The organism is Streptomyces gardneri, from assembly GCF_006539185.1.
GTDB classification, from domain to species: Bacteria; Actinomycetota; Actinomycetes; order Streptomycetales; family Streptomycetaceae; genus Streptomyces; species Streptomyces gardneri.
In genome coordinates this window covers 1-47,273 of sequence record NZ_BJMN01000062.1, presented here as the reverse complement: position 1 = coordinate 47,273, position 47,273 = coordinate 1, and the positions used below count along the sequence as shown (strand labels likewise).

The following is a 47,273-nucleotide window of genomic DNA, read 5'->3' as shown; positions in this document are numbered from 1 at the left end:
GGTCGGGGGAGTGGTCGGCGGGGTCGTCGGCGGCGTGGTGGGCGGCGTCGTCGGCGGGGTGGTCGGCGGGGTCGTCGAGCCCGGCTCCACGACCGTCGTGCCGCGCGCCAGGTCACCGGCGAGGGCGTACGTCGTGCCGTTGATGTTCACCGTCCAGTTGGAGGGGGTGGACACCGGCAGGTAGTAGTTGAACGCCAGGTCGACCGAGGCGCCCGGGGCCAGCGACTGCCAGGCCGGGAGCTTCAGGGAGACGCGGTGGAAGTCGCCCTTCAGCCCGCCCACGTTGCTGCCCGTGTGGTCGCTGCTGATGACCTTCGTACCGAAGCCCGACTGGTCGGAGGCGTTGCTCGGCGCCGAGGTGCCGTAGTCGAACTGGAACTCGGTGCCGCCCGGCAGCGCCGTCGCCGTGTTGTTGGTGATCTTGATCTTCGGGGTGATCGGGTAGTTCGAGTCGCCCAGCTTGAACTCGGTGAACTGGGTGTCGATCTTCACGGCCTGGGTCGGCAGCGTCGCGTTGGACTTCTTCGCGCCGTACGGGGTGGCCGCCTTGAACTTGTCGTACATCAGCGAGGTGAGCGTGGAGCCCATCTCGTACTGGCCCTTGGCGGCGTTCCAGGCGTAGTCACCGGCCATCTCCCAGACCATGGTGCCGCCGATGCCCTTGTTGACCACGTAGTCGGCCTTGGCGGCCACCGACTGCTCGTCCTCGGTGGAGAGGAAGACCTTCTTCTGCGCGTTCCACAGCCACGGCGCGACCAGGGTCGAGTCGTACTTGCGGGCGTAGGTGCCGGTCAGGGTGGTGTTCGCCGGGAAGCCGTACTGGGTGACGTAGTCGCCGACGATCCCCTTCTCGAGGTTCTTGGCGTGCCACATCGGGTTGGAGCCGGCGGGCGACTCGACACCGTTGGTGTCCTTGTCGTGCCACAGGTTGTCGATGCCGGTGGCGCCGTCACCGCACTTGGTCAGACCGGCGCCGGCGGGGCAGGTGGTCGCGGAGGCCTTGCCCCACAGACCGTCGGTGCCGCCCTGCACGTTCTTGTGGCCGCGGGTGTAGTAGGGCAGGCCGATGTTGATGCGGCCGGCCGGCATCGAGCCGCGGAAGTAGTGGTACGCCCAGTCGGTGTTGAGGTAGCCGATGTTGCCGTACTGCGCCGAGCCGTAGACGTTGGCGGCGGCGAGCTCGCCGTCCTTGCCGTCGTCGAAGAGGGAGGCGTTCGGGCCGACGTACTCGTTCCAGGCGCCGTGCAGGTCGTAGGACATGATGTTGACGTAGTCCAGATACTTCTGCATCTGGAAGGTCTCCATGCCCCGCAGCAGGTAGCCGGAGGAGGGGGCGGCGACGGTCAGCAGGTAGTGCTTGCCGTCGGCGGCGCCCGCCGCGTCGAGCTTCTCGCGCAGGCTCTTCATGAGGGCCGCGTAGCCCTGCACGAGTCCGGCGCGGCGCGCGTTGGCGAGCTGCCAGTCGAGCGGGTTGCCGGCGTCCTTCATGGTCGTCGGGTACTCGTAGTCGATGTCGACGCCGTTGAAGCCGTACTTGCGGATGAAGTCGACGGACGAGGCGGCGAAGGTGTCGATCCCGGCCTGGTTGACCGAACCGTCGGCGTTGGTGGCCATCGAGTAGAAGCCGCCGGAGTTGACCCGGTCACCGTTGTCCGCGAAGTAGCCGCCGGTCTCGGCCCAGCCGCCGACCGAGATCAGCGTCTTCACGTTCGGGTGCTGCTTCTTGAACTTGTTGAGCAGGTTGAAGTGGCCCTTGTAGGCGTACGCGGGGTCCATCTCGGCGCCTGCGACACCGGGCCAGGTCATCCCGGTGGCGGCGTTGTTCGGACCGTCCGTGCCGACGGAGAGCTTGTTGTCCCCGCCGATGTGGCCGAAGGCGTAGTTGATGTGGGTGATCTTCTCCCACGGGATGTCCTTGGCCAGGTAGGCGGGCTGGCCGTTCTTGCCGTCGCGCCAGCCGGTGAAGTAGCCGATGACCCGGCGCTGGTGGTCCGCGCCCATCTTCTCGCGGCCCTCGGCGTCGTAGACCGAGCAGTACGGGACGTCGACGCCCGGGGTCTTGTACAGCCCGTCGGGGCGACAGGACTCGTTGTCGGCCGCGTACGAGACGCCGCCGGAGAGCGAGCTGAGCAGCAGACCGGCGACGGCGGCGCCGGAGGAGAGCAGCGAGGCTCTTTTCGCGGTGGGGGACAACACGATGGCTTCCTCCTGGGGTGGGGGTCCCCCACGCCGCAGGCGTAGGGGGAGTGGAAAAACACAACGAACAAGGGGGTGGGTCGTGTTGGGCCCGTGGGGTGCGCACCCCACCGGGCCGTTCCTAGGAGGTGACACGGAGATTAAGAGGACTAGACCAGTGCGTCAATAGGTCTGGACCATCGAAGAGTTCTGTGGGAGTCTGTGAGCCAGACCACAGGATCTCGGCCACATCGCTTCGCGCGGCTCGTGGCACACTGGCCCTGTATCAGCAGCAGCGCACTCCGGGGTCGGTGTAATTCCGAACCGGCGGTATAGTCCGCGACCCGTCCGCAGCCAGCGGCCGGTTGACCAGGTGAGATTCCTGGACCGACGGTGAAAGTCCGGATGGGAGGCAGTGCGCGGCGGGCGACCCCTTTCCGGGGTGTGTCAGCCGTACGTCCGCTGGTCGCCGTGTCCTCACCGATCGGCGTACCCGCTGGACCCGGCCTCGGCGCACCCTGCGCGAGGCGTTCTTCCCGCTCTCTGTCGTCATCGACAGGCCCCGGAGTCCGTGCCCGAAGAGGCAGGAGGACCCGGTGGCCCAGCAGGCCGACATCACCGCCATGCGACGCGCCGTCGAGCTCGCCGCACGCGGACTCGGCGCCACCAGCCCCAACCCCGTCGTCGGCTGCGTCATCACCGACGCCTCCGGACACCCGGTCGGCGAGGGCTGGCACCAGCGCGCCGGCGGCCCGCACGCCGAGGTCCACGCCCTACGCGAGGCCGGCGTCCTGGCCCGCGGCGGCACCGCCTACGTCACGCTCGAACCCTGCAACCACACCGGCCGCACCGGCCCCTGCGCCCAGGCTCTGATCGAGGCCGGGGTCAGCCGGGTCGTGTACGCGGTCGGCGACCCGAACCCGCAGGCCACGGGCGGTGCCGACACGCTGCGCGCCGCCGGCGTCGAGGTCGGGCAGGGCCTCCTGGAGGACGAGGCCCAGGCGGTCAACATCGCCTGGCTCACCTCCGTACGCCACGGCCGCCCCTTCGTCCGCTGGAAGTACGCCGCCACCCTCGACGGCCGGATCGCCGCCGCCGACGGCACCTCCCGCTGGATCAGCTCCGCCGAGTCCCGCGCCGACGTCCACCGGCTGCGCGCCGAGGCCGACGCCGTCGTCGTCGGCTCCGGCACCGCCCGCGCCGACGACCCCCATCTGGCGGTACGCGGGATCGAGGAGGCCGTACAGCCCCTGCGGGTCGTCGTCGACACCGAGGCGACCGCCGTGAAGCCCGGCGCCCGGGTCCTCGACGACGCGGCCCCCACTCTGATCGCGATCGCCGAGGATGCCGAGACCGGCCTCCCCGACGTCGTACGCCTTCCCAGGGCCGGGCGCGGCCTGTCCGTGCCCGCCCTCCTGGACGCCCTGCACGAGCGCGGCGTCCGCTCCGTCCTCCTCGAAGGCGGCCCCACCCTCGCGGGCGCCTTCGTCGCCGCGGGCGCCGTCGACCAGGTCGTCGGCTACCTCGCCCCGGTCCTCCTCGGTGCGGGCCCGCAGGCCCTCGCCGACGCCGGAATCACCACCATCACCGAAGCGTTGCGGCTCGACGTCACCGAGACCGTCCGCATCGGCACCGACATCCGTATCACCGCCACCCCCAAGGAGCGCTGACCGTGTTCACCGGAATCGTCGAAGAACTGGGCGAGGTCGTCGCCGTCGAGCAGCTGGAGGACGCCTCCCGCTTCCGACTGCGCGGCCCCCTGGTCACGGAAGGCGCCCAGCACGGCGACTCCATCGCCGTCAACGGTGTCTGTCTCACGGTCGTCGAGCACGGCGACGGCGAGTTCACCGCCGACGTCATGGCCGAGACCCTCAAGCGGTCCAGCCTCGGCGCCCTCGAAGCGGGCTCCCGCGTCAACCTGGAGCGGCCCATGGCCGTCGGCGACCGCCTCGGCGGCCACATCGTCCAGGGCCACGTCGACGGCACCGGCACCATCCTCGACCGGACCCCGTCCGAGCACTGGGAGATCGTCAAGGTCGGCCTGCCCGCCCACCTCTCCCGCTACGTCGTCGAGAAGGGCTCGATCACGGTCGACGGCGTCAGCCTCACCGTCGTCGAGGTCGCCGACGACTGGTTCACCATCAGCCTCATCCCCACGACCCTCGCCCTGACCACGCTCGGCATCAAGCAGAGCGGCGACCCGGTCAACCTCGAGGTCGACGTCATCGCCAAGTACGTCGAGCGGCTGCTCGGCCCGAACGCCCAGGAGAACGGCAAGTGAACTGGCTCAACTCCGAGGCGTTCACCGTCCTCGACCAGCACATCAAATGGGCCGACATGGTCGGCAACATATTCGGACTCGCCGCCCTCGCCCTCGGCTGGCGCCGCAACGTCTGGACCTGGCCCGTGCAGTTCCTCGCCGGCCTCATCCTCTTCGGCGCCTTCTACGGCCACCTCGCCGGCAGCGCCGGCAAGCAGGCAGTCGTCATGGTCGTGGCGCTCTACGGCTGGTGGCAGTGGCAGCGTGGCAAGGGACACGGCAAGGACGGCCACCTCGCCGTGCGCTTCGCCACCTGGGGCGAGCGTGCCGCCATGATCGCCGCGGCCGCCGTCGGTACCGTCGGAGTGGCCCTGCTCTTCGAGGCCTTCCCGAAGCTGTCCTGGGACCCGTGGCCCGACGCCTACATCTTCGTGGGCACCGTCGTGGCCATGTACGCCCAGGCCCGCGGCATGGTCGAGTTCTGGTTCGCCTGGCTGCTCGTCGACCTGGTCGGCGTCCCGCTGAACTTCGCCAACGGCTACGCCTTCTCCGGCTTCGTCTACGTCATCTACGGCGCACTCGTCCTGTGGGGCATGCGCGACTGGTGGCTGCGCTCCCGCGCCACCACCGTCCTGGAAGGAGCCCACGCATGAGCACGAATCCCCTCTGGGACGCCACCGACCTCGCCCTCGACCCCGTCGAGCAGGCCATCCGTGACATCGCCGCCGGGCGCCCCGTCGTCGTCGTCGACGACGAGGACCGCGAGAACGAGGGCGACCTCGTCATCGCCGCCGAGAAGGCGACCCCCGAGATCGTCGCCTTCATGATGAGCGAGTGCCGCGGCCTGATCTGCGCACCCATGGAGGACGACGAACTGGAGCGCCTCCAGCTCCCGCAGATGGTCGAGCACAACACCGAGTCGATGCGGACCGCCTTCACCGTCTCCGTCGACGCGTCCCCCGCGCACGGCGTCAGCACCGGCATCTCCGCCGCCGACCGCGCCACCACCCTGCGGATGCTGGCGAGCGGCAACCACGAGCCGTCCGACTTCGTCCGCCCCGGCCACATCTTCCCGCTGCGCGCCAAGGCCGGCGGCGTCCTCGCCCGCAACGGCCACACCGAGGCCGCCGTCGACCTCGCCCGCCTCGCGGGCCTCCGCCCGGCCGGCGCGATCGTCGAGATCGCCGGCGAGGACGGCGTCATGCTGCGCCTGCCCGAGCTGGTGCCCTTCGCCCGCAAGCACGGCCTCACGATCATCTCCATCGAGGACCTGATCGCCTACCGGCGCTCCGCCGAGCCGACCGTCCGCCGCGAGGCCGAGGTCCAGCTCCCCACCGCGCACGGCGACTTCACCGCGTACGGCTACCGCTCCACGGTCGACGGCGTCGAGCACGTCGCCCTCGTCCACGGAGAGATCGGCGACGGCCAGGACCTCCTCGTGCGGGTCCACTCCGAGTGCCTGACCGGCGACATCTTCCACTCGCTGCGCTGCGACTGCGGCCCCCAGCTCCAGGCCTCCATGGACCGGATCACCGAGGCGGGCCGCGGCGTCGTCGTCTACCTCCGGGGCCACGAGGGCCGCGGCATCGGCCTGCTCTCCAAGCTCCGCGCGTACGAGCTCCAGGAGCAGGGCCGCGACACCCTCGACGCCAACCTGGAGCTCGGGCTGCCCGCCGACGCCCGCGACTACGCGGCCGGCGCGCAGATCCTCGCCGACCTCGGCGTCCGGAGCCTGCGCCTGATGACCAACAACCCCGACAAGATCGACGCCCTCACCCGGTACGGCCTCACCGTCGAGGGCCGCGAGCCGATGCCCGTCACGGCCGGCGAGCACAACCTCCGCTACCTGCGCACCAAGCGGGACCGGATGGGCCACGACCTGCCCTGGCTGGACGGCTCCCCGGCCTCCACCTGCGGCAACCAGTAATCACGTACGTATCCATCGGCAAGGAGAAACATGAGCGGCAAGGGCGCACCCGTCCTCAGCGTGAAGAACTGCGGCGACCTGCGGGTCGCGGTCATCGCGGCCCAGTGGCACGAGAAGATCATGGACGGCCTCGTCGACGGCGCCCTGCGCGCCCTGAGCGAGCTCGGCATCGACGAGCCGACGCTGCTGCGCGTCCCCGGCAGCTTCGAGCTCCCGGTCGTGGCGAAGGTCCTCGCCGGGCGCGGTTACGATGCCATCGTCGCGCTCGGAGTCGTCATCCGTGGCGGAACCCCGCACTTCGAGTACGTGTGCCAGGGCGTGACCCACGGCCTCACCCAGGTCTCGATCGACACCGGCGTACCCGTCGGATTCGGCGTCCTCACCGTCGACAACGAAGAGCAGGCCCTCGACCGGGCCGGCCTCGAAGGCTCCTCCGAGGACAAGGGCCACGAAGCGGTCACCGCCGCCGTCGCCACCGCCACCACACTGCGCACGGTCAGCGAACCCTGGCGCTGAGTGGCGCCTCCCTACCCCGTACTCTTAGGACCATCATGGCGAACAAAACCTTCGAAGAGCTCTTCGCCGAGCTCAAGCTCAAGGCCGAGACAGGCGACCCGGCCACCTCCCGCACCGCGGAACTGGTGGACAAGGGCGTCCATGCCATCGGCAAGAAGGTCGTCGAGGAGGCCGCCGAGGTCTGGATGGCCGCCGAGTACGAGGGCAAGGAAGCGGCCGCCGAGGAGATCTCGCAGCTGCTGTACCACGTCCAGGTGATGATGGTCGCCCGCGGGATCTCGCTCGACGACGTCTACGCCCACCTCTGAGCACACCCGTCCCACCGTTCCGAAAACTCCCAGGCAAAGGAAGCTCACCTCATGCTGCGCATCGCCGTTCCCAACAAGGGTTCCCTCTCCGGACCTGCGTCGGCAATGCTCCATGAGGCCGGCTACCGCCAGCGCAAAGAGTCCAAGGAGCTCGTGGTCATCGACCCCGACAACGAGGTCGAGTTCTTCTACCTGCGGCCGAAGGACATCGCGATCTACGTCGCCTCCGGGAAGCTGGACATCGGCATCACCGGCCGTGACCTGCTCCTGGACTCCGGGGCCAGCGCCGAGGAGATCCTCGCGCTGAACTTCGGCCGCTCCACCTTCCGCTACGCCACCCGGCCGGGCACGGCGAACGGCCCGGAGGACTTCGGTGGCATGACCATCGCGACCTCCTACGAGGGCATCGTCGCCAAGCACCTCGCCGACCAGGGCATCGACGCCTCCGTCGTCCACCTGGACGGCGCGGTCGAGACCGCGATCCAACTCGGTGTCGCCCAGGTCATCGCGGACGTCGTGGAGACCGGCACCAGCCTGCGGAACGCGGGCCTGGAGGTCATCGGCGAGCCGATCCTCACCTCCGAGGCCGTCGTCGTCCGCCGCCACGGCGCCACGGACGACAACCCGCAGGTGCAGCAGTTCCTGCGGCGCCTCCAGGGCGTCCTGGTCGCCCGCTCGTACGTGATGATGGACTACGACTGCCGCGCCGAGCACCTGGAGCAGGCCGTCGCCCTCACCCCGGGCCTCGAGTCGCCGACCGTCTCCCCGCTGCACAACGAGGGCTGGGTCGCCGTCCGCGCGATGGTCCCCGCCAAGGAGGCGCAGCGGATCATGGACGACCTGTACGAGATCGGCGCGCGCGCCATCCTCACCACCGCCATCCACGCCTGCCGCCTCTGACGGCTGCCGGCCCGCACGTCCCCCGAGGCACGGAGGAAACCGCCGATGTCCGATGCACCGCTGCCCGCCCTTCCGGTCACCTTCCGTCCGGGGCGCACCCGGGCGGTCCTGCTGACCCTGAGCGTCGCGATGTTCGTCGTCGTCACTCTCGTGGCGCTGATGCTGGAGCGGCTGGGCCCGGGGGAGCGCGTCAGCTTCGTCTTCACCGCGGCGCTGCTCTCCGGGGTGCTCGCCCTGCTGAGCCGCCCCAAGGTCGTCGCCGACGAAGAGGGCGTCACGGTCGTCAACATCACCCGGACCCGGCGGCTCGCCTGGGCGGAGATCGTCAAGGTCAACCTCCGCCCCGGCGACGCCTGGGTCTTCCTCGACCTGAGCGACGGCACCAGCCTGCCCGCGCTCGGCATCCAGCCCGGCATCGCCCAGGAAGCGGCGATCCGGGACGCCCGCGCCCTGCGGGCCCTGGCGGACAGCCGGGGGACGGTCGCGGAGCGGGTCTGAGTCCCGTTCCGTCCCCCATCCGGGTCGGGCCCCCTGCCCTACGGGGCGTTCGCGTGACTACTCTGGAGGCGGTGGTGCCGAGCGGCACCACCGCCTCGCGTGTGCAGGGCCGCCGTTGCGGCCCGCGGGGCCACCCTTCGACCCGAGGAGTGACTCCCTCCAGCAATGGACGGATCGTCCGGTAGTACCTGCGCCGCCCCCTCCCAGGAGGCGGCGGCATGATCGTCTCCCTTCTGCTGCTCGCCGCGGCATTTCTCCTGATCCTCGCCAACGGCTTCTTCGTGGCCGCCGAGTTCGGTCTCGTGACCGTCGAGCGCGCCGAGGCCGAGCGAGCCGCGGCAGCCGGCGACCGGCGCGCCCGCACCGTCGTCACCGCGCTGCGCGAGCTGTCCTTCCAGCTCTCCGGCACCCAGCTCGGCATCACGCTCACCTCGCTCGTCGTCGGCATGCTCGCGCAGCCCGCGCTCGCCGGGCTGCTGAACGGGCCGCTCACCGCGACCGGACTGCCCGAAGGGGCCGTCTCCGGGGTCGCCGTGGTGATCGGGATGCTGCTCGCCTCCGCCGTCCAGATGGTGGTCGGCGAGCTCGTACCGAAGAACTGGGCGGTCTCCCGGCCGCTCCAGGTGGCCCGCTTCGTCGCCACCCCGCAGCGCCGCTTCTCCGCGCTCTTCCGGCCGGTGATCGCCCTGCTCAACCGCGTCGCCAACCGGCTGGTCCGGCTCATGGGCGTCGAGCCCACCGAGGAGCTGGACTCCGTCCGGACCCCCGGCGAGCTCGTCTCGCTCGCCCGGCACTCCGCCCTGGCCGGCGCGCTCGAACAGGACACCGCCGACCTCTTCGTACGGACCCTCTCCCTCGGCGGCCTCACGGCCGGCCAGGTCATGACCCCGCGCGTGAAGGTGAGCGCCCTCCAGTGGGACGCCACCGCGGCCGACGTCCTGAACCTCACCCGGGCCACCGGCCTCTCGCGCTTCCCGGTCTACCGCGACCGCATCGACGAGATCGTCGGCATGGTCCACCTCAAGGACGCGCTCGCCGTCACCCCGCACGCCCGGCTGCGCACCCGCGTCGGCCGGATCGCGGTCCCGCCGCTGCTCGTCCCCGAGACGCTGCCCGCCCAGGCTCTCCTGGAGCGGCTGCGCAGGGAGCAGCCGATCGCCGTGGTCGTCGACGAGTACGGCGGTACGGCCGGCGTCGTCACCCTGGAGGACATCGTCGAGGAGCTCGTCGGCGAGGTGCGCGACGAACACGACACCCTCGCCGACGGCAGCCCCGAGCTGGCCGCGGCCCCCGCCGAGGACGGCCGGCCCGCCTGGGAGGCCGACGGCTCCTGCCGGGTCCACACCCTGCGCCGGATAGGCCTCGACGTGCCCGACGGGCCGTACGAGACCGTGGCCGGACTCGTCGCCGACCTCCTCGGGCGCATCCCCGCCCCCGGGGACCGTGCCGAGCTCCCCGGCTGGCGGCTCTCGGTGCGCCAGGTCGACCGCTACCGGGCCGGGCGCGTCCGGCTCGTGCGGACCGGCCCGGACCAGCCGGGCCACGCTCACGGCCTGGACGGGGAGCCGCGCAGCACGCCGGCCCCGGACCATGAGCCGTACGCCGAACCGGTCGCGGCGGACGCCGCCGCCCCGCTCGTCGCGGAGGGCGTCCGATGAGCACCCTCCAGCTGCTGTTCGCCCTCGTCCTGGTGCTGGCCAACGGCTTCTTCGTCGGAGCCGAGTTCGCGCTCGTCTCCGTCCGCCGCAGCCAGATCGAACCGCTCGCCGGCGCCCGCGCCCAGCAGGTCCTGCACGGTCTGGAGAACCTGCCGCAGATGATGGCGGCCGCGCAGTTCGGCATCACCGTCTGCTCGCTGACCCTCGGTGCCGTCGCCGAACCGACCGTGGCCCGGCTCCTCGAACCGGTCTTCCACACGATCGGGGTCCCCGAGGGCCTGATCCACCCGCTCGGCTACGTCATCGCCCTCGCCGCGGTCGTCTTCCTCCACCTCGTCATCGGCGAGATGGTCCCGAAGAACCTGGCGATGGCCGCGCCCGAGCGCACCGCGCTCTGGCTCGCTCCGGCGCTGGTCGGCTTCGCCCGGCTCTGCCGGCCGGTGACGGTCGCACTGGGTGCCTGCGCCCGGCTCGTCCTGCGGGCGTTCAAGGTCGAGCCGAAGGACGAGGTGGAGGCGGTCTTCACCCGGACGCAGCTCGGCCGGCTCGTGGAGGACGCCGGACAGGCCGGGCTGCTCGACCCGGCCGAGCAGGAGCGCCTGGAGGACGCCCTCGAACTGGGCAGCCGCCCGGTGACGGACGTCCTCATCGCCCAGGGCTCGCTGGTGACGGTCCCGCCGTCCGTCACCCCGCGCGAGATCGAGGAGCTGACCGTACGGACCGGCTACTCGCGCTTCCCGGTCCGCGCCGAGGCACGCGGCACCTTCATGGGCTTCGTGCACGTGAAGGACGTCCTCGACCTGGAGGAGCGGGAGCGGGCCGTGCCGCACGAGCTGTGGCGGCCGATGGCGACGGTCCGCGCCGAGCTGCCGCTCGACGACGCCCTGACCGTGATGCGCCGCGCCGCCACCCATCTGGCGCAGGTCGCGGACGGCTCGGGCCGGGTCCTCGGTCTGGTCGCCCTGGAGGACGTCCTGGAGATGTTGGTGGGCGAGGTCCGGGACCCCGCCCACCGCACGAAACCGGCGCCCGCCCCGGCCTATTAGCCAGGGCGCCCGCCCCGGGCTAGTACCCCGGGGGATCCTGCTGCGGGCCGCGGTCGATCGGACCGCGGCCCGACAGGACCTCGCCGTACGCCTGCATCAGGTCGGCGAGCCGGAGGGTCGCGAGATCGTCCCGGGTCGGCGTGCCCGGGTAGCCGGAGAGCCGCAGGTCCCGGTAGGCGCAGGACTTCTCGTACAGGGTGCGCAGGAAGCGGCCGTTGCCCAGCTCGTCGATCCAGCCCTGCTCGACGACGTGCCCGCTGATCGAGCGGAGCTCGTCCCGGGCCTCGTCGTCCCAGCCGTCCCCGTTGGCCGCCGCCAGGACCTCGCCGATCGCGGTGAGTTCGAGTGGCCGGTACGAGGGGAAGTCGACCCGCGAGGTGAAGCGGGAGGACAGGCCGGGGTTGGTGCTGAGCAGCCGGTCCATGCCCTCGGGGTAGCCGGCCAGGATGACCACCAGATGGTCGCGGTTGTCCTCGGCCCGCTTGAGGAGGACCTGGAGGGCCTCGTCGCCGTAGGCGTCGCCCTTGCTGTAGCCCGTGTTGGAGAGCGCGTACGCCTCGTCGACGAAGAGCACCCCGCCGAGCGCCGAGTCGATGAGCTCGTTGGCCTTGACCGCCGTCTGGCCGAGGAACTCACCGACGAGGTCGGCCCGTTGGGCCTCCACGAGGTGGTCGCCGCCGAGCAGCCCGAGGGCGTAGAAGACCCTGCCCAGGATCCGGGCGACGGTGGTCTTCCCGGTGCCGGACGGGCCCGAGAAGACGAAATGACGCTTCGGCGGCTGGACGGGGAGCCCCTGATCGGCGCGCAGCCGCGCCATCTCCAACTGCGCGGAGAGCGCCTTGACCTGACGCTTCACCGGGTCGAGCCCGACCATGCCCTCCAGCTCGGCGAGTGCCTCCGCGAGCAGGACGGGGTCGGTGGGCCCGGCGGGGAAGCGCGGCGGTCCCGGCTGCCCGGGCAGCGGCGCCTTCTGGCGTACGGTCTCGGGCGGTGTGACGGGAACGATCGGCGGTACGGGTTCGGGTGCGAGCCGCAGCCCGTCGCCCAGTGTCCCGGTCTCGGGGTCCGGGCCCGGGGCGGTGTCCACCGTCTCCTGGCCCAGACCGCCGCCGACGGTCCCGAGCGCGACCGTCGCGAGCCCGGACGGGTCGTCGTACCCCTCGAACCCGTCGTACTCGGCGATGGCCGCGAGCCGGGCGGCCGTGTCCATGAACGCCGGGTCGATCCGGTGCACGGCCCGGTAGAGGGGCAGGGCCGCGGCGCTGCGCCCGGTGCCCTCGTGGGCGCGGGCGAGCCAGTAGCGGAGCTCCTTGCGCTGCGGCTGCTCGCTGCGACAGCGCATCAGCGAGGCCGAGAGCAGCGGCTCGGCCTGGCCGTACATCTCCAGACGGACCCGGGCCATGCCGCCGAAGAGACCCGCCTCGATGCCGAGCAGCGGGTCGTCGACGAGGGTCTCCGTATGGCGGACGAGCTGGTCCCAGTCCTTGACGAGATAGGCCCGGCAGGCGTGCAGGAAGCGGACCTGCGGGTCGGTGTCGACCGGGGGGAGCCCGGCGAGCGCCCGGTCCAGCTCCGGCACGTGGCGGCCGTCGAGCCAGTGGGAGGCGTGCGCGAGCAGGAGGTCGCGCGGGCTCTCCAGGACGGGCTGGACCCACCAGCCCAGCCAGTACCAGGAGTTCAGCGTGCGGCGGTGCCGTGTGCGCTGCTCGCCGAAGCGTTCTCGATTGCGGTACATGCGCAGCAGCGCGGTCGTGGTGTCGACCCGGAGCGCGTGCAGCCCGAGCCAGGCGTCCGCCATCCCGGGGTCGATCCGTACCGCCGTCCGGAACTCGTCCTCCGCCTGCGGATAGGCGCCCATCGTGTAGGCGTCGACTCCGCGCAGCCAGGCGAGCTCGGCGGGGGCAAGCGAGCCCTGCGTGCCGATGTCCATCGGGTCCCCCACAACCGTCTTCGCATGGACGGGATTTGACCGCACCTGGGGGCATCGTACCTGCGCAGGGGGTACGTGATTAAGGAGAAGCGCATGATCCGGAAGCAGTGACCCTGGGTGAGCACCGGGGGTCGCGCGGGGGCTTCGGAGGGGGTGATCGGGGCAGAACGAAGCCCCCGATCACGGGGGAACAACCGGGGGCTTCGTGTCTGCGGCGGCTCCGAAAAGCCGCACATTGAGAACGTAAGACCTGTACGCCCCCGGGGTCAAGCGATGTCGAAGCACTTGCGGAAGCGGACTTCCGGACCCTCAATTCACCTGCATGGAGCCGTCACGGTACGTGATGATCTGGTCCTGGCCCGCTGTCGCAGAGGGCCCGGGAAGCCAGTCGTACCCCTCCCGACACTCCCGTACCAGGGTGTCGGCGAAGGGTCGGGAGGGGTCCTCGGCGAAGTGGCGAGTCTCCGCCAGGGTCCAGCCGTCCCAGAACGCGGCCTGTTCCGGACCGTCCCGGTGCCGCCCCCGGATCCAGGACTCCTCGGGCTCCCGCTCCATCCACAGCAGCCACGCCAGGAACGGCCGCATCATCGTCCGGCCCGCACCGACGCCCTCGACGAGGACGACCGGGGCCGGCGGCAGCGCGCGGGGCTCGCCGAAGCTCCGCCGGTTCCAGTCGTACGGCCGGTAGAGGGCGGTCTCGCCCCGGGAGAGCGGCTCCAGGACCTGCCGCCGCAGTCGGCCGGTCCACTCGAAGAGCTCCTCGTGGGTGGCGAGGTCGTCGAGGTGGAGGACGGGGGCGCCGTCGAGGGCGGTGGAGAGACGGGCCGCGAGGGTGGACTTCCCGGAGCCCGCGTGGCCGTCGACCGCGACCAGCCGGACCGGTCCGCAGGAGGGCGGGAGCCGGAGCAGGGCGTGTGCCGCGCGGTCGAGGTCGTTCATGGGCCCAGGGTAGGGGAGTGGGGGACCGCCGCAGGTCAGGGAGGTACCACCGCCAGTGGTCGATACCAATATTGGTTCGGCGACGCGGGGCGAAGTGCTGGCGGACGCCCTGCGCGAGCCGGGATAGTGGGCCCGCGCAGCAGGTCCGTACGCCCGCCGTCCTCGACTGGGGGTCACCGCCCATGCCCAGCTCCACCCCGCGCAGAACCGTCCTCGCCGCGGCTCTCGCGGCCGCCGCGGGAACGGCCGCGGCCACCGCCGTCCCCGCCTCCGCCGCAGTTCCCGACGGCGCCGCCGCCCCCGACGGCGCCGCCCGGGGACACGCACCGGCCCCCGGCATCGTCGACAACCGCTTCTGGTCCTCCTACACCGACTGGAGGTGCGGCAGCGCGGCCGGGACGAAGGCGGTCGCCGGCCACCGCCCCGGCCTGGTCCTCGCCACCCCCGCCGGCCGCACCGAGTACGCCGACCCGCACACGGGCCGGACCTCGGCCTGGGAGTACGCGAGCTGGACCTCGCCCGCGCACACCTCGACCGTGCCCGCCACCGAGGTCATCGCCTCCTGGAACGCCCACACACCGCCGGGCACCTGGCTCCAGGTCGAGCTCTCGGGCACGTACTCCGACGCCACCGCCACCCCCTGGTACGTGCTGGGACGCTGGGCGTCCGGCGACGGCGACATCCGGCGCACCTCGGTCGACGACCAGACCGACGGCAAGAGCACCGTCTGGACCGACACCTTCGCGATCGACGACACGGCGAGCGGCCTCCGGCTGCTCTCCTACCGCCTCCGCCTGACGCTGTACCGCACCCCGGGCAGCGGCCTCACCCCCACGGTGTGGCGGCTCGGCGCGATGGCCTCGGACGTCCCGGACCGCTTCACGGTCCCGGCCTCGGAGCCCGGCCCCGCCCACGAGCTGACCGTGCCGCGCTACTCGCAGAACACCCACGTCGGGCAGTACCCCGAGTACGACAACGGCGGCGAGGCCTGGTGCAGCCCGACCTCCTCCCAGATGATCGTCGAGTACTGGGGCCGCCGCCCCTCGGCCGAGCAGCTGGCCTGGGTGAACCCGGACTTCGCCGACCCCCAGGTCTGCCACGCGGCCCGCTTCACCTACGACCACCAGTACGAGGGCTGCGGCAACTGGCCCTTCAACGCCGCCTACGCGGCCACGTACCCCGACATGAACGCCGTGGTCACCCGGCTGCGCTCGCTCACGGAGCTCGAAGGCCTGGTCCGGGCGGGAATCCCGGCCATAACGTCCCAGTCCTTCCGCGAGGAGGAGCTGACCGGCGCCGGGTACGGCACCTCCGGCCACCTCATGACCGTCATCGGCTTCACCGCGGACGGCGACGTCATCGCCAACGACCCGGCCTCCCCGGACAACGCGGCCGTCCGCCGGATCTACCGGCGACGCGAGTGGGAGAACATCTGGTTGAGGACAAAACGGTACGACGCAAACGGCAAGGTCAGAAGCGGTACGGGGGGTGTCTGCTACATCTACTGGCCGGCCGAGCCGGCATCAAGTCAGCACCGCGCACTGCGGACGCTCGGCCTGCTGTGACGATGTACGGCCCCACGGCCGTCTCGAGCACCTGACGGCAACGCTCCTGGCGCGTCAGGACGATGAGCGCCAGCTCACCGCGCTGGGATTCTGCGGCAAAGAAGTCTCCAGTCTCTAGGCTGGTACACACAGCGGCCCCCGGCACTTTCTCTGCCGGGGGCCGCTGTGTGTCTTCATCACTGGCCGAACGAACTTCCTGCTGCGTGAGAGCAGGCGGCTAGCCCACCTTCTTCCACATCGTGACCTTGAACTCGATCTGCTTGGGAGCGTTGTTGGCGAGGCGGTCAGGGTCGCCACCGACGAACCGAACGAACTGGGCCTTGACCACGTATGCGGGTGCCGTCGGCGGGTCCGCGACGCTGCCCGGCGGTCACTTCGGCGCAGGCGTCCGCACCGAGCCGTCCGGCTGTACGTGCAGGGTCGGCGAGTACATCACGTCGGAGAACAAGTCCCCGGAGGCTGCCACTTGAACCTTGGCCTGCACCGCGCCGTGGACCCGCGCCACGGAGCACCCCGGCACCGTCAGCCATACAGCCTTCCCGGCGTCCACCGACACTGACACCTCGGCGCCCGAGACTTCGCACGGGACTGCGACCCCGGCGCGTACGTAGCCGAGGCGCATTCGAAGGTCCTGACGGGCCCCGACGTTGCGGGCCAGGACCCCGAACTGCACCGCGTCGTCGGTGATGCGCGCGCAGGGAGCCCACTCCACGGAGCCCACGGCACGTGCCCGGCTGCAGTGCGTGTCGGGGTCCGTCGACAGGGGGATCGTGCCGGTGCCCGCGGTTGACCGGCCCTTCCCGGTCGTCCCGGCTGCCGGCTGTTCCGCGACCGGCTGTCCGGCGGCGCTACCGGAAGGAGCACGGCCGTCGTTGAACCAGCCTGCCGCCCACGCCCCCACCACGCCGGAGATGACGGCGGAAACCAACAGCCCGAGCGCCTTGTGCCACCAGGCCACCCCGTTCGGGACGGGCGGTGGCGGCGGAGGTGTGGTCATGAAGTGCCCGCTCTCGGTCGGTCGGGGGAGTCGTCGGTGGGAGGGCAGTGGGTGTCGTCAGGGCGAGGACCGGCGGGTCAGCAGGACCCCCAGGAGGGCTAGGAGGGCCGCGCCGACCAGGACGCTCGGTGCGGTGTGGCCGAGCGCCCTGCCTGCCAGCCAGCCCGCGGCGGCGCCTGCCACGGACAGCGACGCGATCTCCAGGACGCCGCCGATCCGGCCGCCGGTCCCGCCTCGCCAGCGGCGTACGACGAGCAGCGGAAGGACGAGCCCCAGCGCGCCGAGGAAGGCGATCAGGGGAGCATGGAGGCGGACCGGCACGGGAGGTTTGTACGCCAGGGCCTGTACAGCCGTCAGTGTGAGCAGGAGGGCGCCGATCACCGTGGTCTGGATCAGCGACAGGTACTGCTGGTGACCCTGCAGCCGCTGCGCTGCGGACTCCGTGGCGACCCGTGCCGCCTCGGCCGCCTGCTCGCGGGCGATGCCGAGGTAGGTCACGTCGTCATCGAGCATCGCAGCCAGCCGCGCGCGGATCTCCTCGTCCCTGTCCAGTACCCTCGGCCGGCCGTCGGCGCCCGCGCCCAGGACGCGCAAAGCGGCGGATGCGACCTCCAGAGACCGGGTCATGGCGCGCAGGTTGCTCGTCGTCGCGCCCGCGAGCCGTTCCTCGGCAAGGGCCTGCCGAGCCTGCTCGGCAAGGCGCTCCCAGCGGACGAGGGCGCGTCTGCCGACGGTTGCCCCGACCTGCGAACTTGCCATCAGGTCCTGCCAGTTCCTGGTCAGTCCCTCGCTGTCGCGCCGCAGCCGGTAGAGATGTTCGTCCAGGTCGGCAGAGCTGCCCAGGCGTACGCGGTGGTTCTCTCGGACCTGTGTGGCGCCGATGAGATACCGCGTCAGGGGTACCAGGTCGCCGTGCGCGGCGTGCCAGCTCCAGTCGTCGAGCAGGCCTTCCTGCTCGTCGGTCGCCAGAGTGGTGACGAGGAGATCGCGGGGGGCGGAGACACCGCCGTCCGATCGGGTGATCTCCCACAACATCAGGTCGTCGTCGGTCTCGATTGGGCGGGACAACCGTGCTTGTGGGGCCAGTTCGCGCCGGAGGCCCTCGCCCACGGTGGCGAGGTCCGTGACCGGGGAACCGTCGGGAACACGGAGCGAGCGGTGGATGCGGATCGATCCGATGAGCGACGCGTCGGTGTCGGGGGTGGCGCCGGCGCTGGGAGCGGCCTGTGCTGCCACAGCCCGCACGCGGGCCTCGTCCCAGGTACGTTCGAGCGCGCGCAGCACCTGGGCGCTCTCCGCGGCACTGCGGCCCGGCCCCTCGTCCGCTGCCAGCATGACGGTGAGACCGACCACGTCGTTCATCCGGTAGAGCATGGCCTGTCGCCTTCCGTCGGCGTCGGACCGCTGCCGTAGAGAGCGGAAGTCGAAGCCGCCGGTCAGGACGTCGCCGTCGGGAAGAGTGAGCTCGCCGCCGGGCTGGAGGGCCGTGCTCATGCCGGCCTGTGCGCAGGTCTCCCAGAGAAGCCGCAGCAGGCGTCCGCCCTCGTCACCGAACCGCTGAGAGGCGAAGAAGTAGTGCAGCTGGAGAGCCTCACGCGCATGACGCGGTTCACTGCCCGTCCCGCTGCCCATCCCGCTCCGCTCCGTCGGTCGGTCCCGCATTGCCCGCGCGCTCGCGATCGTTCCCGCTGAGCCGGTCCTGGAGCAGTGCCTTCCGCTCCAGGATCTGCTCCGAGGGCCCCGTCGCGCCGGTCAGCTTCCTGGGCGCGCGTGCCACCGGCACGAGGTCTTCCAGACGGAAGAGCGCCTGCCGGAATCCGTCGTGGTCGCCCCGGTCCAAGGAGTCGGACATGGCGGTCAGGGACTCCTCCACCTGCTCCCAGCCCTCCGGGGAGAGCCGGCTGCGTACGGCAGCCTCCAGGATGTCCTCGGCATCCTCACGAAGACGGCTCAACTCGGCCCGCACATCGCCCCCTTGCTACGCTCCGTCGCTGCACACAGATTAGGGCATCGGACGAGGTGGGAGGGGCGCGGATGAGCCGCCCGAGCGGAATGAACTCCTTCGAACGGTTCCTGGGACGGCTGCTGTTCGTCCCGGAGTCCAAGCTCGTCGCCGCCGACATGGGCCGGACCGCGTACCACTTCCTTGAGGCCTGGTACGACGATCCGAGCGACGTGGCCGCGCTCCAGGACGCGGTCTCCTTCTATCGGAACGCCTTGCTGAACACCACCCCGGAGCATCCGCAACGGGCCCAGCTCGAAGAGCAACTGGGGGCCTGCGAGAGCTACCAGTGGATCGCGACCGGCCACCTCGACACCCTCGACCGTTCCATCGAGACCATGGTGGCGTCCGCGACCCGAACGCCGCCCGCCGACGCCGAGAACTGGATCGGCCGCCGCTACAGGCTGATGCTGCTCCACGTCCTGCGTCACGGCGCCACCGGGGACGCGTCCGACGCCCGGCTCGCCGAGGACTGCCACCGGTCGACGGCACCGGCGCTGGCTGGATCGTACGGGCAGCCGTGGCTGCCGGACCTGCACGCGGCGATCCTCGTCGCCGCGGCCCAGCTCGCCTCGTTACGGGGCGACGAGACGGCCGCCGCGTCCTGGGTCGAACAGGCCCGCCAGGCCCTCGGCCGGCCGTTGTCCCCGGTCGCGGGCCCGGGGCTCGCGACCTGGGTACTCCTCATCGTCCGCCGCAGCCGCTTCCTGATGCAGCGGTACGAGAGCACCCACGACGACCAACTCTGCCGGGAAGCGCTCGCTCTGACCTCCTGCGGCATCGCCGCGTTCGGGGAACAGCCGGGGGATCCGGGCAGGCTCTTCGACTTTCGGGGCCGCGTGCTCTTCACCCGCTACCGGATCCACGGGCGGCCCGAAGACGCCCTGGGCGCCCGCCGCGACTTCGAGGCCGCCCTGCGCCTCGCCGCGCCCGAGCAGGTGTGGCGGCGCACCGACCTCCAGTGGCACCTGGCCATGCTCCTCGTCCATCACGCCCAGCAGGAGGCCCTTACGCCCGCCGACGCCGCCCTGGCCCACCGCCTCGCCGCCGATTCCCTGGCCGTCGTCCCGCCCGGTGCGCCGGATCACGCGCTGCATGTGCGGTTGCTGGCCGACGTCCGCCACCAGTTCCCGGCCGAGCCCGGACTCGCCTACCTGCGGGAGACTGCCGCGCTCTACGGGCGGACATTGCCGATGCTGACCGGCGACGAGCGGGTATGGCCCGTGCACAGCCGGCTCTCGGTGCTCCACCGGGACGTCTACCAGGCGACGGGAGACCCGGAGCACCTGTCAGCCGCCATCGCCCACGCGGAGGAGGCCCTGCGCCTCTGTCCGCCGCGGCTCGCCCCGCAGCAAGCCCCGGTCCTGCACGCCACCCTCGGCGAGATGCTGCGGCTGCGGTACGAACGCGACGGCCACCGGCGGGACTACGAGCGGGCCCTGGAGCACACACGCCAGGGCGTCACGCTGGCGCCCTTCCCGGGCAGCGCGCCCGCGTGGGCGGTACGTCTGTCCAACCATGCTTTGGTCCTCTCCCTGCCCGGTCGCCCCGAGGACCACGGGGCGGCGGAGCGGCTCCTGAACGAGGCCCTCGACAGCCGGGACGTCGCTCCGCAGGACGAGCCCGTCCTGCGCCACAACCTCGGGCTGATCCTGCGGCAGGCCGCCGACCTCCTGCAGGACCGCGCCCAGCTCCGGTCCGGCGTGCGGCACCTGCGGCGCGCGGCCACCATCACCTCGGCCGGCGACATCGTCGGCAGAGCCGCCCGCCGCGACCTGGCCGCGGCCCTGCATTCCTGGTGGCTGCTCGACCGGGAGCCCGCCCTGCTCGACGAGGCATCGGAGGCGGTCGAGGACGCTCTCGAAGGCACGCCCGACGGAGCGATCGACCAGCCCCTGCTGCTGTCCGTCCTGGGCTCCTGCCTCGTAAGCCGCGGCGTTCACCATGCCGAGCAGGGTGACGCCGAGCGCGCCCGCCACGACATGGAGCGGGCGGTGGAGACCCTGCGACGGGCCCTGGAGGCGCTGCCGCCCGAGCACGTCGTCCGTCCGGCCACCGAGGCCCAGTACAGCGAGGCTCTGCACTCCGTCGGGCTCCTCACGGGTGATCGACAGTCCCGGCGGGAGGCGCTTGCCGTCCACCGAAGGGCCCTGAAGGCACTGGACGCGGACAGCCCGTCCTGGGCTCTGCCCGCGCTGCTCCTCGCCACGGCCCTCGTCAACACCGAGGAGCCGTCGCCCGCGGAAGTGCGCGAGGCCGTCGATCTGTGCCTGCGGGTGGCCCGGCATCTGTCGGGGCCTCCCGCGACCCGATGGGAAGCGGCCGTCAAGGCCGCCGAGCTCCTCGTCGGACAGGACGACTGGGCCGGGGCCCTCGACGCGTGCACCGCCGCCATCGCCGTCCTGCCGCGACTGGCCTGGGGCGGCCTCACGTTCGACGACCGGCTGCACGCCCTGAGCGACACCTCGCACACGGTGTCCGACGCGGCGGCCATCGCCCTCACCGCTGGTGCTCCCGACCGGGCCCTCGAGATCCTTGAACACGGCCGGGGCCAACTCCTCGCGCATGCCCTGGACATGAGCATCGACCTGGAGGCCGTGCGCCGCCAGGACCCGGGGCTCGCGGCCGAGCTCGACCTGGCCCGCGACGACCGGACGACGGCCCGGAGCGGCGAACCGGAGCAGGCGGGTACGTACCGTAGGCGGCGCCAGCATGACTGGGACCAGCTCGTCGAACGGGTGCGGCAGCTGCCCGGCCTCGCAGGCTTCCTCAAGCCCACGGCCTGTCGCGAGCTGCTCGACGCCGCCCAGGAAGGTCCGGTCGTCGTCCTCAGTTCCAGCCTCCTCCGCTCGGACGCGCTGGTCCTCCACGACGGCACGCTCACAGTCGTCCCGCTGCCCCGGTTCCGGCACGACAAGGCAGTGCTCCGTGCCCAGGCGTTGTCCCGGCTCGTGCACCCGCCCGAGGCGGGAGACGAGGACGCGGAGCACGTGGACCAGCACGCCGAACTCCGTCCCTATCTGACCGACCTCCTGGACTGGCTGTGGACGACGGTCGCCGAGCCTGTCCTGGAGGCCCTGCCCGCCGCTCCTGTACGGGACGAGGACGGGCACCCGCCCCGTATCTGGTGGTGTCCCACAGGCGTGTTCAACCACCTTCCGGTCCACGCGGCGACCCGGCGCGACGACGCCTCCGGCGCGGACGGCACGGCGGGCGACAGCCTCGGCGACCGCTACGTGTCCAGCCTCACCCCGACGCTGCGCGCCCTCCAGGCCGCCCGCGCCGCCGGCAGGGTCACGTCCCGCGCGGCGCCGCCGCTGTTGCTCGTCGGAGTGGGCGGGACCCCGCCCGGGACGGACCTCGACGAGCTGCCTCACGTCGCCCGGGAGATCGACGCCGTCGCGCGCCTGTTTCCCGCGGCAGAGCCGCTGCGCGACGCAGACGCGCTCCGCGCGACCGTGCTGCGCCGACTCAGGGCCGGCGGCTGGTTCCACTTCGCGGGCCACGGCGAACAGAACCCCGAGGAACCGGACGGGCGCCTCTACCTGTGGGACCACGCCACCAGCGACTCCCTGCACATTCGCGACATCGCCAGGCTCCGCCTCGACCAGGCCGAACTCGCCTTCCTGTCCGCCTGCCAGACCCACCTGGCCCCGCGGGCCCACTCCGACGAGCCCGTCAGCCTCGCCGGGGCCCTGCAGCTTGCCGGCTTCCGCCATGTGGTCGCCGCCCAGTGGCAGCTGAGCGACCTGCGTGCGCACCGGGTCACCACGAGCTTCTACGAGAAGCTCCTGAAGCCCGCCGCCACCACAGCCTCCGTGCCGACGGCCCGCGACGCCGCGTACGCCCTGCACGCCGCCGTGCAGGAACGGCGCCGCGAACGCCCGGAAGCCGTGGAAGTCTGGGCGGCATACGTGCACATCGGCCCGTGACGAAGCAGGGCCGCCCCGAGTCCTGGCCTCGGAGGCCGCTGCAGCCTTCGTTCCAAGCCAGACAGCACCGATCCAGCGCGACGGACCCGAACGGAGCGGGCGTATCCGGACGGGTCCCAGGGCGTGAACAATGTGAACGCCGGGTGCAATGTGTCGTCCCTCTACGGGAGTTGAGGGAGCGCTGCGCTACGTTGCGGGAGTGACCGACATAGCATCGCGCATCGACACCTCGCGGCCCCACACCGCCCGGATCTGGAACTACTGGACCGGCGGGAAGGACAACTACCCCGTCGACCGGGAGGCCGGCGACCGGATCCGGGACCTGCATCCCGGGATCGGGGAGTACGCGAAGGCGGACCGGCTGTTCCTCGGGCGGGCGGTCCGCCACCTGGCCGAACAGGAGGGCATCCGGCAGTTCCTGGACATCGGGACGGGGCTGCCGAGCGCCGACAACACCCACGAGGTCGCCCAGCGCGTCGCCCCCGACGCGCGGGTCGTGTACGTGGACAACGACCCGCTCGTCCTTGCGCACGCCCGCGCCCTGCTGGTCGGGACGCCCGAGGGCCGCACCGACTACCTGGACGCCGACCTGCGGGACGCCGACGCGATCCTGGCCGCCGCCTCGAAGACGCTGGACCTCTCGCAGCCGGTCGCGCTGATGCTGCTCGGGGTCGTCATCTTCATCGAGGACGACGAGGAGTCGTACGCGATCGTCCGCCGGCTGATGGACGCGCTCGCCCCCGGCAGCTACCTCGTCCTCTCCCACACGGTCACCCACCCCGACATGCCGGATGTCGACGCGGCGGTGGCGTTCTGGAACGAGCACGGCACCCCGAAGCTCACCCAGCGGACCCCGACCGCCGTCGCGCGCTACTTCGACGGCCTGGAACTGCTGCCGCCCGGCGTGGTGTCCTGCTCCGCCTGGCGGCCGGAGACACCCTCCGCCGATGTCGCGATGTACGCGGGCGTCGGCCGCAAGTGACGGTGGCGTGACCCACGGACTCCGGCGGCCCGGGGGAGCCGTCCGGCTCCGTACCGGGCGGTACGGCGCGAGCGGCCGAGTGGTCTCCGGCACAGGTGAGGCAGCCCCCTCTCCGTCCCGGACCGGCCGCCGCCCGTTCGGCGCAAGGCCCTCGCGGCCCCGGCACCGTCCGACCGGGCCGGGCGGCCCCGGGGGACGTGACCGACGTCTCTACCCCGGGGCCGCCCGTGTGCCGCACTGTGGTGGCCATGACCGCAACCACCTACGCCCGACTCCTCTCCCGCGCCCGGACGGGCGGTCCCCGGGACGGTGACGGCCCCAAGATCCTGGAGCACGTGCTCGGCTGGACCCTGGTCGTCGTGCTCGCCGTGTTCGTCACCCGGGCGGGTCTCATGTGACGCCGGCCGTGTGATGCCCCGGGACCGAACGGGCATACTCCCCGCGAACCCGTGCGCGCACGCTCGCGCCGCCCGCCAGGGAGGAGTACCCGGCCATGTCCGAAAGCCCAGCGGACGGCGTGGAACGCCGGCTGCCCAGCGACGAGGCCCGGGAGCTGCTCGCCCTGGTCCGCGACATCGCCCGGCGGGAGATCGCCCCGCGCGCCGCGGAGGAGGAGGCGGCAGGGGTGTTCCCCCGTGAGCTCTTCACGCTGCTCTCCCGGTCGGGGCTGCTCGGACTGCCCTACGACCCGGCGTACGGCGGGGGAGGCCAGCCGTACGAGGTCTACCTCCAGGTCCTGGAGGAGCTCGCGGCGGCCCGGCTCACCGTGGGTCTCGGCGTCAGCGTCCACACCCTCTCCTGCCACGCGCTCGGGGGCTTCGGCACCGAGGAGCAGCGGGCCGAGCACCTGCCCGCGATGCTGGGCGGCGGCCTCCTCGGCGCGTACTGCCTCTCCGAAGCCTCCGCCGGCTCGGACGCGGCGGCGCTGCGGACCCGGGCCGTCCGGGACGGCGACGACTGGGTGATCGACGGTACGAAGGCCTGGATCACCCACGGCGGGATCGCGGACTTCTGTACGGTCATGGCCCGCACCGGCGGTCCGGGGGCGCGCGGCATCAGCGCCTTCCTGGTGCCGGGGGACGCACCGGGGCTGAGCGCGGCCCCGCCCGAACGGAAGATGGGCATGAAGGGCTCGCCCACCGCCCAGCTGCACTTCGACGGTGTACGGGTCCCCGACGCGCGGCGCCTCGGCGCGGAGGGGCAGGGCTTCGCGATCGCCCTCGCCGCCCTGGACTCGGGCCGGCTCGGCATCGCCGCCTGCGCGGTCGGGCTCGCCCGGGCGGCGCTGGACCAGGCCGTCGCCTACGCGCGCGAGCGCCGGCAGTTCGGGCGGCCGATCGCCGACTTCCAGGGGCTCCGTTTCCTCCTCGCCGACATGGCGACCCAGCTGGAGGCGGGCCGGGCGCTCTGTCTGGAGGCGGCGCGGCTCCGGGACGAGGGGCGGGATTTCGGGCGGTCGGCGGCGATGGCGAAGCTCTTCTGCACGGACACCGCGATGCGGGTCACGACGGACGCGGTGCAGGTGCTCGGCGGGTACGGCTACACCGCGGACTTCCCGGTGGAGCGCTATCTGCGCGAGGCGAAGATGCTGCAGATCGTCGAGGGGACCAATCAGATCCAGCGGGTGGTCATCGCACGTCACCTCGTCGGACCAGAGTCCCGCTGACCCGTACGGTCCGGTCCGCCCAGACGGGGCCCGCGGCGAGCCGGTTCCACTCCTGGTCGCGGTGGCCGGGGAGGGTGCGGCCCTGGCTGGCCCAGAGGCTGAGGACGTCCTGGTAGATGGGCGGGTCGGCGGTGGCCGGGCCGGCGACCGGCACCGCGACGGGGACGGGCACCGGGACGGGCGCGGGCGCAGGTGCCTGTGGCGGCACCGGCGCCTTGCGAGGAACCGATTCTTCACCATGCGGTTCGGCCTGCCGGTGCCGACCGTAGCCGTTGGGAGTCGTGTACAGCGTGGTCATGCCCGGACCAACGCTTTCCGGACGGCCGGGGTCACCCCCGAACGGATTCGAGCGGCAGTTCGCCCGGTACCCGGTGCGCGACTCTGGTCCCCCGGCATTTACCTGACGTACCGTCAGCTTCCATCGCGGAAGCACCCGCCGACGCGGAACCACCCGCCGATCAGGAGGTCAGCCATGTCGGTGAACCGGCACGCAGAGGACCGGCCCGTCGCGCTCGACGAATACCCCGTGCACCAGGCCCCGCTCTCGATGAAGCACCACGTCAGCGGCGACCGCAACGCCTACGACCGCTGCATCTTCCACGTCTTCGACCACCAGGGCAGGGCCCTGCTCATCGCCGGCCTCGGCGTCTACCCGAACACCGGCGTCATCGACGCCTACGCGACCCTGCGCACCGGCGACCGGCTGCACGCCGTCCGCGCATCCGACGCCCTCGGCGACGACCGTACGAACCTCTCCGTCGGCCCCCTCACCATCACGGTCGACGAGCCCCTCAAGCGGCTCTCCCTGCGCTGCGAGGCGGCTCCCGACGATCCCGAAGGGCTGTCCTTCGACCTCACCTGGACCGGCGACTTCCCCACCGTCTGGGAGCCCCACCACACCCAGCGCCACGGCGGCCGCCTCACCCTCGAAGGCCGTCGCTTCGTCCAGGCCGGGCACTGCGCGGGCACGATCAGGGCCGGCGGCGAGGAGTTCACGGTCACCGAGGGGGAGTGGACCGGCACCCGCGACCGCAGCTGGGGGGTCCGCCCGATACCCGGCGAAGAACCCGGACGCGCCGCCGAGTTCCGCCCCGAGGGCTTCCACTGGCTCTGGATCCCGATGCGCTTCGAGGACCGCTTCCTCATGGTCATCGCCCAGGAGGACGCCGACGGCTACCGCACCCTCAACGAGGCCCTGCTCGTACGGAACGGCCATCGCGACACCCAACTCGGCTGGCCCCGCACCGACATCACGTACCGCCCGGGCACCCGCCACCCCGAGCGGGCCGTCGTCCACCTCGCCGACCCGGCCGGGAAGCCCCTGGAGATCGGCGTCGAGATCCTCGCCTCCTCGCCCCTGGCCGTCGGCGCGGGATACCCGCCCGCCACCGACTGGCAGCACGGCACCTGGCAGGGCCGAGGCTGGACCGACCGGCGCGTCTACGACCTCTCCGACCCGTCCGCGCACCCCATGGCCGCCTACGGGGTCACCGACCACGCCGCGCGCTTCACCCTCGACGGCCACACCGGCTACGGCATCTTCGAACACGGCTCCTTCGGCCGCCACGACCCCAGCGGCTTCGCCGACCACACCTCGACGGCCGGCTGAGGAGCCTGACATGGGAATCGCCCCCCGCCCCCGCACCAGCACCCGCGACCCCGAGGAACTCGGCCGACGGCTCACCGCCTGGCTGGACCGGCACCTGCCCGGCGCCCGCGTCACCGGTCTCGCCGTGCCCGGGTCCAACGGCATGTCCAGCGAGACCCTGCTCTTCGACCTGGAGCACCCCGACGCCCCCGTGCGGGGCTGCGCCCTCCGGCTGGCCGCCGACCCCGCCGCGTACACCGTCTTCCCCGTCTACGACATGGCACGGCAGCACCGCGTGATGCGCCTGGTCGGCGAGCACACCGACGTCCCCGTGCCGCGCGTGCTGTGGCTGGAGGAGGACCCGGGGCCGCTCGGCGCCCCCTTCTTCGTGATGGCCCGCGCCGAGGGCCGGGTGCCGCCGGACGTCATGCCCTACACGTACGAGGGGAACTGGCTGCACGCCGCCACGGACGCCGAACGCGCCGTCCTGGAGGACGAGTCCGTCGCCGTACTGGCCCGGCTGCACGACCAGTTCCCGGCGAAGGAGGCCGAGTTCCTGCTGCCGGACGGCACGGGGACCCCGCTGCGCCGCCATGTCGACGCCCAACGCGCCTACTACGCCTGGGTGGTGGAGGGACTAGCCCCCTCGCCGCTCATCGAGTCCGCCTTCGACTGGCTGGAGGCGCACTGGCCGGCGGACGAGGGCGAGGCCGTCCTCGGCTGGGGCGACGCCCGGATCGGGAACATCGTCTACGACGGATTCACGCCCGCCGCCGTCCTCGACTGGGAGATGGCGTCCTGCGTCCCGCGCGAGGTCGACCTCGGCTGGGCGGTCTACCTCCACCGCTTCTTCCAGGACCTGACGGTCTCCTTCGGCCAGCCCGGCCTGCCCGACTTCCTGCGCCGCGACGCGATCGAGCGGCGGTACGCGGAACTGACCGGGCACACCCCGCGCGACATGGAGTTCCACACGCTCTACGCGGCGCTGCGGCACGCGATCGTGATGCTCAGGATCGCGTACCGGCAGGCCTACTTCGGAGAGGTCGAGGTGCCCGGAGACCCGGACGCCCTCATCCTGCACCACGCCACGCTCGCGGCGATGGTGCGGGGAAGCTACTGGTGAGGCGGGCGCCCTGAGCGGGCGCCGCCAATCGGGGTCGGACCCCAGGGGGTGTCTTGCCGATCAGGCCGGACACCCTCTAGGCGGCGCGCCGCATCTGGGGCACCCGCAGCGGGCGCGAGCCCGGACCGCCGACGTGCGAGAAGGGCTGCGTCCGCCAGTCGAGACCCTGGGGGAGCGTCAGGAGCAGCGCGGTGTCCTGCTCCTGGACCTCCAGGCTGTCGTCCGCCGGGCGGGCCGAGGACGCCGGAAGGCCCGTGCCCTGGCAGACCGTCAGGACGAAGGGGTTCCACGGCGTGGGGCACTGGGCGTGCTCGGGCAGCACGTCCTCGTCGGCGAGCAGCGCGATCGGCTGCACGCACTCCGGGCAGACGACCCGGAACATCTCAAAGGTGTCGTACGCGTCGAGCTCGTCGAACGTGTCGACGGATTCAACAGGATCCTGCATGGAGAATCTCCCCCTCGGGTGCGTCGGCCGGGTCTGTGACGGCCTCGACCACAGCAAGCACTTCCCATGCGGAACTCCGCATAACCGTGAGCCGGGACCCCGGGCCGAGCGCAAACCTGTGGTGTTCGTCACATGCCCGTCGCAGGTGCCCCGTGACCGCCCATAGCGGCCTATACGGGCTGCCCCCGGTTGTCCCGCGGCGCCCGCGGCGCACTAGGGTCACCGCATGGAGGAGCTGGATCGTCAGATCGTCGAGTTGCTCGTCAAGGACGGGCGCATGAGCTACACCGACCTGGGCAAGGCCACCGGCCTGTCCACCTCGGCAGTGCATCAGCGCGTCCGCCGTCTCGAGCAGCGCGGAGTCATCCGCGGCTATGCCGCCGTCGTCGACCCGGAGGCCGTGGGTCTGCCGCTCACCGCCTTCATCTCGGTCAAACCCTTCGACCCGAGCGCCCCGGACGACACCCCGGACCGGCTCGCCGACATCCCGGAGATCGAGGCCTGCCACAGCGTCGCGGGCGACGAGAACTACATCCTGAAGGTCCGGGTCGCGACGCCGCTGGAGCTGGAACACCTGCTCAGCCGCATCCGCTCGCAGGCCGGGGTGTCCAGCCGGACGACGGTCGTCCTGTCCACCCCGTACGAGGCCCGACCGCCCCGCATCTGACCCCGGACCACCGCAGGTGGGGGACCTGCCGGACAAAGCGGGTCCCCGCAGGTCCTAGCCTGGTCGCATGAGTGAGCCCATGTCCGCGGCGTCCGCCGCCTCCGCCGCCGAGCAGCGCACCGTCCTGCTGCGCGGCGGGGAAGTCCACAGCCCCGCCGATCCCTTCGCCACCGCCATGGTGGTGGAGCGCGGGCACGTCGCCTGGGTGGGCTCGGAGGGCGCGGCCGACGCCTTCGCCTCCGGCGTGGACGAGGTCGTCGACCTGGAGGGCGCGCTCGTCACCCCGGCGTTCGTCGACGCGCACGTGCACACCACGGCCACCGGCTTCGCCCTCACAGGCCTCGACCTGTCCTCCGCCGCCTCGCTCGCCGAGGCGGCGGAGATGATCCGGGCCCACGCCGCGACCCACCCCGCGGACCGCATCCTCATCGGCCACGGCTGGGACGCCTCCCGCTGGCCCGAGCGCCGCCCGCTCACCCGCGCCGAGCTCGACGGCCTCACGGGCGGCCGCCCGCTCTACCTGACCCGGATCGACGTCCACTCGGCCGTCGTCACGACCGCCCTCCTCGACCTCGTCCCCGGCATCCGCGACCTGGACGGCTTCCACGACGGCCAGCGGCCGCTCACCGGTGACGCACATCACGCCGTCCGCGCCGCCGCCTTCGCCGCCGTCTCCCCGGCCCAGCGCACGGAGGCGCAGCGCGCCGCCCGGAGCCACGCCGCCTCCCTCGGCATCGGCACCCTCCACGAGTGCGGCGGCCCCCGGATCTCCTCCGAGGAGGACTTCACGGGCCTCCTGGACCTCGCCCGCGCCGAGGCGGGGCCCCGGGTCGTGGGCTACTGGGCGGACCTCGACATCGATCGGGCGCGGGACCTGGGCGCCCTCGGGGCGGCCGGCGACCTCTTCGTCGACGGCTCCCTCGGCTCCCACACCGCCTGCCTCCACGAGCCGTACGCGGACCACGCGGCCCACGCCGGTACCGCCCCCACGGGGGCCGCCCACCTGGACGCGCCCACCGTCGCCGCCCATGTCGTGGCCTGCACCGAGGCAGGGCTCCAGGCCGGCTTCCACGCCATCGGGGACGCCGCCGTCGCCGCCGTCGTCGAGGGCGTCCGCGCCGCCGCCGAGAAGCTCGGCCTCGCCCGGATCCGGGCCGCCCGCCACCGCGTCGAGCACGCCGAGATGCTCACTCCCGAGACGATCGCGGCCTTCGCCGAGCTGGGCCTCACCGCGTCCGTCCAGCCCGCCTTCGACGCGCTCTGGGGCGGCGAGGAGGGCATGTACGCCGACCGGCTCGGCGTCGAGCGGGCCGGCACCCTCAACCCGTACGCGGCGCTCCTGCGCGCCGGTGTGCCGCTGGCCTTCGGCTCCGACAGCCCGGTCACCCCGCTCGACCCGTGGGGCACCGTCCGCGCCGCCGCCTTCCACCGCACCCCCGAGCACCGGATCTCCGTCCGGGCCGCCTTCACCGCCCACACCAGGGGCGGCTGGCGGGCCGTGGGCCGCGACGACGCCGGGACGCTCGTCCCGGGCGCTCCCGCCGACTACGCGGTCTGGCGCACCGGCGAACTCCTCGTCCAGGCACCCGACGACCGGGTGGCCCGATGGTCCACCGACCCCCGCTCCGGCACGCCCGGTCTGCCCGATCTGTCGCCCGGTGCGGAGCTCCCCGTCTGCCTGCGCACGGTGGTGTACGGACAGACGGTGTTCGTACGGCCGAACGAGTGATGTAGGGATATTTCCGACCCCCGAGCACCGCTCCGTACGCTTGTCCCCGACCTGCGGATCTTCCTCTCCTGCCTGGCCTTTCAGGGAGTCTCCGCAGGTCAAGCGGGTGTTGACAGCTGACGGTCGGGGGCGGGTAGGTTCACCGGGTCCACCACAGGACGTCCGACCGTTTGAAACCGCCCCGCAGTCGCCGACCGCCGCCCGCGCCTCGGCCGCGAGGGAAGGTTTCTCCGGCGGAAGGTGCGACCCGGGTGGGGCCCGGACGTTCAGTAGACAACGGCTCTCGGTCGACCCGCAGCCAGCGGATCCCAGGTCGGACCGAAGGACGTCGGGCCCCGCACCGCACGGCAACCGCCCCCATATGTCCGATACCCACGTGACCGCTGCGCCGGAGCACTCCGAGGACCTCGCTATGGTGGGGTACTCGTATGTATCCGAAGGGGCAGTAGTGAACGACGGTGGCCAGAGGCGTTACGGCCCGCTCGGCAAGGCCTTGGTGATCATTCCGACCTACAACGAGGCGGAGAACATCAAGCCGATCGTCGCGCGGGTGCGGGAAGCCGTACCCGAGGCGCACGTTCTCGTCGCGGACGACAACAGCCCCGACGGTACGGGCAAGTTCGCGGACGAGATCTCCTCCGAGGACGATCACGTCCACGTCCTGCACCGGAAGGGCAAGGAGGGGCTGGGCGCCGCCTACCTCGCCGGCTTCCGCTGGGGCATCGAGCACGGCTACGACGTCCTCGTGGAGATGGACGCGGACGGCTCGCACCAGCCTGAGGAGCTGCCGCGGCTGCTCACCGCCCTCAAGGGCGCGGACCTGGTCCTCGGCTCCCGCTGGGTGCCGGGCGGCCGGATCGTGAACTGGCCCAAGTCCCGCGAGTTCATCTCCCGGGGCGGCAGCCTCTACTCCCGCGTGATGCTCGACGTGCCGATCCGTGACGTCACCGGCGGCTACCGGGCCTTCCGCAAGGAGACCCTGGAGGGCCTCGGCCTGGAGGACGTGGCCTCCGCGGGCTACTGCTTCCAGGTCGACCTGGCCCGTCGCGCGGTCGCCGCGGGCTTCCATGTCGTCGAGGTCCCGATCACCTTCGTGGAGCGGGAGATCGGCGACTCCAAGATGAGCCGGAACATCGTCGTCGAGGCGCTGTGGCGGGTCACCGGCTGGGGTCTGACGGCGCGGGCGGAGAAGGTCGGCAAGCTGCTCGGCCGCAAGTCCTCCTGACCCCTTCGTCGAGGCCCGTCCCCCGTCGCGCGTACTGATCCTTTCTTTACGACGTTCCGGCGGGGTGCCAGGCACACTGGGGGTCATGACGACCGGCGCACCGCCTCCCCTCGCCCCCAAGCGCTCCCGCGCGCGCACCTTCGTTCCCCTCGCCGTCGCCGCCTGGCTGGTCCTGGAGATCTGGCTGCTCACGGTGGTGGCGAACGCGACGGGCGCGCTGACCGTGCTCGCCCTGCTCATCGGTGGCGCCGTCCTCGGCGCCACCGTGGTGAAGCGGGCGGGCCGACGTGCCTTCCGGAACCTCACCACGACCTTCCAGCAGGCCCAGGCGGCCGCCCAGACCGGCCAGGCGCCCTCGCCGGACGGGCGGACCGGCGCGGAGGACCGCAACGGCTTCCTGATGCTCGGCGGTCTGCTCCTGATCATCCCCGGCTTCCTCTCGGACGCGGCCGGACTCCTGCTGCTGATCCCGCAGGTCCGCTCCTTCCTCGGGCGGTACGCGGAGAAGGCCGTCGAGCGCCGGATGACCGCGGCCTCTTCTCCCGGCAGCCTCCAGGACGCCTTCCAGCAGGCGCGCATCCATCGCCCGGACGGAAAGGTCGTCCAGGGCGAGGTCGTCCGCGAGGACGCGAGCCAGGGCCCCCGTCGGCCCGAGGAGCCCCGCCCGCCCCTGCTGCCCTGACCGAACGGGCTACGCGGCCACGCGGCAATGTGAGACGCGACGAGCACGACAACGCCGAGGGGCCCGGTACACAGATCGTGTACCGGGCCCCTCGGCGTTGTCGTCCGATTGTCCGCTACGCGGACTTACGGCTGTCGCGCGGATGCACGGCGATGTTCATGGCGCCGGAGCGCAGGACGGCCAGCCTTTCGGCAAGGACCTCCTCCAGCTCCTCGCGGGTGCGCCGCTCCATGAGCATGTCCCAGTGCGTACGCGCCGGCTTGCCCTTCTTCTCCTCGGGACCGTCCCCGTCCACCAGGAGAGCCTGGATTCCGCAGACCTTGCATTCCCACTCCGGCGGAATTTCCGCCTCCACCGAGAAGGGCATCTCAAAACGATGGCCCTTCTCGCATGCGTACTCCACGGCCTGGCGCGGGGCCAGATCGATGCCGCGGTCGGTCTCGTAGCTGGTCACCACGAGGCGCGTGCCGCGAAGAGCTCGCTCACTCATGAATCGTGCCTCCCGGGCTTGTCGCCCACAGGACAGGTGTCGCTGTCGTCGTTATCCGGTCAACGTCCGGTCGGCGGTAAAGATTCCCGTGCCGGGTCATGCGTCGCCCGTCGTGCCGCCCCTTGTTGTACCCACCAGTGCCCGTTTTGTCACATCTGACATCAGATGTAACTCACTGTCTTCACCAAAGCAGCACGCAGTAACGGTCCGCCTGGCAGGCCAAAGGCGTACACTACCGGCCTTTCACTTCCGCGTCTAAATTCGCTCCGGCAGCGGGTTGCCCGCCTCCTCCACCGCGCGTCGCACCGGGACCCGGGCGAGCAGGACGAAGCCGACAGCGAAGAAGATCACGAGAGAGATGATGGCATCCCGATAGCTCCCGGTCAGCTGATACGCGAGACCGAACACGAGTGGACCCAGCCAGCTCAGTCCCCGGTCGCTCATCTCGTAGGCCGAGAAGTACTCCGCCTCCTTGCCGCGCGGCACCAGATGAGAGAACAGCGAGCGCGACAGGGCCTGGCTGCCGCCCAGTACCAGCCCGATCGCGGCCGCCAGGCAGTAGAAGAACAGGGGCTCGCCGGCCGGCAGGAAGTAACCCGCCGCCAGGATCAGCGTCCAGACCGCGAGCGAGCCGAGAATCGTCCGCTTGGCGCCGTGCGTCCGGGCGAGTCGCCCCATCCCCAGAGCGCCCGCCACCGCGAGCACCTGGACCAGCAGCACCGCCGTGATCAGGGTCGTCTGGTCGAGGCCCAGTTCCTCCGAGCCGTACACCGAGGCCTGCGAGATCACCGTCTGCACGCCGTCGTTGTAGACCAGATAGGCGAGCAGGAACGAGAGCGTCAGCGGATACCGGCGCATGTCCTTGAGGGTCGCCCGCAGCTGCCGCCAGCCACCGCCGACCCCGCCCGCCCGCTCGGCCCCGGCCGCGCGGACGTGCCGGTCGCGCAGCCGTCGCAGCGGTACGAGGGTGAAGGCGCCCCACCACACACCGGCCGAGGCGAGACAGATCCGGACGGCCTCGCCCTCGGTGAGGCCGAACGAGTCGTGACCCGAGTACAGGACCAGGTTCAGGACGAGGACCAGCGCGCCGGACGTGTAGCCGAAGGCCCAGCCGCGCGAGGAGACCTTGTCCCGCTCGTCCGGCTCCGCGATCTGCGGGAGATAGGCGTTGTAGAGCACCATCGACACCGCGAGCGAGGCGTTCGCCACGATCAGCAGGAACGCGCCGAGGAGGTAGCGCTCGCCCGCGAGGAAGAACATCCCCGCCGTGGCCGCGGCCCCCAGGTACGCCGACGCCGCGAGCAGCGGCTTCTTCCGGCCCGTCCGGTCCGCCACCGCGCCCACCAGGGGCATCACCAGCACCGCGACCACGATCGAGGCCGACACGGTGTACGCGAAGAGCGAGCCCGCACGCACGGGTATCCCGAGCGGGTACACGAAGCCCTCGGCGTCGGACGCCGCCCGCGCCACCGAGGTCAGGTACGGGCCGAGGAACACGGTCACCACGCTCGTCGAGTACACCGAGCACGCGAAGTCGTAGAAGTACCAGCCGCGCTGCTCGCGCCGCCGCTCGGCGGGACCGGCGGCGTACTCCTCCGGTTCGGTGGTGTCTGCGGTCAAGGCCGCGCCCCCTTGCTCGTCCCCGTGATCCGCTCGGCGCCGGCTCGGCACGCGCTCAGACCCACGCCCCCCGCTCGGTCAGCACCGAGCGCAGCGTCTCCAGATGATCGGTCATGATGCCATCCACGCCCAGGTCGAGGAGAGAGTTCATCCGCTCCGGATCGTTCACCGTCCAGACGTGGACCTGGAGCCCGCGCGCGTGGGCCTCCCGCACGAAGCGGCGGTCGACCACCGGGATGCCGGCCTGGCGCTCAGGGACCTGCGCGGCCACCGCGCCCGCCCGCAACGCCGCCGGGATCCCCAGCGAGCGCAGCCGCAGCCCGACGACCCCGCGCACCCCGTACGAGGTGGCGAGCCGGGGGCCCGCGAGACGCTGGGCCCGCGCCACCCGGGACTCCGTGAAGGAGCCCACGCACACCCGGTCCCAGGCGCCGGTCCGCCGGATCAGGTCCACCAGCGGCTCCAGGGCCGACTCGGTCTTGAGGTCGACGTTCCAGCGGGCCTCCGGGAACTCCTCCAGGAGGTCGGCGAAGAGCGGCAGCGGCTCCTGGCCTGCCACGCGGGCCTCGCGCACCGCGGCCCAGGGCAGGTCGCGGATCCGGCCCGCGGTGTCCGTCACCCGGTCGAGGGTCGCGTCGTGGAAGGCGACGAGCACGCCGTCCGCCGTCGTGTGCACATCGGTCTCGAAGTAGCGGTAGCCCGCCGCGGAGGCCAGGCGGAAGGCGGCCGCGGTGTTCTCCAGGCCGTTCGCCGTGCCGCCGCGATGGGCGAACGGGAGGGGGGACGGGTGGTCGAGATAAGGGTGGCGTACGCGAGTCACGGGCGCAGTATGGCCTGTCCCGGTGTCTCGGGGGCGACCTGAGGATCGACGGATGTCGGCCGGGTGGCGGCACCAGGTGTCTCGGAGCCGCCGGAATCCGGCCGGGGCGAGGCTTCGGGAACGGCGAACCAGCGCAGGAAGTACTGGGCGAGCGGCCCGATCGCCAGCGCGTACAGGACCGTGCCGACGCCGACCGAACCGCCGAGCGCGAAGCCGGTCGCGACGACCGCCACCTCGATCGCCGTCCGCACCAGCCGGATCGAGCGGCCGGTGAGCCGGTGCAGACCGGTCATCAGCCCGTCGCGCGGACCGGGACCGAACCGCGCCGCGATGTACAGGCCGGTGGCCACCCCGTTCAGGACGATGCCGATCGCGAGCAGCGGCACCTGACCGGCCAGGCCGTGGACGTCCGGGACCAGTGCCAGGGTGCCGTCCATCGCCACGCCGATCACGAAGACGTTGGAGACGGTGCCCAGACCCGGCTTCTGCCGGATCGGGATCCACAGGAGCAGCACCGCCGCCCCGACGATGATCGACACCACGCCGATGGTCAGTCCGGTCTTCTCGGCGAGACCCTGGTGGAGGACGCCCCAGGGCTCCAGGCCGAGCCCGCTGCGCACCAGGAGCGCCGAGCTCACCCCGTACAGCGTCAGACCGACGTACAGCTGGACGAGCCGGCGGGTGAGGTGCCGGCCGTGGAGGCCGGAGGCGATGGACAAGGGACTGCCCCCCAGGGTGGTGGTAGTGGACTGGCTCATGACACTCTGTGGCGGGGTATCCGGTGCCAACCATGGCCAATTCGATGAAGGTGGACTGATTTCGATGGCTCAGTGGACTTCGGCGGTGGGGCCGGCGCAGCTCGCCCGGCAGCTCCAGGCGCAGCAGCCGAGGCCCGCGGGACCCGGCGCCCGGAAGCCGCCCGCCTATCGCGCCCTCGCCGACGGCATCCGCCTTCTCGTCCTGGAGGGCCGCGTCCCCGTCGCCGCCCGCCTGCCCGCCGAGCGGGAACTCGCCGTCGCCCTGACCGTCAGCCGGACGACCGTGGCCGCGGCCTACGAGGCGCTGCGCGCCGAGGGCTTCCTGGAGTCCCGCCGCGGGGCCGGCAGCTGGACGGCCGTACCGGCCGGGAACCCGCTGCCCGCGCGCGGCCTCGAACCGCTGCCCCCGGAGGCCCTCGGCTCCTTGATCGACCTCGGCTGCGCGGCGCTGCCCGCGCCCGAGCCCTGGCTCACCCGGGGCGTCCAGGGCGCCCTGGAGGAGCTGCCGCCCTACGCCCACACGCATGGCGACTACCCGGCCGGGCTGCCCGCGCTGCGCCAGATGCTCGCCGACCGCTACACGGCGCGCGGCATCCCCACGATGCCCGAGCAGATCATGGTGACGACCGGGGCCATGGGCGCCATCGACGCCATCTGCCACCTCTTCGCGGGGCGGGGCGAGCGCATCGCCGTCGAGTCGCCCTCGTACGCCAACATCCTCCAGCTCATGCGGGAGGCCGGGGCCCGGCTCGTCCCCGTCGCCATGTCCGAGGGACTCGGCAGCTGGGACATGAGCCGCTGGCGCCAGGTGCTGCGGGACGCGGCGCCCCGCCTGGCGTACGTCGTCGCCGACTTCCACAACCCCACCGGCGCGCTGGCCGACGAGGACCAGCGACGGCAGCTCGTGGACGCGGCCCGCTCGGCCGGCACGGTCCTCGTCGTCGACGAGACCATGACCGAGCTGCACCTCGACGACGACGTGGAGATGCCCCGGCCGGTCTGCGCCTTCGACCCGGCGGGCTCGACGGTCCTGACGGTCGGCTCGGCCAGCAAGGCCTTCTGGGCGGGCATGCGGATCGGCTGGGTCAGGGCCGCACCCGACGTCATCCGCTCCCTGGTGGCCGCGCGCGCGTACGCGGACCTCGGCACCCCCGTGCTGGAACAGCTCGGCGTGAACTGGCTGATGGGGACCGGCGGCTGGGAGAAGGCCGTGAGCCTCCGGCGCGCGCAGGCGCGCGAGAACCGGGACGCGCTCGTCGCCGCGGTCCGCAGGGAGCTGCCGGAGTGGGAGTTCTCGGTGCCGCGCGGCGGGCTGACCCTCTGGGTCCGAACCGGCGGGCTCTCCGGCTCCCGGCTCGCCGAGGCGGGCGAACGCGTCGGCGTCCGGGTCCCCTCGGGCCCGCGCTTCGGGGTGGACGGCGCCTTCGAGGGATTCATCCGGCTTCCCTTCACGGTCGGCGGCCCGGTCGCCGACGAGGCCGCCGCCCGCCTCGCCGCCGCGGCGCGCCTGGTGGAGTCGGGCGCTGCGGGCGGGGGAGTGGAACCGCCCCGGTCGTTCGTGGCGTAGGGCGGCGCACGCCATACGCCGAGAGGCCGGTACGGACCAGGGTGGTCCGTACCGGCCTCTCGGCATGTCCGCGGCGCGCTCAGCCCTCGGCGGCCACCGGAGCGTGGCGGGGCGCGGGGCCCGGGTCCGCGGTGAGGCGCGGGGTGGGCTCGCCCTCGTAGCGGGCGACGGGTGCGACAGGGGTGAGGGGAGCGACGTCGGGCTCGTGGCGCGGCGGGGCCGGGGTCGGGGCAGGCGCCGCGTCGGGGGTCGAGGCGGGGGCCGCCTCGGTCGCCGTCGCCGCCGCGACGGTCACCGTCTTGAGCGTCGTCGTCTCGAACCCGGCCGACTCAAGCCCGGCCGACTCGAACCCGACCGTCTCGACGGCCACCGCGTCCGCCGCCGTGCGGCGTTCCGGGAGGAGCGCGAGGACCGCCTGGCGGTGCGCCTCGCTCGTCGAGTCGTCGTACGGGTCGGGCGTCGCCGGCACCTGGAGCCGCAGGACCGGGCCCGTACCGAGGCGGGCGTAGCCACGGCCCGCCGGCACCTGGGGCGTCGGCGTGGTGTGCGGCGCGACCCCGAGGACGGCCTCGATCTGCTCGGCGGAGGCGGGACCGAGCACGATCCGCGCCCGGGTGTGGCTCCGTACCGTCTCGCTCAGGGTGTCCGTGCTGTCGAACTGCTCGGCCACCACCACCGTGACCTGCGCCGTGCGCCCGTGCCGCAGCGGCACCTGGAGCAGCTCCTGCGGGTCGGGGCGGCCGTCGGCGGCGGCCAGGTGGCCGAGGACGCCCGGCCGGTCGAGGAGGATCCACAGCGGCCGCCGGGTGTCCTCCGGCGCGGGGTGCCCCGCCTGCCGGGCGCGGTTGGCGGCGATCAGCCGCCGCTCTGTCTCGTGCGCCGCCCACTCCAGGCTGGCCAGGGCGCCGGAGAGCCCGCACTCGACGGCGAGGACGCCGTCGCGGCCGGTCAGGCAGGCGTACTCGCCGGTGCCGCCGCCCTCGACGATCAGTACGTCCCCGTGGGGGAGGGCCTGGAGCGCGATCGAGCGCAGCAGGGAGGTCGTGCCGCTGCCCGGCTGGCCCACGGCCAGCAGGTGCGGTTCGGCGGAGCGGGGGCCGGTGCGCCAGACCACGGCCGGGGCGTCCTCCGTGCCGTCCGCCGCGACCACGGGCACGGTCCGCTGCACGGCGTCCTCGTCGGTGAAGCCGAGCACGGTCTCGCCGGGGACGGTGACGAAGCGCTGGGCGGCGATGGTGGTGGGCAGGGCGGACAGCACGCTCATCACGAGCAGGTTGCCCTCCTGGTCCCAGTCGAAGTGGTACTCGCGGCCGCGTCCCGACTTGGCGTGCAGCAGCTGCTCGACTCGGGCGCGGGCGGCCGGCTCGCCGTCGGTGAAGTACGGGGGGTACGCGATCCTCAGCCGGGTCGGCCGCCCGTCCTCGTCGAAGGCGTACTCCCCGAAGGCGCCGCTCCAGTCGCCGCCGTGGGTGAAGAGCGGGGCGGGGTCGTCGGGGACGGAGAAGTACGGCACGAGGGCCTCGTACAGGCCCTTGAGCCGGGCGATCTCCGCGTCGTCGGGCCCGGTCTTGACGACCGGGCGTTCGCGCCCCTTCCACGCGGCGGCGCCCATGAGCGTGACGAGCGCGAGCAGCGGCCCGTACGGCACGAGGGCGACGACGAGGACGCAGGCCGCGACCAGGAGCAGCGTGGGACCGCGCCGCTCCTTGGGGGTCGCGGCCCACTTGGCGCGCGCGGTCGCGGCCAGCTTCCGCAGACCACGGGAGACCGTGATCAGCGGCTGGAGCACGTCGGTGGCGCTGTCGGCGGCCGTGCGCGCGATCTCTCGGCTACGAGCGATCTGCGCGCTGCCGCTGCTCAGAATGCGGGGGAGTGGTCGCCGGGCCACGTCGTACTCCTGGTTTCGTGGAAGGGGCTGGTGGAGGGGGCAGGGGAAGGGCGCCCCCTCGGGGCGTCAGAACTTGATTCCGCCCAGGAGGCCGGCGAGGCTCTGCCCGCCCGCCGTGATGCTCGGGGCGATGGCGGTGCCCGCGAGGTAGAAGCCGAACAGCGCGCTGACGAGGGCGTGGGAGGCCTTCATCCCGTCCTTCTTGAAGAACAGGAAGCAGATGATGCCGAGCAGGACCACGCCTGAGATGGACAGGATCATTTGGTGTTCTCCTGGTTGAGGGGACAGTCACCATGAGTCCTTCCAGGTTCACAGCAAGTATCTATGTGACTAAAGGTGCATTAGAGTGAAATTCGCCTGATTTCACTTCACTGGCGCAAGGCGGATGCCTCGCCCGGTGGCGAAAACCCGGTGGTGCGCTAGGCGTCGGCCGGGGGTGGATCGCCGTGATCTTTGCCTCGGTGGGGCGCGGTCATGTCGCCCGACGGGCAGTACCCTGTCGATTCACTCGTACGGCCGCGCTTGCCGTGCGCAGGTCAACACTGCAGGAGAGAGGCGGTTCCACCCGATGAGCGAGACTCCGGACCCCGAGGTCATCGAGCTGGCGTCGAAGGTCTTCGACCTCGCGCGCACGGGGGACGCCGAGGCCCTGGCCGCCTATGTCGACGCGGGCGTCCCCGCGAACCTCACCAACGACAAGGGCGACTCCCTCGTCATGCTCGCCGCCTACCACGGCCACGCCGCCGCGGTCTCGGCCCTCCTGGAGCGCGGCGCCGACGCCGACCGCGCCAACGACCGCGGACAGACCCCGCTCGCGGGTGCCGTCTTCAAGGGCGAGGACGCCGTCATCCGCGCCCTGCTCGCCGGCGGCGCGAATCCGGAGTCTGGGACTCCGTCCGCCGTGGACACCGCACGCATGTTCGGCAAGGCCGATCTGCTGGAGCTCTTCGGAGCCCGGTGAACGGGTACTGAACCCCAGGTGAGAGCAGCGTCGTAAATGTGGTCGCGGTGGCGAAATGGGTGGGTCATCATGACGTCGGGCCCGGCGGACCGGGCCACCGACGAGAGGCAGAGGAAGATGGTCACTGGCAAGCGCAGGACGACGAGCGGCCCGACATGTTGCCGCACGGCCTAGGCGTACAGAGATGTATCGCCTGACCCGGGTCATCCCGGTCTCCCCCGGTCGTGTCGACAGCTTGATGTGAGGCGTCTTCCATGTTCGATCCAGTCATAGCGCCGAGCGGCACCCTGCTCGGCCTGCTGCAGAGGGGCCGCGGCGACGGCACCCTCCACGCGCTCGCCGCGCCACGGGCCGAGGCCCTCGCGGCCGTCAACCACTGCGTTCTCTCCGACCCCCGCCACGACTGGCAGGTCGAGAACCGCTCCCTCTACTACGCCCGTCTCTACCTGGACCTCCACGGCGGTCTGGACGAGATCGAGGCGCACCTCTTCGGTGCCGAGGACCACCTCGACCCCGAGGAGTCCAGGACCGGGCTCGCGCTCGCCGTCCTGGGGCACCTCGCCTCCTACGGCCGCCAGGACGCCCTGCTGCTGCTCCGGCGCTACGCGGCGACCGGCACGAACTGGGCCTGGGCCCTGGACGAGCTGGCCCTGCGCGACGACGACGCCGGGCTCCGCGGGCTCGCCCTGCCCGTGCTCGCCCGCTTCCCGGCCGACCCGACGGGCGACGCCGAGCTGGCGGGCGTCGTGCGCGACGCCTTCGAGCCCCGGCCCTGGCGGCTGTGGGCCGAGGACCAGCGGGAGGCCGTGGGCGCCCGGGTCAAGGCCGCCCAGGAACAGGGATCCTTCGACCGCTGGCAGCGCCAGATGCGCCCCGCGGGCCCCCGCCCCGGCTGGAGCGTGCGGGCCGTCCTCGACTGGGCGCAGGAGGGGTACGAGCGAGGTGCCGTGCTCCACGGCCCCGCCGCCCGCTGCCTCACCGCCGTGGCCGGTCCCGAGGACCGCCCCGAACTCCTCGCCGCCGCCCGCGACGGCTCGGCGGGAGCGCGCGGCGCCGCGCTCCACCACCTCGCCGAATCGCGGGACCCCGCCGTCCTCGACCTCGTGGAGGCCGCCGTCGACGCGGGCTCCGGCCCGGTCGCCGAGGCCGCCGTCGCCGCCTACCGGCGCATGTGCGGCGAGGACGCGGTCGCCCGTGCCCGCGCGTGGGTCCGGCGCACCGACGAGCTCGGCACCGCCGCAGCCGAGGTCCTCGCCTGCCGCGGCACGGCACAGGACGCCGGCCTCGTCCTCGGGGCGCTGCGCGGGACCATCCGCTCCGCCGGACCCGACGCCCCCGAGCTCGCCGTCCTCGTCGACGGAGCGGGCCGCCTCGACATCGCCGTCGCCGCACCCGTGCTGCGCCACGTCTACCGCGAGACGTCCTCCTCACAGTTGCGCGGCCGAGTGGCCCGAGCCCTCGCCGCCACCGACCCCACCTTCGCGACCGGCTTCGCCGTCGAATGCCTCTGGGACTGCGAGGAGACCACCCGCGAGGTGGCCGCCCAGCACGCCGAGACCGGAGACGTACGGGTCGCCGAGCGGCTCCGACGCCTCGCCGCCGACCCGGCCGAGGAGGCCGAGGTCCAGACGGCGGTGCGCAATCGGATAGGGCCGGACCTCCAGGTCTGATCCGGTCCGGTTCCTGACCAGGTCTGACTCCGGCCCGGTTCCTGACCAGGCCGACTCCGGCCTCGTTCCCGACCAGGCCTGACCCCTCCCCAGGTCTGATCCGGTCCGACCCGGTCCGACCCGGTCCGACCCTGTTCGGTCCGGTCCGGTTCGGTCCGGTTCGGTCCGGCCCGTCCCGTCGCCCGGACCCCGGGGCGGCGCGGCCTGCGGCGGAGATCCCGCCGATCGTGGCCCCGCCCCGGGCGTCCGGTGACCGGACGCCCGGCGAGCGCTTCGGCCGTCACGGCGAAACGCTCATGGGACGTTCCCCCACCGTCCAGATCGACGTAGGCGGGTACACGCCAAGCGGGACGACAACACCCGTATGCGTGTCGTCATCGTCACAGAATCCTTCCCTCCCGATGTCAACGGTGTGGCGCACTGCGCCCTCCAGACCGCGCGCCACCTCGTCCGCCGGGGCCACTCCCCGCTCGTCATCGCCCCCGCCGTCGCCGACCCCGCGGCGGACGCCGACGCCCCCTGCGCCGTCGTCCGGGTGCCCTCCCTGCCACTGCCCGGCTACCCCCAGGTCCGGGTCGCCCTGCCCAGCCGCCGGGTCGCCGCCGCCATCGCCGCGCACCGAGCCGACCTCGTCCACCTCGCCGGACCCTTCGTCCTCGGCGTGCGCGGAATGACGGCCGCCGCCCGGCTCGGCATCCCCGCCGTCGCCGTCTACCAGACCGACCTCGCCGGGTATGCCCGTACGTACGTGGGCACCGGCGAGGGCGCCGCCTGGCGCCGGCTCCGCGCCGTGCACGGCGCCGCCGACCGCACCCTCGCCCCCTCGTCCGCCGCCCTGCGCGACCTGGAGGCCCACGGCATCGGCCGCATCCGGCTCTGGGGGCGCGGTGTGGACACCGTCCGCTTCCGTCCCGGCCTGCGCGACGCCGGCCTGCGCCGCGAACTCGCACCCGGCGGTGAGCTCCTCGTCGGCTACGTGGGCCGTCTCGCGCCCGAGAAGCGCGTGGACCTGCTCGCCGGGATCCGCGGGATACCGGGTGTCCGCACCGTGGTCGTCGGCGACGGGCCCAGCGGGCCCGGGCTGAGCGCCGCTCTGCCGGACGCCCGTTTCCTGGGCCGCCGCACCGGCGACGACCTCGCCCGGATCTTCGCCTCGCTCGACGTCTTCGCCCACACCGGCCCGTACGAGACCTTCTGCCAGACCGTCCAGGAGGCCATGGCGAGCGGCGTCCCGGTGATCGCCCCGGCGGCCGGCGGGCCGCTGGACCTCGTCGACCACGGGCGCACGGGACTCCTCGTACCGCCCGGCGACCCGGACGCGCTGCGGGCGGCCGTCACCTCGCTCGCTGCGGCTCCGGATGCGCGCGCCGCCTACGGCCGGGCCGGCCGGGCCGCCGTCGAGGGCCGCACCTGGGAGGCCCTCGGCGACGAGCTGATCGGCCACTACCGGGAGGTCCTGCACGAGCGGACGGCGGTGGCGGCGTGAAGGGCGCTCGTGCCGTACCGGAAGGCGGCCCGGGCGGAGGCGCCTTCCCCGTGCCGGGCGGCGGTCCGGGCGGCGGGCTCCGTATCGTGCGGCTCGCCAACTTCGTGACCGCCACCTCCGGCGGTCTGCGCACCGCGCTCGACCAGCTGGGCCGCGGCTACCTCGCTGCGGGGCACGAACCCGTCCTCGTCGTCCCCGGCGACGTCGCGAGCGACCACCACACCGAGCAGGGCCGGGTCATCACCCTCCCGGGGCCCGTCCTGCCCGGCACCGGCGGCTACCGGGTCCTCGCCGACCGGCGCCGTGTCGCGCGCCTCCTCGACGAACTGGCACCCGACCGCGTCGAGGTCTCGGACCGGACGACCCTGCGGTGGACGGGGGAGTGGGCGCGCCGCGCCCGGGTGCCGTCGGCGATGGTCTCCCACGAGACGGCGGACGGGGTGCTGCGCACCTGGGGCGTTCCCCCCGCGCTCGCGGCCCGTGCGGCGGACCGCCTCAACCGCCGCACGGCCTGGGCCTTCGCCCGGATCGTCTGCACCACGGAGTGGGCGGAGCGCGAGTTCGTACGGATCGGGGCGCGCAACGTCGTACGGGCTCCGCTCGGCGTCGACCTGGAACGCTGCCGGCCCGGCCGCCGCAGCACCGTGCTCCGCGCCCGGTACGCGGACGGGGAGCGAGTCCTGCTGGCGCTCTGCTCGCGCCTCTCCGTCGAGAAGCGGCCCGGCACCGCACTGGACGCCCTCGCGGAGCTCCGCGACGCCGGGGTCCGGGCGGCGCTGGTCGTCGCGGGCGACGGGCCCCTGCGGGGTGCTCTGGAGCGGCGGGCGCGCGAGCGGCGCCTCCCGGTGCGGTTCCTCGGACACGTCGCCGACCGGGAGGCCCTCGCCGATCTCCAGGCCGCGGCGGACGTGTGCCTGGCCCCGGGGCCCGCGGAGACCTTCGGCCTCTCCGCCCTGGAGGCGCTCGCCTGCGGGACGCCGGTCGTCGTCAGCGCCTCCTCCGCCCTCCCGGAGGTCCTCGGGACCGCCGGGGCCGTGGCCGCCGACACGCCGGAGGCCTTCGCGGCCGCCGTCCGGGGGCTGCTCGCCCTCCCGGAGGCCGCCCGCCGAGCGGACGCACGCGCGCGTGCGGAGGGTTTCACCTGGGAGCGGTCGGTCGCGGCGTTCCTCCACGCCCACGACGCGGCGCCGTCGCCGGTCCGGGCACCCGCACACGTACAGCCGCCCGTACCGGCCGCCGTCCCCCTGCCGTCGCTTCCGGCGCGGACCGCCCCGTCCCGTTCCGAGGAGGCACGTCGATGACGGTCGATTCGCTCGGCGCCCGGACGGACGTGTCTCCCGGGCCCGGGACCCCGGTCGGTTCCGTCCGCTTCGCCGTGCTCGGCGATTCGTTCAGCGAGGGCGTCGGCGACCGGGTGGCCGGGGCCTGGCGCGGGTGGGCACCCCTGCTCGCCGAAGGGCTCTCGGCCGACGGGCTGTCGGCGGTAGGGCTCTCGTCCGCCGGACCCGCGGCCGGCGCCCGGCAGACAGTGCTCCTGAACCTCGCCGTCGGCGGCGCCCTCAGCCGTGACGTCGACGAGGACCAGCGGCCCCGCGCCGTCGCCTTCCGGCCGCACCTCGCCTCCGTGGTCGTCGGGGTCAACGACACGCTGCGCCGCACCTTCGACATCGGACTCCTCGCCCACCGCCTCGACCGCGTCCTCACGGACCTCGACGCCGCCGGGGCCGTCCTCCTGACCGCCTGCCTGCCCGACCCGGGGCGGATGCTCGGCCTGCCGCCGCCCCTGGCCCGCCCGCTGGCCCGCCGCCAGCGCTCCGTCAACGCGGTCGTGCACGCCCTGTCCGACCGGTACGACACCGTCCATCTCCACCTCGCCGACGACACCTGGACCGAGGACCGCGCCCTGTGGAGCGCCGACCGGCTCCACCCGGGCGAACGCGGCCACCGGGCCGTCGCCGCGGGCTTCCACCGACTCCTCGCCGCCCGGGGACTCGCCCACGGCCCATCGCCCGCGCCGGAGCCCGCCCAACCGCCGCCGACCCGCGCGGAGACCCTGCTCTGGCTCGCCACCGCCGGAACCGGCTGGGTGCTCCGCCGCAGCCGCGACCTGCTCCCGCAGCTGCTCCTGCTCGCCGGCGCCGAACTCCGCCACTGGGCCGACGGCACCGGCACCGAACCCCTGGACGCGCGCGCGGACGCCGCCCTCGCCGCCGCCCTCACGGCCACAATGGGGAGATGAACGGGCGCTGGGAGTTCTGGATCGACCGGGGCGGCACCTTCACCGACGTCGTCGGACGGCGGCCCGACGGACGGCTCGTCACCCGCAAGCTGCTCTCGCACGACCCCGTACGACGGCACGACCCCACAGGCCGACAGGACGCCGCCGTCGCCGGGATCCGCGCGCTCCTCGGCCTCGGGCCCGGCGACCCCGTCCCCGCCGACCGGATCGCCGTCGTCAAGATGGGCACCACCGTCGCCACCAACGCCCTCCTGGAGCGGCGCGGCGAACCGACCCTCCTCCTCGTCACCGAGGGCTTCCGCGACGCCCTGCGCATCGCCTACCAGAACCGGCCCCGGCTCTTCGACCGGCACATCGTGCTGCCCGAGGCGGTGTACGCGCGCGTGGCCGAGGTCCCGGAGCGCGTCGACGCCCACGGCCACGTCGTCCGCCCCCTGGACGAGGACGCCGTCGCGGAGGCCCTCGCCGCCGCCCACCGGGACGGCTTCCGCTCCGTCGCCGTCGTCCTGCTGCACGGCTACCGACACCCCGCGCACGAGACCCGGATCGCCGAGGCCGCGAGGGCCGCCGGCTTCACCCAGGTCAGCTGCTCGCACGAGGTGAGCCCGCTCATCAAGCTGATCCCGCGCGGGGACACCACCGTCGTCGACGCCTATCTCTCGCCGATCCTGCGCCGGTACGTCGACGAGGTCGCCCGCGAACTCGCCGGAATCCGCCTCATGTTCATGCAGTCCAACGGCGGACTGCGCGAGGCCGCCCACTTCCGCGGCAAGGACGCCGTCCTGTCCGGACCGGCCGGCGGAGTCGTCGGCATGGCCCGCACCTCGGCCCAGGCCGGACACGAGCGGGTCATCGGCTTCGACATGGGCGGCACGTCCACGGACGTGTCGCACTACGCGGGCGCCTTCGAGCGTGAACTCGGTACACAGGTCGCCGGGGTGCGGATGCGGGCCCCCATGATGAGCATCCACACCGTCGCGGCGGGCGGCGGCTCCGTCCTCCACTACGACGGCC

General features: G+C 72.7%; 42 protein-coding genes and 1 riboswitch. Of the genes, 28 read left to right on the top strand and 14 right to left on the bottom strand.

Annotation, left to right across the window (positions count from 1 at the left end):
• Window positions 1-2,196, bottom strand: a 2,196-nt coding sequence (locus SGA01_RS36040) for a chitinase C-terminal domain-containing protein (protein ID WP_174867643.1), incomplete at its 3' end; no start/stop codon positions are given.
• A gap of 272 nt (window positions 2,197-2,468) precedes the next feature.
• A riboswitch (FMN riboswitch) is annotated at window positions 2,469-2,598 on the top strand.
• Between the two features lie 173 nt (window positions 2,599-2,771).
• On the opposite strand from SGA01_RS36040, the gene ribD reads away from it, so the two are divergent.
• The 10 genes from ribD (at window position 2,772) to SGA01_RS35990 (ending at window position 11,288) form a co-directional block, all read left to right on the top strand.
• On the top strand, window positions 2,772-3,845 hold the full coding sequence (ribD, locus tag SGA01_RS36035) for a bifunctional diaminohydroxyphosphoribosylaminopyrimidine deaminase/5-amino-6-(5-phosphoribosylamino)uracil reductase RibD (protein WP_141302171.1): 1,074 nt from the start codon (window positions 2,772-2,774) through the stop codon (window positions 3,843-3,845).
• Window positions 3,846-3,847: 2 nt separating this feature from the next.
• Window positions 3,848-4,456, top strand: a complete 609-nt coding sequence (locus SGA01_RS36030; protein WP_055644607.1) for a riboflavin synthase — start codon at window positions 3,848-3,850, stop codon at window positions 4,454-4,456.
• Window positions 4,453-5,088: a nicotinamide mononucleotide transporter family protein gene (locus tag SGA01_RS36025; RefSeq protein WP_141302169.1), complete on the top strand. Its 636-nt coding sequence runs from the start codon at window positions 4,453-4,455 to the stop codon at window positions 5,086-5,088. The genes SGA01_RS36030 and SGA01_RS36025 overlap by 4 nt, the downstream gene beginning before the upstream one ends.
• Window positions 5,085-6,362, top strand: coding sequence for a bifunctional 3,4-dihydroxy-2-butanone-4-phosphate synthase/GTP cyclohydrolase II (locus SGA01_RS36020; protein ID WP_141302167.1), 1,278 nt, complete (start codon window positions 5,085-5,087; stop codon window positions 6,360-6,362). Before SGA01_RS36025 ends, SGA01_RS36020 begins: the two co-directional genes overlap by 4 nt.
• A 30-nt stretch (window positions 6,363-6,392) precedes the next feature.
• Window positions 6,393-6,878, top strand: coding sequence for a 6,7-dimethyl-8-ribityllumazine synthase (gene ribH, locus SGA01_RS36015; protein ID WP_024760819.1), 486 nt, complete (start codon window positions 6,393-6,395; stop codon window positions 6,876-6,878).
• Window positions 6,879-6,913: 35 nt separating this feature from the next.
• On the top strand, window positions 6,914-7,186 hold the full coding sequence (locus tag SGA01_RS36010; protein WP_030551960.1) for a phosphoribosyl-ATP diphosphatase: 273 nt from the start codon (window positions 6,914-6,916) through the stop codon (window positions 7,184-7,186).
• A 51-nt stretch (window positions 7,187-7,237) separates the two neighbouring features.
• Window positions 7,238-8,086 carry an ATP phosphoribosyltransferase gene (gene hisG, locus SGA01_RS36005; protein WP_141302165.1) on the top strand — a complete coding sequence of 283 codons (849 nt, stop codon included), beginning with the start codon at window positions 7,238-7,240 and terminating at the stop codon, window positions 8,084-8,086.
• A 45-nt stretch (window positions 8,087-8,131) separates the two neighbouring features.
• Window positions 8,132-8,584 (top strand): PH domain-containing protein, encoded by a 453-nt coding sequence (locus tag SGA01_RS36000; protein WP_055644612.1) that lies wholly within the window; start codon window positions 8,132-8,134, stop codon window positions 8,582-8,584.
• A gap of 218 nt (window positions 8,585-8,802) precedes the next feature.
• Complete coding sequence (locus SGA01_RS35995; RefSeq protein WP_141302163.1) at window positions 8,803-10,242, top strand: hemolysin family protein; 1,440 nt, start codon at window positions 8,803-8,805, stop codon at window positions 10,240-10,242.
• Window positions 10,239-11,288 (top strand): hemolysin family protein, encoded by a 1,050-nt coding sequence (locus tag SGA01_RS35990; RefSeq protein ID WP_055644614.1) that lies wholly within the window; start codon window positions 10,239-10,241, stop codon window positions 11,286-11,288. Before SGA01_RS35995 ends, SGA01_RS35990 begins: the two co-directional genes overlap by 4 nt.
• Window positions 11,289-11,307: 19 nt before the next feature.
• Here the strand turns inward: SGA01_RS35990 and SGA01_RS35985 are convergent, their stop codons facing one another.
• Together SGA01_RS35985 and SGA01_RS35980 are read right to left on the bottom strand one after the other, a co-directional pair.
• Window positions 11,308-13,218 (bottom strand): AAA family ATPase, encoded by a 1,911-nt coding sequence (locus tag SGA01_RS35985; protein ID WP_141302161.1) that lies wholly within the window; start codon window positions 13,216-13,218, stop codon window positions 11,308-11,310.
• A 309-nt stretch (window positions 13,219-13,527) separates the two neighbouring features.
• Window positions 13,528-14,157: a uridine kinase family protein gene (locus tag SGA01_RS35980; protein ID WP_141302159.1), complete on the bottom strand. Its 630-nt coding sequence runs from the start codon at window positions 14,155-14,157 to the stop codon at window positions 13,528-13,530.
• Between the two features lie 182 nt (window positions 14,158-14,339).
• Between SGA01_RS35980 and SGA01_RS35975 the strand changes: the two genes are divergently transcribed.
• Entirely contained in the window at window positions 14,340-15,722 is a 1,383-nt protein-coding gene (locus SGA01_RS35975; protein ID WP_141302157.1) for a C39 family peptidase, read from the top strand.
• Window positions 15,723-16,092: 370 nt separating this feature from the next.
• Here the strand turns inward: SGA01_RS35975 and SGA01_RS42400 are convergent, their stop codons facing one another.
• From SGA01_RS42400 to SGA01_RS35960, 3 genes are read right to left on the bottom strand one after another with little or no spacing between them, the layout of a single operon-like run.
• Entirely contained in the window at window positions 16,093-16,719 is a 627-nt protein-coding gene (locus tag SGA01_RS42400) for a hypothetical protein (RefSeq protein WP_229918501.1), read from the bottom strand.
• Between the two features lie 57 nt (window positions 16,720-16,776).
• On the bottom strand, window positions 16,777-18,351 hold the full coding sequence (locus tag SGA01_RS35965; protein ID WP_141302155.1) for a CATRA conflict system CASPASE/TPR repeat-associated protein: 1,575 nt from the start codon (window positions 18,349-18,351) through the stop codon (window positions 16,777-16,779).
• The gene (locus SGA01_RS35960) at window positions 18,329-18,673 is read right to left on the bottom strand and encodes a CATRA system-associated protein (RefSeq protein ID WP_141302153.1); all 345 of its coding nucleotides are present in this window, start codon (window positions 18,671-18,673) and stop codon (window positions 18,329-18,331) included. Before SGA01_RS35960 ends, SGA01_RS35965 begins: the two co-directional genes overlap by 23 nt.
• An 80-nt stretch (window positions 18,674-18,753) precedes the next feature.
• Here SGA01_RS35960 and SGA01_RS35955 point away from each other — a divergent pair, with 80 nt between their 5' ends.
• The 4 genes from SGA01_RS35955 (at window position 18,754) to SGA01_RS35940 (ending at window position 25,301) form a co-directional block, all read left to right on the top strand.
• Window positions 18,754-22,653: a CHAT domain-containing protein gene (locus tag SGA01_RS35955; protein ID WP_141302151.1), complete on the top strand. Its 3,900-nt coding sequence runs from the start codon at window positions 18,754-18,756 to the stop codon at window positions 22,651-22,653.
• A gap of 199 nt (window positions 22,654-22,852) precedes the next feature.
• Window positions 22,853-23,635 (top strand): SAM-dependent methyltransferase, encoded by a 783-nt coding sequence (locus SGA01_RS35950; RefSeq protein WP_141302149.1) that lies wholly within the window; start codon window positions 22,853-22,855, stop codon window positions 23,633-23,635.
• Window positions 23,636-23,883: 248 nt separating this feature from the next.
• Complete coding sequence (locus SGA01_RS35945; protein WP_107105422.1) at window positions 23,884-24,033, top strand: SCO1431 family membrane protein; 150 nt, start codon at window positions 23,884-23,886, stop codon at window positions 24,031-24,033.
• 95 nt (window positions 24,034-24,128) lie between these two features.
• Entirely contained in the window at window positions 24,129-25,301 is a 1,173-nt protein-coding gene (locus SGA01_RS35940) for an acyl-CoA dehydrogenase family protein (protein ID WP_141302147.1), read from the top strand.
• Here the strand turns inward: SGA01_RS35940 and SGA01_RS42395 are convergent.
• Complete coding sequence (locus SGA01_RS42395) at window positions 25,264-25,599, bottom strand: hypothetical protein (protein ID WP_229918500.1); 336 nt, start codon at window positions 25,597-25,599, stop codon at window positions 25,264-25,266. The genes SGA01_RS35940 and SGA01_RS42395 overlap by 38 nt on opposite strands.
• A 174-nt stretch (window positions 25,600-25,773) precedes the next feature.
• On the opposite strand from SGA01_RS42395, the gene SGA01_RS35930 reads away from it, so the two are divergent.
• Both SGA01_RS35930 and SGA01_RS35925 read left to right on the top strand, forming a co-directional pair.
• On the top strand, window positions 25,774-26,910 hold the full coding sequence (locus SGA01_RS35930) for an Rv3169 family protein (protein ID WP_141302145.1): 1,137 nt from the start codon (window positions 25,774-25,776) through the stop codon (window positions 26,908-26,910).
• Window positions 26,911-26,920: 10 nt separating this feature from the next.
• Window positions 26,921-28,012: a phosphotransferase family protein gene (locus SGA01_RS35925; protein ID WP_141302143.1), complete on the top strand. Its 1,092-nt coding sequence runs from the start codon at window positions 26,921-26,923 to the stop codon at window positions 28,010-28,012.
• Between the two features lie 76 nt (window positions 28,013-28,088).
• Here SGA01_RS35925 and SGA01_RS35920 read toward each other — a convergent pair whose 3' ends face one another.
• Complete coding sequence (locus SGA01_RS35920; protein WP_055644621.1) at window positions 28,089-28,457, bottom strand: hypothetical protein; 369 nt, start codon at window positions 28,455-28,457, stop codon at window positions 28,089-28,091.
• 226 nt (window positions 28,458-28,683) lie between these two features.
• On the opposite strand from SGA01_RS35920, the gene SGA01_RS35915 reads away from it, so the two are divergent.
• The 4 genes from SGA01_RS35915 (at window position 28,684) to fxsA (ending at window position 32,760) form a co-directional block, all read left to right on the top strand.
• Window positions 28,684-29,124, top strand: coding sequence for an Lrp/AsnC family transcriptional regulator (locus SGA01_RS35915; RefSeq protein WP_017242178.1), 441 nt, complete (start codon window positions 28,684-28,686; stop codon window positions 29,122-29,124).
• Between the two features lie 67 nt (window positions 29,125-29,191).
• The gene (locus tag SGA01_RS35910; protein WP_371866277.1) at window positions 29,192-30,853 is read left to right on the top strand and encodes an amidohydrolase; all 1,662 of its coding nucleotides are present in this window, start codon (window positions 29,192-29,194) and stop codon (window positions 30,851-30,853) included.
• A 412-nt stretch (window positions 30,854-31,265) separates the two neighbouring features.
• A complete protein-coding gene (locus tag SGA01_RS35905) occupies window positions 31,266-32,078 on the top strand; it encodes a polyprenol monophosphomannose synthase (RefSeq protein WP_055644623.1) in 813 nt (270 codons plus the stop codon).
• Between the two features lie 85 nt (window positions 32,079-32,163).
• Window positions 32,164-32,760, top strand: coding sequence for an FxsA family membrane protein (fxsA, locus tag SGA01_RS35900; protein ID WP_141302141.1), 597 nt, complete (start codon window positions 32,164-32,166; stop codon window positions 32,758-32,760).
• Between the two features lie 115 nt (window positions 32,761-32,875).
• Here the strand turns inward: fxsA and SGA01_RS35895 are convergent, their stop codons facing one another.
• From SGA01_RS35895 to yczE, 4 genes are all read right to left on the bottom strand, one after another.
• Window positions 32,876-33,250, bottom strand: a complete 375-nt coding sequence (locus tag SGA01_RS35895; RefSeq protein ID WP_015032218.1) for an RNA polymerase-binding protein RbpA — start codon at window positions 33,248-33,250, stop codon at window positions 32,876-32,878.
• Between the two features lie 255 nt (window positions 33,251-33,505).
• On the bottom strand, window positions 33,506-34,870 hold the full coding sequence (locus tag SGA01_RS35890) for an MFS transporter (RefSeq protein ID WP_141302139.1): 1,365 nt from the start codon (window positions 34,868-34,870) through the stop codon (window positions 33,506-33,508).
• A gap of 55 nt (window positions 34,871-34,925) precedes the next feature.
• On the bottom strand, window positions 34,926-35,690 hold the full coding sequence (locus SGA01_RS35885; RefSeq protein ID WP_141302137.1) for a glycerophosphodiester phosphodiesterase family protein: 765 nt from the start codon (window positions 35,688-35,690) through the stop codon (window positions 34,926-34,928).
• Window positions 35,687-36,448: a membrane protein YczE gene (gene yczE, locus SGA01_RS35880; RefSeq protein WP_229918499.1), complete on the bottom strand. Its 762-nt coding sequence runs from the start codon at window positions 36,446-36,448 to the stop codon at window positions 35,687-35,689. Before yczE ends, SGA01_RS35885 begins: the two co-directional genes overlap by 4 nt.
• A 64-nt stretch (window positions 36,449-36,512) precedes the next feature.
• On the opposite strand from yczE, the gene SGA01_RS35875 reads away from it, so the two are divergent.
• Window positions 36,513-38,015: an SCO1417 family PLP biosynthesis transcription factor gene (locus SGA01_RS35875; RefSeq protein ID WP_141302135.1), complete on the top strand. Its 1,503-nt coding sequence runs from the start codon at window positions 36,513-36,515 to the stop codon at window positions 38,013-38,015.
• 79 nt (window positions 38,016-38,094) lie between these two features.
• On the opposite strand, the gene SGA01_RS35870 is transcribed toward SGA01_RS35875, so the two are convergent.
• A complete protein-coding gene (locus SGA01_RS35870; RefSeq protein WP_229918498.1) occupies window positions 38,095-39,903 on the bottom strand; it encodes a hypothetical protein in 1,809 nt (602 codons plus the stop codon).
• A gap of 66 nt (window positions 39,904-39,969) precedes the next feature.
• Window positions 39,970-40,164: a hypothetical protein gene (locus tag SGA01_RS35865; protein ID WP_015032212.1), complete on the bottom strand. Its 195-nt coding sequence runs from the start codon at window positions 40,162-40,164 to the stop codon at window positions 39,970-39,972.
• 307 nt (window positions 40,165-40,471) lie between these two features.
• Between SGA01_RS35865 and SGA01_RS35860 the strand changes: the two genes are divergently transcribed.
• From SGA01_RS35860 to SGA01_RS35835, 6 genes are all read left to right on the top strand, one after another.
• Window positions 40,472-40,864 (top strand): ankyrin repeat domain-containing protein, encoded by a 393-nt coding sequence (locus SGA01_RS35860; protein WP_141302133.1) that lies wholly within the window; start codon window positions 40,472-40,474, stop codon window positions 40,862-40,864.
• A 254-nt stretch (window positions 40,865-41,118) separates the two neighbouring features.
• On the top strand, window positions 41,119-42,534 hold the full coding sequence (locus SGA01_RS35855) for a HEAT repeat domain-containing protein (RefSeq protein WP_141302132.1): 1,416 nt from the start codon (window positions 41,119-41,121) through the stop codon (window positions 42,532-42,534).
• Between the two features lie 364 nt (window positions 42,535-42,898).
• A complete protein-coding gene (locus tag SGA01_RS35850; RefSeq protein ID WP_141302130.1) occupies window positions 42,899-44,020 on the top strand; it encodes a glycosyltransferase family 4 protein in 1,122 nt (373 codons plus the stop codon).
• A 50-nt stretch (window positions 44,021-44,070) separates the two neighbouring features.
• Window positions 44,071-45,321, top strand: a complete 1,251-nt coding sequence (locus tag SGA01_RS35845) for a glycosyltransferase (protein WP_141302173.1) — start codon at window positions 44,071-44,073, stop codon at window positions 45,319-45,321.
• Window positions 45,318-46,259, top strand: coding sequence for an SGNH/GDSL hydrolase family protein (locus SGA01_RS35840; RefSeq protein ID WP_141302128.1), 942 nt, complete (start codon window positions 45,318-45,320; stop codon window positions 46,257-46,259). The genes SGA01_RS35845 and SGA01_RS35840 overlap by 4 nt, the downstream gene beginning before the upstream one ends.
• Window positions 46,256-47,273, top strand: a 1,018-nt coding sequence (locus SGA01_RS35835; protein ID WP_304364583.1) for a hydantoinase/oxoprolinase N-terminal domain-containing protein, incomplete at its 3' end; no start/stop codon positions are given. The genes SGA01_RS35840 and SGA01_RS35835, both read left to right, overlap by 4 nt.

Bases quoted from the DNA above. Each gene is read 5' to 3' on its own strand.
- SGA01_RS36020 (WP_141302167.1), top strand. From the start codon at position 5,085: ATGAGCACGAATCCCCTCTGGGACGCCACCGACCTCGCCCTCGACCCC.
- SGA01_RS35975 (WP_141302157.1), top strand. From the start codon at position 14,340: ATGCCCAGCTCCACCCCGCGCAGAACCGTCCTCGCCGCGGCTCTCGCG.
- SGA01_RS35905 (WP_055644623.1), top strand. From the start codon at position 31,266: ATGGTGGGGTACTCGTATGTATCCGAAGGGGCAGTAGTGAACGACGGT.
- SGA01_RS35990 (WP_055644614.1), top strand. From the start codon at position 10,239: ATGAGCACCCTCCAGCTGCTGTTCGCCCTCGTCCTGGTGCTGGCCAAC.
- ribH (WP_024760819.1), top strand. From the start codon at position 6,393: ATGAGCGGCAAGGGCGCACCCGTCCTCAGCGTGAAGAACTGCGGCGAC.
- SGA01_RS35840 (WP_141302128.1), top strand. From the start codon at position 45,318: ATGACGGTCGATTCGCTCGGCGCCCGGACGGACGTGTCTCCCGGGCCC.
- SGA01_RS35915 (WP_017242178.1), top strand. From the start codon at position 28,684: ATGGAGGAGCTGGATCGTCAGATCGTCGAGTTGCTCGTCAAGGACGGG.
- SGA01_RS35930 (WP_141302145.1), top strand. From the start codon at position 25,774: ATGTCGGTGAACCGGCACGCAGAGGACCGGCCCGTCGCGCTCGACGAA.
- SGA01_RS35850 (WP_141302130.1), top strand. From the start codon at position 42,899: ATGCGTGTCGTCATCGTCACAGAATCCTTCCCTCCCGATGTCAACGGT.
- SGA01_RS36000 (WP_055644612.1), top strand. From the start codon at position 8,132: ATGTCCGATGCACCGCTGCCCGCCCTTCCGGTCACCTTCCGTCCGGGG.
- SGA01_RS35965 (WP_141302155.1), bottom strand. From the start codon at position 18,351: ATGGGCAGCGGGACGGGCAGTGAACCGCGTCATGCGCGTGAGGCTCTC.
- SGA01_RS36010 (WP_030551960.1), top strand. From the start codon at position 6,914: ATGGCGAACAAAACCTTCGAAGAGCTCTTCGCCGAGCTCAAGCTCAAG.
- SGA01_RS35940 (WP_141302147.1), top strand. From the start codon at position 24,129: ATGTCCGAAAGCCCAGCGGACGGCGTGGAACGCCGGCTGCCCAGCGAC.
- SGA01_RS35865 (WP_015032212.1), bottom strand. From the start codon at position 40,164: ATGATCCTGTCCATCTCAGGCGTGGTCCTGCTCGGCATCATCTGCTTC.
- yczE (WP_229918499.1), bottom strand. From the start codon at position 36,448: ATGAGCCAGTCCACTACCACCACCCTGGGGGGCAGTCCCTTGTCCATC.
- SGA01_RS35955 (WP_141302151.1), top strand. From the start codon at position 18,754: ATGAGCCGCCCGAGCGGAATGAACTCCTTCGAACGGTTCCTGGGACGG.
- fxsA (WP_141302141.1), top strand. From the start codon at position 32,164: ATGACGACCGGCGCACCGCCTCCCCTCGCCCCCAAGCGCTCCCGCGCG.
- SGA01_RS35910 (WP_371866277.1), top strand. From the start codon at position 29,192: ATGAGTGAGCCCATGTCCGCGGCGTCCGCCGCCTCCGCCGCCGAGCAG.
- hisG (WP_141302165.1), top strand. From the start codon at position 7,238: ATGCTGCGCATCGCCGTTCCCAACAAGGGTTCCCTCTCCGGACCTGCG.
- SGA01_RS35860 (WP_141302133.1), top strand. From the start codon at position 40,472: ATGAGCGAGACTCCGGACCCCGAGGTCATCGAGCTGGCGTCGAAGGTC.
- SGA01_RS35895 (WP_015032218.1), bottom strand. From the start codon at position 33,250: ATGAGTGAGCGAGCTCTTCGCGGCACGCGCCTCGTGGTGACCAGCTAC.
- SGA01_RS42395 (WP_229918500.1), bottom strand. From the start codon at position 25,599: ATGACCACGCTGTACACGACTCCCAACGGCTACGGTCGGCACCGGCAG.
- SGA01_RS42400 (WP_229918501.1), bottom strand. From the start codon at position 16,719: ATGACCACACCTCCGCCGCCACCGCCCGTCCCGAACGGGGTGGCCTGG.
- SGA01_RS35945 (WP_107105422.1), top strand. From the start codon at position 23,884: ATGACCGCAACCACCTACGCCCGACTCCTCTCCCGCGCCCGGACGGGC.
- SGA01_RS35925 (WP_141302143.1), top strand. From the start codon at position 26,921: ATGGGAATCGCCCCCCGCCCCCGCACCAGCACCCGCGACCCCGAGGAA.
- SGA01_RS35875 (WP_141302135.1), top strand. From the start codon at position 36,513: ATGGCTCAGTGGACTTCGGCGGTGGGGCCGGCGCAGCTCGCCCGGCAG.
- SGA01_RS35920 (WP_055644621.1), bottom strand. From the start codon at position 28,457: ATGCAGGATCCTGTTGAATCCGTCGACACGTTCGACGAGCTCGACGCG.
- SGA01_RS35985 (WP_141302161.1), bottom strand. From the start codon at position 13,218: ATGGACATCGGCACGCAGGGCTCGCTTGCCCCCGCCGAGCTCGCCTGG.
- SGA01_RS35855 (WP_141302132.1), top strand. From the start codon at position 41,119: ATGTTCGATCCAGTCATAGCGCCGAGCGGCACCCTGCTCGGCCTGCTG.
- SGA01_RS35995 (WP_141302163.1), top strand. From the start codon at position 8,803: ATGATCGTCTCCCTTCTGCTGCTCGCCGCGGCATTTCTCCTGATCCTC.
- SGA01_RS35980 (WP_141302159.1), bottom strand. From the start codon at position 14,157: ATGAACGACCTCGACCGCGCGGCACACGCCCTGCTCCGGCTCCCGCCC.